Source organism: Parabacteroides hominis (assembly GCF_014287585.1).
In the GTDB taxonomy this organism is placed as follows: Bacteria; Bacteroidota; Bacteroidia; order Bacteroidales; family Tannerellaceae; genus Parabacteroides; species Parabacteroides hominis.
This window is the reverse complement of record NZ_JACOOJ010000010.1, coordinates 1-57,671: the sequence shown is the minus strand read 5'-3', so window position 1 is coordinate 57,671 and position 57,671 is coordinate 1. Positions and strand designations below refer to the sequence as shown.

The window sequence follows — 57,671 nt, the reverse complement described above, 5'->3', positions numbered from 1 at the left end:
AGACGAGAACGGCAACTACCGCATCACCGGACGTATCAAGGATATGATTATCCGTGGCGGAGAGAATATCTACCCCCGCGAGTTGGAGGAATTTTTCTATCACCTGGAAGGGGTGAAAGATGTACAGGTTGCCGCCGTTCCATCCAAGAAATACGGAGAGGAAGTCGGAGCCTTTATCATCCTGCACGAGGGCGTTACCATGACGGAAGACATCGTCAAGGATTTCTGCCGCGGAAAGATCGCCCGGCATAAGATCCCGAAGTATATATTCTTTGTCGACACCTTCCCCATGACCGGCAGCGGAAAGATCCAGAAGTTCAAACTGAAGGATTTAGGTTTGAAGTTATTGGCCGACCAGGGAATCACTCCGGTATGATTTTTTTTATTACCTTTGCGGCATTAACATTTTAGTATCAATTTATGTCACAATTATTTCCAACTAATCTGCCTTATAAAGTAGCAGATATGAGTTTGGCTGAATTCGGTCGTAAAGAAATCGAAATCGCCGAACACGAAATGCCGGGACTTATGGCGCTTCGCAAGAAGTACGCCGATCAGAAACCTCTGAAAGGAGCTCGCATCACCGGCTCACTGCACATGACGATTCAGACCGCAGTGTTAATCGAAACATTAGTTGCGTTGGGAGCAGATGTTCGCTGGGCAAGCTGTAACATCTTCTCTACACAGGACCACGCTGCCGCAGCCATCGCTGCCGATGGTGTTCCCGTTTTCGCCTGGAAAGGTGAAACACTGGAAGAATACTGGTGGTGTACCGACATGGCGCTCCGTTTCCCCGACGGCAAAGGTCCGCACATGATTGTGGATGACGGCGGCGACGCTTCCCTGCTGGTTCACATGGGTTACCGTGCAGAGAACGATGCCGAAACGATCAACCGCAAAGGTGGCAATCACGAAGAACAGGTCATCCTGGATACCTTGAACCGCATCCTGGCTGAAGACAATACCCGTTGGCACCGTACGATCGCCGAAATGAAAGGCGTTTCCGAAGAAACGACTACCGGCGTGCACCGTCTGTACCAGATGATGGAAAAAGGCGAACTGCTGGTTCCGGCCATCAATGTCAACGACTCCGTCACAAAATCGAAATTCGACAACCTGTACGGTTGCCGCGAATCACTGGCCGACGGTATCAAGCGCGCAACCGACGTGATGATCGCCGGTAAAGTCGTGGTAGTTGCCGGATACGGCGACGTAGGTAAAGGCTGTGCCCACTCCATGCGCTCTTACGGTGCGCGCGTATTGGTGACGGAAATCGATCCGATCTGCGCTTTGCAGGCTGCAATGGAAGGTTTCGAAGTGACCCCGATGGAAGAAGCTGTCAAGGAAGGTAACATTTTCGTTACGACTACCGGCAACTGCGATATCATCACCATCGAACACATGACGCAGATGAAAGACCAGGCCATCGTTTGCAACATCGGCCATTTCGACAACGAAATCCAGGTCGACAATCTGGTGAACTACCCGAACATCAAGCACACCAACATCAAACCGCAGGTCGACAAATATACATTCCCGACAGGCAACTCCATCTTCCTGCTGGCGGAAGGCCGCCTGGTGAATTTGGGTTGCGCGACCGGCCATCCCTCTTTCGTCATGAGCAACTCCTTCACAAACCAGGTCTTAGCCCAGATGGATTTGTGGACAATGCCTTACGAAGTCGGTGTCTACCGCCTGCCGAAACGCCTGGACGAAGAAGTTGCCCGCCTCCACCTGGAACGCATCGGCGTCAAACTGTCCACTTTGACACAAAAGCAAGCCGATTACATCGGTGTACCGGTTGAAGGGCCTTATAAGGCTGAACATTACAGATATTAATATATCTGAGGGTGTGCCCAAAAGTATAATGGCTTTTGACACACCCTCATTTTTATTTCGTAGATATGCAAAAAAGACACGCTAACAGACAACTATATTTCAACGAACAAAGTATTACGACACAAAAATATGTAATACCTTTCATTGAAAAACATAAACCGGTAACAGCTGATTCCCATATTCTTGAAATTGGTTGTGGAGAAGGAGGAAACATAAAACCCTTTCTGGATCTCGGTTGCCAGGTAACGGGTATCGATATCAACGGAGGCCAGATTGCGATTGCAAAAGAAATCTACAGCACACATCCCAACAACAAAAACCTGACACTGATCTGCGAAGATATCTACAAAGTAACAGAACTGAACAACAAATTCGATATTATCATTATTCGGGATGTGATAGAACACATCCCAAACCAAGAATTATTCTTGCCTTTTATAAAGAGGTTCTTAAGTCCCCACGGCGTTATTTTCGTAGCTTTCCCTCCCTGGCAGAATCCGTTCGGAGGTCACCAACAGATTTGCAACAACAAGTTCCTAAGCCATTTGCCCTGGTTCCACCTGTTGCCCCGCCCCGCATATAAAAAAGTGCTGGAATGGGGGAATGTCAATCCCGGAGGACTTTTGGAAATCAAAGATACCGGCATTTCACTGGAACGTTTTCTCTCGATCGTGCACAAAGAGAAATACCGGATAGCCGAAGAAATCCTCTATTTCATCAACCCGAATTACGAAACGAAATTCAATCTCCATCCTCGAAGACTATGGAGATTCCTGAATATCCCATATATCCGTAATTTCTATACAACCTGCGGATATTACATTTTAACAGACTGACTAAAATCGCAAGTTCTACACATTAGCCACCATAAAGCTATGTTTGAGGATTTGAACCCATAAGGTTCCACTAAAGACAGAGATAGTGGCTTTTGGGAAAACTGTCGGCAGCTTTTCCCAAAAGAATGCTTGTCGTTTTCCCAAAAAGGGTATAGGCTTTGCCCAGACAGGCTATACCCTTTTTACTTGTACCCTATACCTTTTTACCGGATAGCCTATAGGCTGTTTTTTATAGGACGGGAACCAAAAAAATACGGCTCGTGAAGTATTTTTTCAAATAGCCTTCACCTTCACAAGGCCTGAAACCTTTTAATGTACAAACCTTTGCTGTGAACCCTGACGTGAAAGCGGCTTTTTTGCAAAAAGGTAAAGAAGCCTGCCCGAATAGACAAGAGGCAGTCGCTAAACTCCTTGTTCAAGCCAGGTGAAAGGCCGTCTTTTCTACCGAATATTCAGCCTTCACAGCAAGTCGTTACAGGACAAAGGTTTACAAGCGATGTGAATGTGAACCCTAATGCAATTTTTCCTTGATCTTTGGTATAATTATCCAAACAAAATGTTACTTGAACAACACAAAAGAACTATCTTTGTGTACGTAATATATACATCTTATGGTATACCTATTCAAAATCAAACTCAAAGGGATTACCAAACCTCCGGTTTGGCGAAAGGTTTCCGTTCCGGAAAATTTCACATTCCTGCAATTTCACCAAGTGATACAAACAATTTTCGGTTGGTGCGGCTATCATCTTTTCGAGTTCAAAGACAAAGAATACCCTAGTAGCTTCCGTATTGCAATTCCTCGCGAAGACGATTTCGATCTCTTCACTAAAGCATACGATGCCTCAGAGACCAAGCTGTCAAAAATCTTTTCAGAAAATGTAAAGAAGCTTTTGTATGTCTATGACTTCGGCGACGATTGGGTACATGAAATAACATTGGAATCCATTTCCGAGGAAAAACACAAAAACGCTTATTGCATTTCCGGTAAAGGGGCCTGCCCACCGGAAGATTGTGGGGGCATATATGGTTACAAGCATCTGAAACAGGTGTTTCAAACAACGCCTGACAGCGAAGAGACCCAAGAATTAAGAGAGTGGCTGGGACTGGATGATGACGAGGATTGGGACGCGGACTTTTTCTGCGCAGAAGAGAAAGAAGATATAAATTGCGACTTGAAAGACATTTAAATATGACAAACAAAAACTGCAATATCCCGGATCTGTTGATAACCGAAATTGCCCAAGAGATCGACATGGGCATGGTTTGTTTTATCAATCCGGAGACATTAGAATTGGAATCCATATTAGAAAACTCGTACATCTATGAAGATACGGAAGAATTCAACCAGGAGATTTTCGCAAAAGTAAACAAATGGAAGAAATACATACATATTGAGCCATTAGAGTCTCGTGAATCATTCCTAATCATGGAAAAATTCATTAAATGCTGCATACCAGACAAAGACCGTTTCAAAGAGGAGCTATGGAATGCCATATCCCGTCCGAAACCTCTCACGCCTCCGGTAGACCCTGATTTTTAATTTTTCAACTATATCAAATTAATGGAGTATGATATTCCCCCTTTTATCCCTTATCATCCCTGTCTACAACCGTCCCAACGAGGTAGAAGAGTTGTTGGACAGTCTTACGCGGCAGAGTGAAACAAACTTCGAAGTCGTCATCGTCGAAGACGGTTCGAAAGAGACTTGCCAGCATGTGGTCGAGGCTTTCAAGGATAAGTTGACTGTTTCCTATTTCTATATTCCGAACGGTGGTCCGGGCAATGCCCGCAACTACGGGGCGAAGCAGAGCACAGGCGATTACCTGATCGTTCTCGATTCGGATTGCATCCTGCCACCCGATTATATCCGATCGGTAAACAATGAACTAAAGGAGAGCGGAGCGGACGCTTTCGGAGGACCGGACAAAGCCTCTGACAGCTTTACGGATGTGCAGAAGGCCATCAACTACTCCATGACCTCCTTCTTTACGACAGGCGGTATTCGTGGCGGAAAAAAGAAGATGGATAAGTTCTATCCCCGCAGTTTCAACATGGGAATCCGGAAAAGCACATACGAAGCGTTAGGCGGCTTCTCCCCCATGCGTTTCGGGGAAGACATCGATTTCAGCATCCGTCTGTTCAAGAACGGCTACAAAGTATGCCTGTTTTCCTCAGCTTGGGTATATCACAAGAGACGTACGGACTGGCGCAAGTTTTTCCGTCAGGTCTATAACTCCGGCATCGCCCGTATCAACCTGTATAAAAAATATCCCGACTCGCTTAAACCGGTGCATTTATTACCGGCAGCCTTCACTTTAGGAGTAGCTCTTTTCCTGATCGGAAGCCTCTTCTGTGCTTGGAGTTTATTGCCGCTCGGCCTTTTCTGTTTGCTGATCTTTGTGGATTCTTCGATTCAGAATAAAAGTATTAAAATCGGCTTCCTGTCGATTATCGCCTCCTTTATCCAACTGTTAGGATACGGTTGTGGATTTTTAGATGCTGCCTGGAACAGATTGGTTCTGAAGAAAGAAGAGTTTTCAGCATTCCAGAAAACGTTCTATAAATAAAACTAACATAATTCAGGCACGGATTACACGGAAAACACGGAAAGAAAATAAATTTATCCGTGTAAATCCGTGAAATCCGTGCCTGAAAAATTGTGATAAAGGAGTTTTGACACACTCCCCTACGATATTATTCTTTACTCTTTTCCCAATATTTCCATCCTGACCAACCGATCGCAGCAATCAATAATAACAGGATCAGGAACGAGCTGTAGGTAGAGACATAAGCAGCCGTCACATAACCGGACGGACGGAACTCGAACACAATCGTATGTTCGCCAGCCGGCACACGCATACCGCGCAAGATCCAGTCCGCACGGAAGTGGGGCACTTCCGTGCCGTCGATCGTTGCTTTCCAACCCGGTTGGTAATAGACTTCGGAGAAGACAGCCAATTGTTCTTTATCCGCTTTACTCTTATAGGTCAGACGGTTCGGACGGTATTCTTCCAACACAATCGTTGCGGTAGAATCTTTCTGCGGGACAAATCCTTCCAAATCTTTCTGGAAACGTTTGTCCACAACCGCCGTTTCCAACGGGTCGATCGTATTCAAGGCCTCTATCTCGGCATCCGCATTATCCACCATGTCCAGCTTGTCCACAAACCAGGCATTCCCGAATGCATACGGATTCTTCAACGGCTGCTGTTCCGGGTTATAAATGATATAGCGAGTATTCAGCATGTTCAAAGAAGGACAAGCAGCCAGCGCGGACATCACATCCTCGACCGTCTGTGCTTTCTGCAAAGCACCGATAATCCCACGCAACTCACCGTCCAGCCGATGGTCGATCAACTCCTGATAACGGCGCAGCTTGACGGCATGATACCCCCCGATAGAATGATGATAGTAGGAAGTATTCGTTTCCTGCCACGGGTTATTGATGTTCAACACGCGGAAAGTCGAACCCGTATCCTGTAAAATCACTTTATCGGCTACCGTTTCCTTATACATCTCCGCCGGTTGTTGTTTAATAAAATTACTGTCATTCAGATAACGGCGGTCCACCGTCCAAAGATCTGTCAAAATAAGAACTGCCACACCTGCACTCACGAAAGTCGCCACAGTCTTCTTGTCTTTCGCTTTCCAGAACCAGACAAGCAACCCGGCTCCTAACAGGATGAAGACCAAAGAACGCAACGCGTCAGCCGAGGCCAGTGAAGCACGGTCCATCAACAAAGCCGTATAATACCACTCCGGAACCTGGTTTTGGAACTGCGCATCGTATGCAGACCGGAAATCCAACAACAAGGAAGGCATCAGCCAAAGGATAACACAAAGGCCTCCGGTCAGCCCCAAAGCCCAAAGGAATCCTTTTTTCAAACGAGCCTCCTCTACTTTTTCAGCCAAAATTTCCCGTAATCCCCAAATAGCAACGATCGGAAATACCAATCCCGGTATCACCAACGCCATCTCGACCGTACGGAACTTATTGTACAAAGGCAGATAATGGAACATCAGGTCGTTGAAAGAATCGAAATTACGTCCCAACGCAAGGAATGTCAGGAACACCGATCCTGCCAACAGCCACCATTTCATCGGATTCCGGATCACGAACATTCCTAAGACGAACAGGAAGCAGACCAAAGCCCCGAAATAGACCGGCCCGGAAGTGAATATCTTATCTCCCCAATAGGTATAGGTTTGTACTTCTTTCCCCACCTGAGCCCCGTTTTTCTTCAACTCCTTGTATAACTCGGAAGAACTGTCCAACGTTCCCCCCGAACTACCGCCATAGGTATTCGGAACCAAGACGGTCATCAACTCTTTCCAACCGTAACTCCATTGAAAAGCATAATCCTTATCCAAACCGGTAGAAGCCTTTTCCACTTTCCCCGATGCATCCGGTTTCGGCGTCAATTCCGAAGCTCCACGGATGGAATGCTGCCCCAAATCCCAATTGGAATACATTCCTTGTGCGTTAGGCAATACAGCCAATACGACACAAGCCAGCATAATCAGGGAAGTTTTCAGCCATTCACGATACGCTTTCTCCCTGATCTTTTTAATCGCATACCCTAAATAGATCAGTACACAAAGCAGTACCAGGTAATAGGTGATCTGGATATGCCCGTTCGCCAGAGACAAGGCTACCCCTAACAAGAACAAGACGGCTCCCCACAGATAGGAGCGCCTGAAAAGCAAAGCCATACCGGCCAACGTCAACGGCATATAACCAATCACATAGGCTTTCACGATATGCCCCGCCTCAATAATAATGATATTATAAGATGCGAATGCAAAAGCGAATGCCCCGGCAATCGCGAGCCACCAGTTTACTCCCATGACGCACATCAGCAGGTAGAAGCAGACCAATCCGACGAATACCATAGCCGCATCGCCATACCCCACCTTTTTCAACCAACCATCCACAATCGAATAAGAAGGCATACTCGGTGCTGCCTGGCCATATCCTGTCACATACGGCATCCCTCCGAACATCGCATCCGACCAGGCACTGAACTCACCCGGCTGTGCCGTCTTGGCATATTGCTCCATCTGGCTATGCCCCATTCCGGTCGCCTTGATATTATCACCTTGCATGATTACTTTCCCATCAAACACCGCCGGTGAAAAATAGACCATCACCAGTCCCAAAAACAAGATCAGGGCAACAACGTGTTTCCCCCACTGCTTTAGCAAATCCTTCATATATGTCTCATTAAAATTCATACTATCAAACCCGCCCCTTCAAGCATTTGGCCGCATAAAAACGGACGGCGAACCACCCATGGAGCAAAACCGTAACAAAAGTACCATAATATTTGCACATAATCGCATATCTCTCTCGCAATGATACCTTTCTTTGCGTCGTACTCGTTCCGCCGTCCAGGAAGTCGGACAGGGTGAGATGCGTATTGCAAAACGAACGTGCCTGCTTCATGCAACGGATACACCAGTCGAAATCGGCAGAATAGCGATACTGCAAATCATATAACGGGGCAACCGTACGCTTTGGTATAAACGACTGGTGGCAAACCAACATCCCCATCCGGAAACTCTTCCACGAGAGCTTCCGCGGAGCCCTGAGACGTCGCAATCCCAACGACCGCCTTTCCTCGTCCACGATATTCGTCTCCCCATAGATGATATCCGGCAAAGCCTTCCTCTTCTGCAGCCTGGAAACGACCGACTGGACCGTATCGGAAGAACAGAGAGAATCGCCGGCATTGATAAACCAGACATAATCTCCCGTCGCCTTTTGAAGCCCCTTGTTCATGGCGTCGTATATCCCTTTGTCCGGTTCGCTCACCCAATAAGCCAGCCCCGATTCATACTGCTTGATTATATCCACCGTCCCGTCCGTCGAACCGCCGTCTATCACGATATATTCGATATTCGGATAGGACTGGCTCAACACGTTCAACAACGTCTGCTCCACCAGACGCACGGCGTTATAGGTAATCGTTATGATTGAAAATGTAGGTTGTAGCATCAAATATTCTTTATTTCTTGTAATTTATCATATCACAAAGATTCAGAAATTCTCTGAAAGAAGAGATATGGTTCGTTTCCTCATTTCTTTTGATTAATTCCGTCAAAAAATGAGCTTCACATATCTCCCCCGGATTCCTTTTTGAATAAGAAATATTTCGTTCTTCAAACATTTCTCGCAAATAAGCGACATGAAACTGTGCCCTTGTCATGCGCTCCTCCAAAGCCGGCATTTCTTCCGGATCCCCTTCCGATACATTATAAAACCGAATATACCGACATAGCTCCGGACTTTGCGGCTGCCTTTTAAATAACTTACGATTTCCTAAAAACCAGGTTTCAAAACAAGGATTCTGGACAACAATCACTAATTCGGCATTTTGCAATATACACTGTTCCCGTTTCAGATATGTATTTATTTCATCGATCCTGGATTGTACTGTTTCTTCTTCCGCATCCAAACACAAGACAAGATACCGGAATTTCGAAATCTCGTTCACCTCATCTATTGCATTCTTTAAATGGGACAATAAAGAAGGATAACCCTCTCCACTAATCAGATAATAGTTGTCATCAGAGACATCTCCTGCTATATTTACTTTTTTCAAATGAGGAGTCAGAATAGACAGCCATGCCGGATAAACTTTCTTTTCCGTACGCTTTCCTTCAACCAGAATATAAACATTCATATCGCCTATTCCACTCCTTCCGTAAACTCGTCCAACTGCAACAATTGTATAAAGGCATCATGCTTGGACTGTCCGATCTTATAATCGCTCGCATTCTTAACAACGACAGTTCCAGCTTTTCGTGTAACGATCTTCCAATTCCGATACGGGATATTATTGATTATATAAGGGTGATGGCTGGTAATAATGAATTGTACATCCCGTTCGGAAGCTACCAGATCTTCCGTCAACTCATCCATACAATTCACGCCCAAACTATTTTCGAACTCATCAATCAAAATAACGGCGCCATCCTCGCAAAGATACAACTCCGCTACCTGCAACAGACTTTTCAACATGCCCGAAGAAATCATCGGCTGTAAAATCCAATCTTTTACTCCTTTTTCTTTCAATTGGATCACCGGATAATCTCCTATGGCATCTGAAGAAATACCGGGCACCACTTCTACTTTTATTTGTTCGACTTGAGGGAATATATTGATAAAACGACTTTGTATTTTTTTGAATTCATTTTTATCTGTGTAATACAACAAACATAATTTTATTTCCGTTCCCAAACCTGAATGGCGGATTTCATCAACAGATTTAAAATGTAATAATAAAGGCTCCAATAAAGACTTTCCCAAAATAGTCAAAGAAACGCTTTTTGTATTAAAAACCAATTCTCCGATTTTAGCAAAGCCATCAAAGACTGGAGACACAACAGGCTCTTCCTTCAACAGCGCAACCACACTCTGCTCCGAAGGCAACTTTACAATCTGATTCCCATTAAAAAAAATCGTCTCAGGAGAGCGATCTATCAACAAATTATCTTCTTTCCACAATTTTTCTTGCAAGAACGCATATTTATCCTTTTTCTCCGATGCTATATCATCCAACTGAATTTCATTCCGACTCCCGAACTCTCCACTCCAAACGTACTCTTCCTCATCTATCGTCTCAAACACGACACTCCATTTAAGACCATTAAAAGACTCTCCTTTTGCAATCCTCTTCAATTTCTTGATCGCATTCAGTATCTGCGTTTTTCCCACACCAGAAGCACCGACTAACAATGTCAGTTTGTCATTAAAACTCAATGAGTCAAAATGCCAGTTCCGGGATTTATCTTCAAAACTTAAAGTCTTTATCCGCATATCCGCTATCGTTTTATTGTACTATACCACCACATCCCTCTCCAACCGCATTGTCACACGTGAGAGGTGGGATTTTTGTTTTGCGAGCAAAGATAACAAAGATATTCGTTCTTCGTATGAAAGACAGAGAGATAAATCGCTCTAAGCATTACGGCGCCTATACCCTTTTGACCGGCCTTTTGGTTGAAGACGAAAAACGGCTTCACATTCACCTATACTCCGGAATATATCTCCAAGATCACCCGCAGCTGGTCAGCCGGACACTTCCCATTACTCCCGAACCCTATACCGACAAGGGAGCAAAAGACAAAAAAATTACAATGGAAAACATGTGCCAATTAACGGGAAGTTTGTGCTATCTTGGAGTCTCTTTATATAAAAGCGGCAAGGGAGTGCCGCCTGTAACAAGCGACACTCCCATTTCCCACCTTTTTTTCATAATTAAAGCTTTGTCATGTTCGTGTTTATCGTAAAAAGAAAACCAAAAAATTTGAATTTGTATCGACAAACCGACATCAGTCTTCCCTTATGATGATTTTCATTGGAAAACATGACAAAGTAACGCACTTATAACCATATATCCTATTTTTGATACCGTTATTATTTAGAAAATGATATGTTTGAGAACATATTTAGACATGCAACATACGTTACGTCTTGTTCCAGTTAAAAGGCAAAAGTATCGAGTTGGGCGTCCTTATCCTTCTCTCCTGCCTGAAAAACAACCGGATACCTCCCCGCATCCCCAAGAAAACCATCCCCCCACCCCTTCCCACGCCAACAAGCCGCTCTCAGCGGACTGGCTGAGACAGATCGCTACTATCAAGAATGAATATAAGAAAGCAAATTATCAAAAACAAGTAACTTTTGTTTTTAAGGATACATTGTTTCCTGAATTATTTCAACCTATTCATGTTATTACAATAGCATGTTTAATTGAATTTTTAGTTAATGTAGAGGGATATACTAACGGATATCGATGCTTTGAAAAAGTCTATCGAGGTTGATTTTACAGTTGGATCTAAGGTTCGTAATAGAGGAAAAGGCCTGGATAATATATTATCGTGTGCTGATGTTGTAAGAATAATTTGTAATAAAGCTCGTTTATTAAAGAAGCATGAAGTAAAATTGATAATATTGATTTTGATTTTAACGGGACGTTGATATATTTCGAATTATATTTAGGAGATTTGAAGGAAGAAGAAATTTTAGACGAGTTTGATTTTTAACTAAATAAAAAGAGGATACTATATGTACAATTAAACTTTATGATGTGATGGAAGGTGTGTCTTCTTTGCCTTCCATGTTTTTGAATGTTTCAATTGGTAAGTTTATCGATGAGTTTGGCTTTGAAACACTTAAAAAGAAGATTTCATTTGCAAAGATAACAAAATTGCAAGCTGAACGACTAACTGATTATATCAGTAGGTATAAAAGATAATTAGCTGTTTTCACCAGTCTTTTTAAAGCTCCCTTCGGGGGGCTTTTTTGTATCCATAAACAGGATGTTATGTAAGCCCCGATAATGCCCCGTAACGTGTACACTCACAATACTTAATTCAAGAACTTCTCAATATTATACCTGGGCCTTTCTTTTACTTCCAAATATATCTTACCGATATATTCACCGACTATCCCGATCGCAATCAAAATTAGACTACCTAAAAACCATACGGATAACATCAGCGAAGCCCATCCTGCCACTGTCTCCCCATTAAAATAGACATATAATGTATAAACAACCGCCACTAAGCTACACAATAAAAACAAAAAACCAAGAGATGCTATTAACCGTAATGGCTTAACCGAAAAAGAAGTAATTCCATCTATTGCAAAATTGAACATTTTACTCAACGGATATTTGGATTCACCGGCAAAGCGTTCACTCCGCCTATAATAAACAGATGTCGTTTCATATCCAATCAATGGGACGATTCCTCTCAGAAACAAATTCCGTTCTTTATAATTTCCCAATTGCTCCACAGCACGCCGACTCATCAAACGATAGTCAGCATGGTTATAAACAGACTTTACTCCCAACCACGACATCAACTTATAAAAAGCCAATGCTGTATTCTTTTTAAAGAAAGTATCCGAATCTCTTGAACTACGTACACCATAAACAATATCGTATCCTTCCTTATATCGATCCACCATCTCTTCAATGACACTGACATCATCTTGCAAATCGGCATCAATTGAAATCAGAACATCCGCATATCCTTTTGCCGTCATCAGACCAGCCATTAACGCATTTTGATGTCCTACATTCCCGGCTAAATTCAATCCTTTCACATAAGAATTCCTATCATGTAAAGACTCTATAATCGTCCAAGTCATATCTCGACTACCATCATTGATGTACAAAATAAAACTGTCAGACGATATTTTCCGCTTTTCGACCAAAGAGTCCAAAACAGCACTCAAACGAACTGTTGTCTCTTGAAGAACAGGTTCTTCGTTATAGCAAGGGACGACGATTGATAATCTCATAATCATTTATTTGGAATAAATTCTATCTCAACAACTTTCACACCCAAATCCGTTGCATAAGGCTTATCGATCAGAAGATAATAATTTCCTAAACGATCTTTGAGTTTAGTTATGGCTGAACCATAGGGTAAATTACTATTAGGATTTAACCTTTTAATATAAGATCGTATCGGTTTTATATACCACGGTATATTTATTGAGTCCATATTAAATTTATAAGAAACGTTCATGGACTCATAATCTTTCGAATCGTTTCTGTTCAATGGCATAACATAAAAATCAGTGCCAGGAATTGTATAAAAATCACCTTCAATAGAAGAAGTCCTATTTTCAGGTCGGCAAAAAGATCCATTCAAATACAACTGTTCATAAGCGATCTGTGGTAAAACAATCAAGCGGTCTTTCCGAATATAATATGGCAAATAGCAGTTTAAATAATAATGCGCATTATGAGTGAAAAAATAAGGATGAACAAAACGATTCATTTCATGAGTAGAAAACCATGTGGAATTACGTTTATAGTCCGTCGGTATCACTCCATCTCCACTATTCCGATATTCCTTAAAAACAGACTGATATAATTCATAATTTTTCATACAAGCGTTTAATGAACATGCATAATCCGGAATGAACAGACACAAAACAGTCAGTAAAAAGTATATTTTATATTTATAGAACAATTCCCCATAATCTACAAAATACTTAACAATCAAAATAATCGAAAATAATTCCACAAAAAAAGTTTGCCTTATAGACTGTAATCCAATAAGGCAACCGAATAGAAACTCAAAGAATGCGATACCTAAAAGTATCGCATTCTTTTTAAGGATTTCCTTAAAAAGATCTCGTTTTCGGATATACAAATATAAAAGGATAAATATTAATATCCAAAACATCTTAATATACAACGCAAAACGAACACGAAGCATTATAAAAGACATCAAATCAAAACTACTCATTCCTCTCATCCAAATACCAGGAGAACTAAATACCAATAAAGTTCCACACCAAAACCCCAAAGTCAAAGGCACTACATTTCCTTGGAATTTCCTCCGATGAAAACAAAAATAAAGAAATAGACATCCGGAAACCCCGACAGTCAATCCTTCATGTACCCATCCGGCAAACACTCCGGCAAAAAACAGGACAGGATATCCCCATGCCGGAATATCCATTGTATCTATCTTGAAAAAGAAATACAAGAATAACAGCACAAAGCAGGAAGCCCATAAATAACAAACACTTCCAGACATCCATAACAATGTTTCCCCCGGTACAGGTAATAAAAACCAAAATAATAAAAACAAAGTCGATACAATATAATGTCGATTTTTCTTTTGACCAATAAACGATGCACTAACCCACAAAAAAAGTAAAAAGATCAACGCATTAAACAGATTAAACGAATCACGTCCAAGCAACCCTGCAAACAACTGTTCTATAAATTGTACAGGAGTCCGTCCATTAGAGACAAAATAATGGTTATATTGCGAAATAACAATATCATACAAATTCATAATTGGAGATGAAATGTTCGCCCCATTTCTATCATACATATAAGCAAATGAAAAATCATCTGCCATTAAAGGAGTATAAACAGATAACAGATAAAAAAGAATACCTATTACTCCATAAGAAAAAGCTAAATAATATTTTCCTGTCTTATAATTTCCCATCATTTTTACACAATATATTTTGATACAATGCCAAATATTTTCCAGCAATCACTTCATCCGTATAATTCTCCTGTACTTTCTTCACACAAGCATCCGAAAGAGCCTGCCGATCTCCATGCTCCAAAACCCATTGGATACCATTAGCAAGGTCGTTGGCATCCTTATAGTTGGTGACATAGCCATTTATCTTGTGGTCGATCATCTCCGGGATACCACCGATTTCAAATCCGACACAAGGAGTTCCACATGCCATCGATTCCATGATTGTGTTCGGGAGATTTTCCTCTAAGGAAGAAGTGATAAATATATCGACAGCATTATACAAAGCTACGATTTTAGATTCATCCGACAAATAGCCCATCGAATGGATCGGCACGGGAAAAAGACCTCGGATATCATCTTTCACTTGGCCGAAAACGACAAGTTCCACATCCTGCTTCTCTATTTTCCTTAAAGCCGCAATCAAATAATCAATCCCCTTACGCTTGTCTGTAACGTTCAGTGCCCCAAATAACAGAAGTTTCTTTCCAGAAGGCAGCCCCAATAACTCACGAGCCGTACCCTGATCCATCGGATGATAAACCTCCGTATCGATAGGATTAGGAATAGACAGAACCGTCTTATCCTGTAGCAGATAACTTTTTTTTGCCCTGCCTGACAGCCATCGACTACAACCGACAAAGGTTATATTGGCATCCTTATATAAAGATAATTTTTTATCAAAGACAGAAGTCGAGAGATCCTTACCTTTCGACTTTAAGAAGAAACAAGACTCACATCCAGTCTGGAACTTTTCACAATCTCTCGCATGATGACAAATGCTTGTACAAGGCCACATATCATGCATAGTCCATACGATAGGCTTGTTCAGTTTCACCAATGCTTCTATATCCTTTAACGAAAGAAAACCCTGATTAATCCAATGAAAATGGATAATATCAGCTTCTTTTACCGAAAGATTCCCGGACAGATCCGTTCCGGTATTGGCGATGGAAACCGCAAATAGATTCTTACGGTTTAAATGGTTACATAAAAAAATAATCAACCGCTCCCAATAGAATCGGAAACGGTTCAACCAGGTATCATCACGTACAAGCTTATTGACCTGTATTCCGGCTTGTTTTAAAGCCTTACCTAAACGTCCGGCGGCTACAGCCGCACCTCCGGTACGTTCGGATGTGTTTAAGATTACAATTTTCATTCTCCAGACTTTACAATCCAATATCCATTCTTACGCGCTCCCAATCTTTCAATAAGACCTTTATCTTTCAATCGTTTTATTATTTTATGGACATATTGTTCCGTCAAATTTAAACGGACGAGCAAATCCGATTGACGAACTTAAAGTTCCAAGCGAATCAAGTCATATATTTTCTGCTCCATTTCTGTAAGCTCATTTATCCGCTCATTTGAGAAGTTCAAATATAAAAAACCATTTTAAATTCATACAACAGGAGCCGGTAAACCCTCTGCCACACACTTATCTATAATTCGTTGCGTTCCCCGTACCCTACTTTCATAATATCAGCAATCATATTATTATATAACCTTGAAATATGATAGCTCTTTCATCATATCATTTACTCGGTATGCCCAAGAAGAAAATTTTAATGCTACAGAATAATTCCTATCTACCATATCCTGATAAATTTCTATATTATTCAATATTCTCAAAAGTTGTTCACCCTCATTACCCCACTCTACTTCTATAACAGGATTATATCCTATCAAATTTATCAATTCAAAAGGTGCTCTGCCAACAATTAGACAACGACTCAACATACACTCCCAATAGCGTTGAGTCAAAGTTTCTATTTTACCTGTCATATTTTGATGTGTATCACATCGTGGAAAACAAATAACAATCTTAGAATTACTTAAACCTGACACCAACGCTGAAAAAGATGGAAAAACATATTGATTATTCCTATTATAAAGAAATTTTATTCCATCCATTTTTATTATTTGATCATGATATAACGAGTTTTTACGACCTAACTCTAACACATCAATTTCTCTATTCATTAAAATATCACCTTTCTGATAAACCCAGGGATTTATTCCTTCAGGTACAAATACAAACTGTGTATTTAACATCTCACGAGATAACTCATTACAAACCAAAGAAGAAGATATAAAACATTTCTCTATATGCAATATTCTCACCATCTGCAAAACATTTTTCCAAGTATTTGGCCAACAATCCCATATATAAGGAATAATATTATACTTATAACAAAATGGGAACACATCATCTAAGCAAGTTCCCCCACCCATTGGAATTATTAAATATTTACTTTTTCTTCTACTCACCTGTAGAAGAAAAAGTAAAATATATTTTACTTTTTCTTCTACTCACCTGTAGAAGAAAAAGTAAAATATATTTTACTTTTCGAGGCAATATAGAAAATACATAATTGATAACATTTCCATTTTTCAATAATAATCTTACCCCTTTATCACCCCATGCATCACTAAACCAATTCATATAATATAAGGCTTCACACTTCATATACTTAAGTACAAATAACTTATCCATCAGTATTTACCTATCATCATTTTTATTTTCTCTTGATATCTGCGAGAAAAAATATTCAAAAACAATCTATAATAGCAATCCAAATTTAAAAAACCCATAGGTAAAGTTCTCGTCCATTCTTGTACTGCTTCAATCTTTCTTCCCGAAGAAACAAGCATTACAAATCGCATTTTGTGCCACAGGAAACAATAACTTTTCAGTCCTTTTACATGTGGATATGACAAACATAATTTTCTCAGTAATTCACATCCTATATCATCATTAGGTGAAGGTAAAGCGTTTTCTTGATACGACCCCGTCTCATAACTTTCCGGCAATCGATTGTAAACAGATAAGGCTTTTCGATAATAAGCAATTTTATATCGACAAGCCAATTGAGCCCAAGTTAAAATATCTTCTCCCATTTTCATTGCCGGAAACCCTCCAATAGAAGAAATTGCCCTCTTACTTACCACAATTGAAGATGTCCACAAAGGAGGTCTTCCTAACATTGACATTACAAAATAATTATCTACAATACCATCTATCGAATCAAAAGTAAATCCTTTTATATCTGCTTCATAAAACTTATCAGGTTCCCTATAAGCATATAACGTTGCGAAAACATCACACATGGGATATTTCACAATCAACTCATTAATACGATATAAAAAATCAGGCATCCACTCATCATCTGCATCCAAAAAGGCAACATATTCACCTTTGGCCTCTTGTATTCCCCTATTTCGAGCCGAAGAAACACCTCCATTAGGCTTATTGATCAACCGAATATTCGGTTGATCAGATAGAGATTCTCTATCTGATATGAATTGAGAAACTATCCCTACACTTCGATCTGTGGATCCATCATTAATCACTACAACCTCAAAATCAGTAAAAGTCTGTTTTGTCACAGATTCTAATGTTTTCAAAACAACTTTTTCTTTATTAAAAAGAGGAATAACCACACTAATCAAAGGTACCTTTTTATTTTCTTCCATAATCTATGCACCCATGTATATTTCAACCATTTCGCCAACAGCCCACCATTAATCTTATCTTGAAACTTTCGATGATTGTGAAGTAGTTCTTCATTATATCCATTAAATGGAATAAACTTTGTCGGTTGATTTCTTGTATCCAACTCAGGTTTTGCCCACCAAACTTCCTTATTACCACAATGTTCACCTGTCCCATCGAATCCCCAATTTTGTGTTTTGGAAACAACAGGAAACACTGAACACATATCGTGTTGGAACATATGATAATAAACACGTAAATCCCCCGCTACAATTTCTTTCCGAGAATCAGCTTGCAAAATACCTTTGATATAAAAACCAATAGAAATGAAAGCTTTATACTTCTTCGAATCTTTTTTCAATTCAGAAAATCGATCAAAATAGTCATGATTTACCGATTCCCAACGGTCTTTCCAAGTAGCAATTCCCCATGGAGAATTACATGGATAAAAATATACATCTCCTTCATAATCTTTTGGCAAAAGAAAAGGAGCTTTAAAACCACAGATTGAGAAAATTCGTTCATCATCTTTATAAAACTCTAACGCACTATTCATATATTGGAGAAAATCAGATGATACAACAATATCATCTTCAAGTGAAATAAAAGAGTCATAAATTTGAAGTATATTTTGATATGCTAAACGGATTGATTTATTTCCCCCCAGATTTTTTTCACGAAATACAGGATAAACCTTTTTAAATCCTGTAATACCATTAATATAGGATCGAACTTCATCAATCAGAGGAATATGTTCCTTCTTATATGCAGCATCCGAAATCACATACAATTCGCTGTAACGAGCCAATTCATTTCTTTGTAAAGACTCAATACATCTTTTTAAATGATCCAGACGATCATAAACACTTATTATAATTGGTGCATATTCCATTATGCTACATTTTATAATTAAAACTTATCCATAATACATTTGATCTCAAATCTCTTTTACCATAAAAAAACGTTCACTCGAATCATTATCTATTATTTTGAATCCACAATTACAATAACTATTAATAGCAGAAATATTACTTTTCAATACTTCAAGTTTCATCAATGTGTATCCGTTTAAAGATACTTTTCGCTCTAAGAAATCATACATCTCCTTAAATAGACCTTGACCTTTATAACCACCAAGCAAACTTACATGAGTAATATAACAAAGAGGAGGTCTATTCATATAAAAAGCTATCATACCAATTAAATTTCCAGATAGAGTTCTACAAGTTATAAAATCTGCCAAATTTGATATTTTTTTCGCTCGACTTTCTAAAAAATGATCATCATTGAAATCAGGAAAATCATTAGTTGTTAAAATGAAGAAATCTAAAACATCTTTCAAATCCAATCGTTCCATTTTGATAATAATTCTATTCATGCTACCCACTCTTTATTTCAAATCTCATAAGTTTTAATATCATTATAAGAGTAATTGGAAGTCAAATATGGCTAATGCATTCAATGGTTTCCTCTGTAAATTTTAAACCTCTTTTACTAATTCACAATACACTACCATTCTTTTTCTCAGCACACACCAAATATCAACCAATCCTGCATTTATGAATTATTCCCCTACAATTACCCGAACAAAATTATCCATATAACGAATCATGTCAAGCATCTGTTCTGTATCATTATATTTGACAATCAAAGTCCCCAATGCATCTTGTGCGTCCCGAAACTTATGAACTTGATCTCCCTTTTTTATATCTGTAACAAATTCTACCAAATTATTCTTCTTAAAACTGTCTTCAAAAACAGTATCTACATATTTACCTGTCTCATTTGCATGAACCATATAATTGGACCAACATCCTTTAGGCAATCTCATATGAAGATCACTACAGTCTTCCCCCATAGCAGCCTTTATAACATAAGTCACTAAATTTACTCCTGTTGTGTATTCTGTAATTTGAGGAATTAGACTTCCTCCACTTCGAGCACCTAATTCCAATATATATATATTATCATTCTTATCAACAATAGCTTCTACATTATATGCCGTAGATTCCATTCCTAAAAGAGATATCAATCTTTGCAAATCAGAATGTAAACGAGAAACTATTGAATCATCCATCAAAAACGGCCAACATTCTCCCAAAGGAGCAAAATCCTTACTTACTTTATTACTATAATATTCATTTCCAAAACAATGAAAAACCAATTTTCCATCAACACTAAAAGCATCCCCAGATATTTGATACCCTTTCTTTTCTATGAACTCCTCAATTAAAAAACGCTTATCGCGAGAATAACTTAATGCATCATCCACAAAGGTTTTCAGCTGGGCTACATCTGCCATTTTATTAATGCCCTTGCTCCCTGAAGAATCAACAGGTTTGACCATAACCGGCAACTTAAATTTATCTACTGCAGACAAAGCCTCTTCATAGGAACAAAAACCTTGTGCTTTAGGAACATTAAAACCATTATCGGCTAAAAACTGTCTAAACAGATCCTTTTTGGATAAGATTTCTACAGATTTATATGGACTTGTCGGTAATCCTAATTTTTCACAAACATAAGCAGCCGTTGGTGCAGCCGGATCAGAGGCATACGCAACAACACCATCCACTTGCAATCTTTTAGCTAATTCTAAAACTGCATTCTTATCAGTCGTACTAACATTATAATATTCATGTGCATATTTATGTCCTGGATTATTCGGCAGATAATCACAAGATATGACATAATATCCTAAACGAACTGCCTCTTTTATTGCATATACTTGATAAAGAGAACCACCAAGCATTAATACTTTTTTCATAAAGACAATTGGTTTATAAAAGTTTGTATTCTTTTTATACCTTCTTGAATTTTATCTTCTCCCAAAGTAAAAGCCATCCGGACATAATTATCACAGCTCCTACCATATGTTATTCCAGGGACAACAGCTACATGAACTGCTTTTAATAAAGCAATCGCAAACTCTTCCGATTTCATTCCTGTCTCAGATATGTCAACCATTAAATAGAAAGTAGCCTCAGGAGCCTCACAAGAAAGTTTTGAAATTTTATTTATACCATCAACAAAAATATTTCTACGTTTGGTAAAAATATTTACCATATCTGCAGAATAATCACTCTCTCCACTTAATGCTTCAATAGCCGCATATTGGGAAGGTAAAGGTGCACAGGCCGCAACATTCTCTTGCAATTTTGTCATGGCGGCAATTACTTCTGCAGGAGCTAAAACGTAACCAATACGCCATCCTGTCATGCAGAATTCTTTTGAAAGACTATTTACTAATATAGTTCTTTCACGCATCCCTTCTATTTCTACAATACTTTTAAATTTAGAATCACCATAAATCAAACATTTGTAAACCTCATCTGAAATGATGACTAAATCATATTGTTTAGCTAAAGCGGCCAATGCTTCAATTTTCCCAACAGGAATTATCTTTCCTGATGGATTAGATGGAGTATTGATAATAATAACTTTAGTTTTATCAGTTATTGCTTCTTCGACATCTTCAACCTTAAACCCTAATTTTTCTCCATCAAGATTATCCACTATAATCGGTTTTGCATGGCACATCTGCACCATTTGCTCATAATTCACATAATAAGGAGCTGGTATTATTACTTCATCTCCTGGGTTTAAAAGAGAAAGCAAAGAAAGATAAAGACCTTCCATCGCTCCCACTGTTACTATTATTTCGCTTAAAGGAAGATAATCAAGACCTTCTTTTCTTTTATAATATTGGCTAATAACCTCACGAAGTTCCAATAATCCCGCATTCTGAGAATAGCGAGTTTTCCCTTCTTGAATAGCTCTACATCCTGCATTTTTTATAGCTTGATGAGGAGGAATATCCGGATCACCTAAAGTAAAATCAATAACATCATCATAGGCTTTTGCCAAATTAAACAGATGTCTTGTCAGAGAAGGTTTTATAGATTGTGCGATATCAGATAGATACATATTTTTCGATTTATTATATTACTCAAATTTCAATCAATAACTGAAGCGAACAATTTATGTCGCATTTGGACGATTGTATAATTAGGGTTAGCGTCCTTTATTATTTGACTTAGGACTTCCGGATCATCCGGTAGATGATATGTACAAACAGCAAGCTTAGGAGCTAAATTCCTTAATGTATTTACAGCACCTTTCAACATTTCTCGTTCTGCCCCTTCTATATCCGCTTTAATAAAATCCAATTTTGCTATGCTATTTTCCTGCACGAAAGAATCAATTGTCTTAACACATATTGTTTCTGACCGGTCAGAAACAACTCTTTTAAAAGAGTTGCCCAATCCACCTGGTTCTACAGAAATAGACATTTGTTCATTTTTTTCACCTAAAGCATAAGGAACAGGCACTATATTAGTATTCAATTTAGCCGTTTCCTTTAAAATATCCAACATATCACAACAAGGTTCAAATGCGTATATCTTTGAAGCATTCTTTCGCGAACAATAAGCACTAAAATCGCCTCCCCATGCTCCAACATCAAAAACAACATCCCCTTCATTGATTCTTACATCAAATGCTCCATCCACATAACCATAGCAACCTTCTACCAAACAAGCATCCAGCTTTTTCATCAAATGAGAATCATATCTGTCATTATAGTAAACATAAGGTACTAATACATCATCAAAACAGTAACGTAAAATACTAACTAAATTTTGATCATACGATACATCAGGAAAAAAAATACCTTTAAAATCAAAATATCTACCTTTTAGCAACCATTTATTTTGAAATCTCTGATTCAATATTTTCGAATAATCTCTAACTTTATAAGTAATACCTATTTTGCTTAATGCTGAAGCCAAGATATACTCTAAACAATAGTAGATAGGCCACCCACAACATTTCCATCTAATATAAGAATTAGACAGCAACAATTCAATATCTTTAAATATATTCCCCATAATTTCACTTTAATATACTAATTAAAACTCTTTCTATATCTGTTTCACCCAAATCATGGTGTATAGGTAGGCAAATCACCTCATCAGCCATTTTATGTGCAATAAGCAAATTCTCTTCTCGAGAAGACTCCAAGCCTTTGTATGTTGAAAATGTACTAATCAATGGATAAAAATATCGTCTACCATATACTCCTACAGATTTCATTTTCTCATATAAAGCATTTCTACTCATTCCATATTCACGTTCAGAAACGAAAATCGGAAAATATGAATAATTATGTTTCACTCCAGAACTATCATCCAAATAACGTATTCCACGAACATCTTTCAATGCTTCCCGATAACGTATAGCGACTTGATGACGCTTCTCTATAGCCTCATCCACATATTTCAAACTCAACAACCCATACGCAGAACGAAGTTCATCCATCTTACCATTAATGCCGGGGGCAACAACCGTTGTTTCATTGGCAAAGCCAAAGTTCTTAATGTAGTCAATACGTTGCTTTGTTTGTGCATCATGGCAAACCAAAGCACCACCTTCTATTGTGTTATAAACTTTAGTCGCATGAAAACTCAATGTAGCCATATCTCCGGCATTAATAATAGAGACACCATCTTTTTCTACACCAAAGGCATGAGCCGCATCATAAATTACCTTTAGCCCATAGGTATCTGCAATTTCTTGAATACGTTTTGTATCACAAGGCCGTCCATAAACATGAACAGGCATAATAGCAGTAGTCTTAGGAGTTATGGCAGCTTCTATTTTCTCTGGATCCATATTGCCTGTTAATGGGTCGACATCCACAAATACCGGCTTAATGCCATTCCACCAAAGGGCATGCGTTGTCGCGACAAAACTATATGGAGTTGTTATCACTTCTCCTGTAATACGCATTGCCTGTAAAGCACATATCAATGGCAAAGTCCCATTTGTAAACAGGCTGATATAAGGAACTTTCAAATACTCACAAAGAGCTTTTTCGAGTTCTTGATGGTAATACCCATTATTGGTAAGCCACTTACGCTTCCAAATATCTTCCAAGCAAGGAGTAAACTCTTCCAACGGAGGAAGAAGAGGAGATGTTACTGTTATTACTTTATTCATAATCGTATTCTTTTTATCCGATCAAGTAGACCATATCCTTTTTCTATTAAAAATGTTGTAGCCCAAGGTGTAGTTCGACTTAATTCCTTACGATAACGACGTGCAAATCCATAATCAACAAGACGAATAGCGTCACTTTTTTCTTGATCAAAAATATTTTCAAAGAAATCCCTTAATTTTCTATCATACACAGTCTTAATATTCTCATAAGCAAACCATTTTTGTCGCAATTTAGAGATGTAGAGAGAATCATCTTTATCCAATTGTATAATATAGTCTATAGAACTTTGAATAGATTCAAAGTTTCGAATATGTATGCACGAATGCATATTAAAATCTTTATCCACATAAGGATCTCCATAGTATATCGGCATAGAATTCACAATCATTGGTTCTATTATCTTTTCAGTAGTATATCCTGGAACCACAGAATTTTCTATTGCAATAGTAAACTTATAATCTTTTATAAAGCCTAATTTATCAGGAACTCTATAGCCTATATTATTCAAAAAAGCACCACCTGAATCAACTCTCTTATATTTAGAAATTCCCTTATAGAATTTTTCTCTAATAGGATCAGCCCATCCAGAATTAGAATAAACAAAATTACAAAATTTTCTTTTACACAATTCTTTATCTATATTTTTATCCTCCATATTGTTCAATTGATCCCAAGAATAAATTAACCATAATGGAAATCTCAAATATCGATCTCCCAACGAAAGATAATAAAAGCCTATACCATAATCGTATATATTAAAATCCGGAATTAAATTTTCTGCTGTATAATATATTTTTATGCAATTTGAATATTTCCAATGTTTATAACCAAAACTTGAACAGAACAAATAATCAGGTTCATCACTTATAATCAGATGATAATATTTAGACAAATATTTATACATGAAAAAATCTTTATAATCAAAGCTCGGCCAAAAATCCACAAAACCAATTTTAATCGTTCTCATGTCCATTTCTTTATCTTTCTACAAAATCTTTCAAATGAATATCTATATTTCAATTTTACTTTTATATCCAGTAAGTTAATCTCTTTCTAATTAAACAAAGCTACTGTAAACCTATTTTCCTGAATCGTTGAAGCTATAAGCATCAAACAATTTCACAGTCGGAAGCATCCAAAGCATGTGCTAAAACAAGTCCGAACAGAGCATTCAGTACTTGTTGTACCTCATTGCTCATCCCTCCTCAAAAAAGTTCTTTCGTTTTTTCTTTCAAAGTCTGCTCTGCCATCAACTTTTAAACTTTATCACCCCCGGACGCATCTCCCAACACATGTATAAATAACCCGTTTGAATAATTGTTTGCAGACCATACTCATGTAATAGATTTTCAATTACTTCTGGATCATCAGGTAAATGATAGATACAAACAGAACCGCTAACAGGCTTACCATGACTCAAAATATGGGCAGCACCTTTCAAAGCTTTTCTTTCATATCCCTCTATGTCCATTTTCAAAAATAAATTATCGATCGATTTTCTTTCACCTTGAAAGAATGTATCCAACGTTATATTATTATCATCATCCACATCACTTACATATTTGCGGACAATCGTTATTTTATTCCTCCAAGGAGCAAACGTTGCTTCCAATGCCTCAATCCAAGCCTCTTCGCATTCAAAAAGATAAGCATGATTAACATATTCAATGGCATCAAGAGTGAAAATAGCTTCTGCTGCACCTATATCTAACAAAGTTTTACCTTTTAATTCATCATAAAAATCAACATATCGGTGTGCAGAGCGTTTATCTTGCTCAATCATAAGTCCTCGATAGCCAGATTCGACAGAAGCCACCATATCTCGTTTAAAATACAACTTCTTTCCATTATGAACTACATAAGGCAAGTTACTCGCATGATCTACGTTTACCTCATAATGTTGCAGATCGTACTCTTTCTTCCATATATATGGATATGGGGAATTGCCGGCAATTCCCCAAGCTTTATAAGCTTGTTCTCTCTCATTTTTAGGAGAGACGATTGCATAAAACAATTTACACCAATACCATCTCATTGTTCCTTCAAAATTACGAATAAGTATCAATAAACGATCTAAAAAGGTATTATAAATAATCTTTCGTATTTTCCCTGGAACTATTTTCCTATACAATTTTGCTAACATCAATTTACCACTTATACGTTTTTATTCTTTCATTTTGTTTTTAACAGCCAACCTCAGCCCGTTTTTCACATTAAGTAAAGAAATCACCGAATCTTTCCCCTCCAACTGTTCACGGGCAGCTTCGACTACTTTTCCGCCTTGTTGGGCAGTTTGTGTATGCTCTTCATATTGTGGTAAACTTCACGCCTTCCTGTAATCCATAGCACTTACATACTCTACAAAAAAATTAACAAGTACAGGTTGTAGATAATAATAAGTTATGTAATAAACATCATATTGTTTTATCATATCAATATTTTAATTTATTTTTAATCAATAATATAGATTCTCTTATAATCTTAGCTCCTAATAAATAAACCAGACAGAGATAAATAAACACAGACAAAAAAACTTTCACACATAACAGCCAATAAATATTTGAGATTCCTAATGAGAGAAAATACACAAAAGAAAAAGATATTAATGTTACAAACAAATATGAACCAATATCCTGAATTACCATTTCAACTTTTAAACCGATATCCTTATGTACATAAAAATGCCAAAAGAATAACGAAATCAGGAATGCTAAAACATAAACCCCTACCATAACTAATATGCCCCAATGAAAAGCTATTACTACGGACAGCAACTGCAATACACCTTGAAATATATTCCCTTTTAAATAAATATCAGAATGACCATGTACAATTAATACTTGGGTATAAAGTATTTGCAAAAATAAAAAGCTTCCCCAAACGCATAATATCTGTAATATCACCACTGATGGTAACCATTTTTCGCCAAGAGTAATACAAATAAATTCTTTTGCGACAAAAGCAAGTCCAAACATTACAGGGATAGAAACAAATGCTCCAAACCGACTCATCTTTCTGAAAACATTCAACTCACGCTGCCTATTTCCTTGCGCTTCGACAAAAACAGGTTGAGTAACAGAACTAAACATACCCCAGATGGACTGGCTTCCCATCACAGCCCATTTTTGCCCTTGCGTAAAATAACCTACCTGAGTTGCATTAAAAAAGCGTCCTAATAATACCGAGAATATATTATTATTTATTTGCTGAAATATATTTGTGAAAAACATTTTGACACTAAAAGAAAACATCTCCTTCAGTGGGACAAAGTTTATATTAAAAGAAGGTTTCCAAGGAGCAACCCAAAAACGAAGTAAAGCACCACTACAAATAAAAATAACATTCTGCCAAGCCAACGCCCAATAGGCATATCCCTTTATAGCAAGTGTTATGCCTACTATTCCAGATAATAACATGGATGTGATATCTATTTGTGCCTGCTGCTTTACCATGAGTTTTTTAAATAGGACCGTATATGAAACAGCAGCACATCCGTTTACAAAAAAACTCACAAACATAACTCTTGATAAAATTGTCAATTCAGGACAATCATAAAACATAGCAATCAAGGGAGCTACAAAATAAAGAACAACATAGCAACTCAAGCCTACAAAAAAAGTAAACCAGAATACCGCATTATAATCCTTATGAGTAGCATCAATCTTATTGGTTAATGCAACGGTAAATCCACTATTTATTATAGTTCCCGCAACTCCAGAAAAAATCGCCAACATACCAATTAAGCCATAATCTTCAACACTTAAAGTTCGAGCTAAATAAATGCCAAATAGAGCACTGAGCACTTGTTGGACACCATTACTTATCCCTCCCCAAAAAAGACCTTTAGCTGTTTTTTGCTTTAATGTTTCACCTTCCACCTAAAGATTTCACTTTATAAAAACATTCACCACTTTTTTCATCACTCGCCAATAATGTTAAATGGGAAAGAAACCATTTCGAAGGATTTGCCCCCTTATATATACGGACATATTCTATCCCCGAATCTTTGATGAAATTAATTCTAATTTCATCATCTGACATGTCAGATGATTGGAACTTTGATTTTGCATAATAATCACGGAATGGTGTCTTGTCCCAATCAGAGCGGACATCCCAACTTCCTTTATTAATAGCATAATGCCATACTCCATTCAAATATGTATCTAAAAAATCAGGACAGGCGACTGCATCAACCACTCCGCAAACCATATTATCCGCTTGTTGTAATTCTCCAATATATCCCCCTATCTTATATTCTTCTTGCATCGGTAATGCATTCAACACTTCTGTTATATAAGTAGAACGAGCAGAATTATTCACTGGATATGGTTTTGAATAAACAAAAATTCCTAATCCTACATTCAAGAAAAGAAAACAGAAAACAAAAAAATAATGTAACTTTGAAAAAGCCATTGAAGAAATCACATATAAGAAAAATGTCGTATACAAAGCAAAAAGAAAGTAAGGAATAGAGCCGGAAGTAAACTGGGAAGCATCATAATTATAGCCTCTCAAAAAAATACTAAATGTTTCAGTAGATAGAAATAAAAAGAAAATACTCCAACTTAACTTACTAAAAATCTGCTTTAATCTATTTCTATCGATTAGCCATAAGACCAAAAGACAATGCAGATAGGCTAAAAAATAGATCACAGGTTGTGTAATATATAAGCGTAACAATCCTACATGGAAAGGCTCTCCTCCCATATGGTCACCTTGGGATGTCGCAATATACAAAGTAAATAATAAAGAAAAAATGCCATAAGGCAAACATAGATTCCAATCAATCCGCTTTTCACGTATAATCTTGAAAAGCAACAATAATCCTAATGTTCCTAACACTGCTACAGCAGGAACTAACGTTAATATCGGTATTGCCAAAAGCACATAGTAAGCTTCACCTTTCCTATTATAGAAATATAACACAAAACAGAATAAAATAGCTAATATAGAAGGCATAGCACGAGGCTGCCCCAACAAGTAAGTACCTTGCACAGTCAATCGAGGATGAATTTTCGACAAAATAGGTATTAAATCCATCATTAAAATACATCCGACAATACATAACATTCCAAACCAACTCAATTTCTTATTCCGTTCCCACACTGCAACAAAACATAAAGACATCAATGTTACACAAATTACAGGAGTAGTTACCATGTGACAAACTCCTGCGACCAGTCCTAATGGTTTATACGTCATAGCTGTTGTCCACATTTCAAAATAATGATATGGCATAGGGGCTATTTCTTTAAAGAAATTATATCCCAAAAAACGATTCTCAAAACCTAAATTCAAAAATTGTGTCAACTTAATATTATAACAAAAATCACCATATAACTCCTGAAACATTCCAGTTTCCCAATCCATGATTTTATCTACTTGAAACAGAAACAAAGCGAAAGCAATTATACAAGTAAATAAAATATATTTCCACCATTCCGAACGATGAGGACTAATCTTCGTCACAGATGTTTCTTCTTTAAAACCCCTCTTTCTAAAAATCAAATATAATCCAAACAAAACAAGGAATAAGACATTAACAGTCTTCCCATGTGTCATCACAATTGAATAACCGGTCACCAATATCGCCCACCCTAAGAGAATGTTACACAATATAGAATATGCAGAAATAGATTCCTTTACTTTAAAAGTGAGGCTTCTAATAATTCTCCCCACACAATAAGTTGCTAACAAATACAATAAAGCCACTCCATAATAAGGGAATAAAGTATAAAATGTTACGGGAATATTCATTTTAATATCTATTAATTGACAGACAAAACAAATACAAATTTAGATATGTAAAGATTAAATATTTTCATCACTATCAACTCAAAAATTCTTTAATATTATACCTCGGTCTCTCTTTCACCTCTAAATAAATCTTACCAATATATTCTCCCACTATACCAATCGCTATCAAGACTAAACTTCCTAAAAACCAAACTGAAAGCATTAAGGAAGCCCATCCAGCAACAGTTTTGTCACATATTAGAGCATGCAATGTATAGCAAACTGCAATCAGACTACAGAATAAGAATAAAAAGCCCAATGAAGCAATCAACCTTAATGGACGTACAGAAAAAGAAGTTATCCCGTCTACTGCAAAATTAAACATCTTACTTAACGGATACTTCGATTCTCCTGCAAAACGTTCCTGCTGGCGATAATAAACAGACGTAGTATCATAACCAATTAACGGAACAATACCGCGAAGGAATAAATTTCGTTCTTTATAATTACTTAGCTGCAATACAGCCCGGCGACTCATTAATCTATAATCAGCATGGTTATAAATTGTTTTTACACCCAACCAAGACATTAACTTATAAAAAGCAAGGGCAGTATTTTTTTTAAGAAACTATCAGTCTTTCGATCGTTACGAACGCCATAAACAATATCAAAACCTTCATGATAGCGATCCACCATTTCTTCTATAACTGAAACTTCATCTTGCAAATCTGCATCTATGGACACTACCATATCTGCACGATCTTTTACCTCCATTAATCCGGCCATCAGAGCATTTTGATGACCGACATTACCAGCCAGATTTAAACCCTTCACAAAACTATTTGATAAATGATGTTCTTTAATAATTTGCCATGTTTTATCTCGGCTTCCATCATTTACAAACAAAAGGGAACTGTCTTTTGAAATCTTTCCTTTTACAATTAGCGATTCCAGAACCTGTCCTAAACGAACAATTGTTTCCGGCAACACAGCTTCCTCATTATAACAAGGAACTACTATAGACAATCTATCATTTAAAACCTATTCCATTAAAGATTTATCTTCCTACTGATAGTTTGTGGCAGTAATAAACCACACGATTATTGTAACTGAGTTATTACTTTTTTACCACCCAACGCCCCGTCCGCCTATTTCCTCCGATGCGTTCAATATAACCTTTCTCGCGTAGTTTACGTAAGTATTCTTTGACTGTATCGAGCCCCATTTCCAAACGTTCAGCCATTTGAGTGCGGGACAAAGTGGCTTCGGCTGACAAGAGAGCCAAGAATCGTTCTTCCAGTTCCGTCAAAACACTCTCAACCGGGGGGGTGACTGGGGGGGTGACCGGGGGGGTGACTGGGGGGGTGACTGGGGGGGTAGCCTCCAAGATGTTCACTCCTTCTCTACCTGCATTATCTCCATTCCATAAAACAACATCCAACCGCATCCGATCGGGGGAAAAAGATTCTCGCAAAACAGGAACTTCCAATCCCATTTGCTCCCAGACATAACGCAAGTTTTGCAAACCACTGCCAATACGTTCACCCACATTTACCAAAACAAACATCTTGAAAATACTTGCATTACGAGGATCACTGATACCGCCTTCAAGAGCTTCGTCCATCGTGATACGCAAAACTCCCGGATTGGAAATGGTCAGCCGGTCTTTATATTTTTCGATGACAACACCCCGCCTACCATGATAATCAGCATGGATCAACGCATTTGCCAAGGCTTCGCGCACAGCACCGTGAGCTGGCGTATCATCAATCCTGTCTAACCCATTACGCAATTGAAAGGGAACTTTCAAACCGGATGTCAGACGATCGATAATCCTGAAATAAAAATCAAAAAGGTTACCTGACCAATCTCCGGAAGCAGAAAAGACACGGTCCGTATAGCGGTTCCCGTCTTCGATCTCCCGATAGTCCAGGAAATAATTCGGATATTCGTTGGTGATCAACATTTCCGTTCCAAACATCAGAATACCGGCCAAAGTCGGATGAACCTCAGGAGCGTCACTACTACGTTTGAGTGCACCGACTTTCAATAAAAACTCGACATCATCCAAAGTATTCCAAATATGATCGGGCTTCAGATTACGGAAACGCATCCTGAAACGATAAATCGTATCTTTATCCAGTTCCTGCCAATCGACATTTTCTACTATTGTGCTATCTAAAGTAATATCCGCCTGGTCGCGAAGCATCGCCTTCACCTCTTCACGCGGGCAATGATAATCGCCATCGGCATTCCTCCGGTATGTACCGGCAAACAGGTTGTCATTAATAAAAACAGGTTTATAATGACGGTCTGCACGAGGCACTTCAATAACTACAACTTCTTTATCTTCAATGGAAAGGGCATAAACCTGACGATTAAAAAGCAGGTTGTCGCTCACTTTCTGTTTATTATTAATCTGGTTCCAGAAAGATTGGATAATCTTGCCACTCTCTTCAACGCCGGAAACATAAAGCTCTTTCGTTTTCTTATCTTCCGATACGCCAAGCAGAATGACCCCTCCATTCGTATTACAAAAAGCGGAATAACTTTCCCATACGGATGCAGGAACCTCTGTTTCGGCTCTCTTCGCTTCCAGCCGAAAACTTTCTCCCTGACGAATCAGTTGTAAGATATCATCTGAACTCACGGCCTGTTTATTCTGATCTATCTTCCTACACAATGATAAACAAACCCATTCTCCTCCAACTCCTTCACATCGTAGATGTTACGGCCATCCAATATCAACGGCGTAGCCATCAGCTTTTTGACAGCAGACCAGGAGGGCATGCGAAATTCTTTCCATTCCGTGACAAGCAGGAGGGCGTCGGCATCCACTACCGCATCATAGATATCTTTGGCATAATGGACGGTATTTCCTAAACGGCGGCGGGTTTCTTCCATCGAGACAGGGTCGTAGACATACACTTCGCAACCGGAAGCCAATAATTTATCTATCAGAACCAGAGAAGGGGCTTCGCGCATATCGTCCGTTTCCGGCTTGAAGGCCAGGCCCCACATAGCAATACGTTTGCCTTTCAGATCACCCTTGAAATAATCGTCCAGCTTGCGGAACAAGATGGATTTCTGCTCTTCGTTGACCTCTTCGACAGCTTCTAAGATACGCATGCGGTAGCCGTTAGATCTGGCTGTTTTGATCAACGCTTTTATATCTTTTGGGAAACAGGAACCTCCATAACCGATACCGGCATACAGGAAACGGTTGCCGATGCGGCCATCCGAACCGATCCCTTTACGCACCATATTCACATCGGCTCCGACGATCTCGCACAGGTTTGCAACATCGTTCATAAAGCTGATACGGGTAGCTAACATGGCATTGGCTGCATATTTCGTCATCTCGGCGGATGGGACATCCATGAAAATTACACGGAAATTATTTAATAGGAACGGACGGTACAAACGGGTCATCAGCTCTTTTGCACGCTCGGATTCGACACCTACGACCACACGGTCCGGACTCATAAAATCCTTGATGGCCGCACCTTCCTTCAGGAATTCGGGGTTCGAAGCGACATCGAACTCGATCGACAAGTTCCGTTTATCCAATTCTTCCTGGATCGCCTCACGGATCTTACGGGCCGTACCTACCGGAACGGTGCTCTTCGTCACGACAAGGAGATGTTTGGTCATGTTGCGACCGACGGTACGGGCTACTTCGAGCACATACTTCAGGTCGGCACTGCCATCTTCGTCGGGAGGAGTACCTACGGCGCTGAAGAGGACTTCGACCTCGTTCAGGCATTCTCTCAAATCGGTTGTGAAATGGAGGCGACCGGCTTGCTGGTTACGGTGAACCATCTCTTCAAGGCCGGGTTCGTAGATAGGAATGATACCCTGTTTCAGGTTTGTGATCTTTTCGGCATTTACGTCAACGCAGAAAACTTCGGTTCCCATTTCTGCAAAACAAGTACCGGTGACAAGTCCCACATAACCTGTCCCGACTATAGCTATCTTCATGATTTTATAATCAAATAAATGTTATATATCAGTGCCGCCAAACAGGGTTTCGGGCACACAAAGGTTCGTCACTCCCACACAGGGAATCACGAAAACGCCACAAAGATAAGAAATTGGAATCATTACACACATTAAAATTGAGATATTTGTACAAACCTTAATGTTCTAAGGATAATCCGTGACTCAAATCAGTACACAACTGTCAAATATCAAATTAATCTACTGGATGGTTTCAAAAAGGTTTGGAAGAGAACAAATATTACAATAACCCCCATTTTAGACAATTTCTATTTCAGACAAAATCCCGGTTCAATCAAGTCCGTCATTTTGATTCTCCAATCCACTATAAACTGACAATAAAAAAACGAGACAGGCAGAAAATAGAAAATTGAGGTTTCTTTGTTACAAAAAGACATAAAAAACAGGCATTTTGGAAAGCCTCAACTCCCGGAGAATCGCCTATAGCAAAGGAAAGACGGTGGCGAACCCGAATATCGCAAAACTAATCCGGGGCTTTGCCGGCATGAAGACGGTCTTCATTGCCCCGACGACCGTCTTCGTTGCCATGACGACCGTCTTCATGGTGGATACCCTCGGCACCTCACGGCAATGACGACCGCGTTCATGGCAAAAAACTGCGCACCTCATGGCTGAACGGCCGTTTTCAATGCTAAAAAGTCGGATTTTACCGTTATTTATAAAAGATATGTTTAATCGCAAAGGAAACTTAATTACACAATAAGGGGGAGGGTAGAAACCCGAATTACACACCTAATACAATATTAGCATCAATATTCAATTTTCGACTCATTTCTCTGGCAACCTTCAAGGTAGGCTCACATTTCCCTGAAACATAATCGCTAAGCCTGGATGGGCTAACACCAATCAAGGCAGACAATGCTTTTTGTGTCAGTCCCATTTCATACATACGCAGTTTTAATACATCAACCAACGTTGGTTCTCCTATCGCAAAATGCTCATCCGAATAATCAGCTACAAGGTTAGACAAAAGCTCCAACTCTATACTATTCGGATCATCGAGCGGAGTGTTGTCATCTACCAATGGAAGAAGTTCCTCTACTCTTTTTATTGCCCATTCATATTGAACTTTATTCTCTATCTTCGTCATAAATTTCATTTTAAACTTTTGAACAATCTATTTTATCATATTCTTTATGAGTTCCAATAAAACGTATATACACAAACTTAATAGTGAATTTTATAACAACAACTAAACGATAGTTGTTACCTCTGATATTAAATACATAATGCTGATTGCCTACGCTATCCACACTATTGAATGCTCTCTTTACATCAGTAAAACATGTCCAGTCACTTTTTTTGACTATAGCAACCCATTCTTGTAAAGCGCCCCTTGAATCAGGATGCTTTTCTGAATATTCTTTTAGTGCCTGTTCTGTAAATATTCTCATTACCTACTCGTTTCTCGCTTACAAAGATAAAAACGTAATTCTGTTTTTCAAAATAATATTTCGTTATTTACAATCACAATATAAAAAACGTCCGATAGAAAGCCCACCTTTCAGATTTACAGCTCGTGCGAAAAGTCCCTCCAAACAATTTCTTCCCGACAACCAGCACTAAAAATGAATTAATTGTGTAAATTTGCCGTTCAAACTAAATGACCGATGAGCGTAGTAATTAAAGAAGTTACCAGTAAGAAGGAACTCAAAAAGTTCGTAAAGTTCAATATCGAATTATATAAAGGCAACCCGTATCACGTGCCCGGCCTGATCGAAGAAGAGATGGTGACGTTGGATAAGAAGAAGAATCCGGCGTTCGAAGTGTGTGACGCGATCTATTTTCTGGCGTACAAAGACGGGAAGGTTGTGGGACGCATTGCGGGGATGATCAATCGCCGGAGCAATGAGACCTGGAACCAGAAGCATGCACGTTTCGGATTCGTAGACTTTATTGACGATGTCGAAGTAGTGGACGCTTTGTTCGGGGCCGTAGAAAAATGGGCGAAAGAACAGGGGATGGAGGCTATACACGGACCGATGGGATTTACCGATATGAACCATGAAGGGATGTTGATCGAGGGATTCGACCAGATCGGGACGATGGCGACTATCTATAATTATCCTTACTATCCGAAGCAAATGGAACGTATGGGATACGATAAAGACCAGGATTGGCATGAGTTCAAAATCTATATCCCGGACGGAGTTCCGGAAAAGCATTTGCGTATCGGTGAGATCGTGAAGAAGAAATACGGGCTGAAGGTTATGAAGTTCAAGAATGCCAAGTCGATTATGCCGTACGCGCAGAAGGTGTTCCAGACACTGAACGAGTCGTACGCGCCGTTATACGGATTCGCACGTTTGACCCAAAAGCAGATCGACTACTATATTAATATGTATATACCGATGCTTCGCTACGACCTGGTGACGCTTATCGTTCGCGAGGAAGACGACGAAGTGGTCGGCTTCGGCATTTCGCTGCCGAACCTGTCCAAGGCGATGCAGAAAGCGAAAGGGCATCTTTTCCCGTTCGGCTGGATTTATCTGCTGAAGGCTTTGAAGAGCAAGCCGAAAGTAATCGACCTATACCTGACGGGGGTCTTGCCGGAATATCAGAGCAAAGGCGTAAACGCGCTGCTGTTCAACGACCTGATCCCGGTTTACAAAAGTGTCGGGGCCGTTTATGCGGAAAGCAATCCGGAACTGGAAACAAACAATGCCGTACAGGCACAGTGGGATTATTTCAAACGCGAACATCACAAAACAAGAAGAGCATATATTAAAAAATGGACGAACTGAATTCAACAATGCAACAGCCGACAGCGTACAACGATGACGATATCAAGACGCTTGACTGGATGGAACATATCCGTCGCCGCCCCGGTATGTATATCGGGAAGTTAGGAGACGGTAGTTATGCCGACGACGGTATTTATGTATTGCTGAAAGAGGTGCTGGATAACTCCATCGACGAATATATGATGGGGTACGGTAAAAGCATAGAAGTGACCGTCGAGGAAGGCACCGTTTCCGTACGCGACTATGGCCGTGGCATTCCGCTGGGCAAGGTTGTCGATGTTTCGAGCAAAATGAATACCGGGGCGAAGTACGACAGCAAGGCTTTCAAAAAGTCGGTCGGATTGAACGGTGTAGGTATCAAGGCAGTGAATGCTTTGAGCAGCTATTTCCTGATCACCAGTTTCCGGGACGGCGAATGCAAGCGGGTGGAATACAGCAAGGCGATCATTACCGAAGAAGCTTCGGTCTGTCCGACGGAGGAGGCGAACGGGACGCTTATCTATTTCATTCCGGACAAAGAGATATTCAAAGATTACCTGTATAAAGACGAATATATCGAGAGCCTGCTGAAGAATTACGTCTTCCTCAACTCAGGGTTGACGATTGTCTTCAACGGCAAGAAGTTCCATTCACGCAACGGCCTTGTAGACCTGTTGAACGAGAACATGACGACAGAGCCTCTATATCCCATCATCCATCTGAGAGGAGAAGATATAGAGGTGGTTATCACCCATAGCAACCAGTACGGGGAGGAATACTACTCGTTCGTCAACGGACAGCATACGACACAGGGGGGTACGCATCTTTCCGCCTTCCGTGAAGCGTTGGGACGTGTCATAAAAGAATATTACAACAAAAACTTCGAATATTCGGACATCCGCGCCGGAGTGGTGGCGGCTATCAGCATCAAGGTGGAAGAGCCGGTGTTCGAAAGCCAGACAAAGACCAAGTTAGGTTCGAAAGACATGGGACCGGAAGGTCCTTCGGTAGGCAAGTTTATCGGGGACTTCATCAAGAAGGAACTGGACAACTACCTGCACAAGAACGCCGAGACATCGGATGCCCTGCTGCGTAAGATACAGGAATCGGAAAAAGAGCGCAAGGCGATTGCCGGCGTGACGAAGTTAGCACGCGAACGTGCGAAGAAGGCGAACCTGCACAACAAGAAGCTGCGCGACTGCCGTATCCACCTGAACGACACGAAGGGAGACAATCTGGAAGACAGTTGCATCTTTATCACCGAGGGAGACTCGGCAAGCGGTTCCATCACCAAAAGCCGCGATCCAAACCTGCAAGCAGTGTTCAGTCTTCGTGGTAAGCCGTTGAACAGTTTCGGGCTGACCAAAAAGATCGTGTACGAGAATGAAGAGTTCAACCTGCTTCAGGCCGCATTGAACATAGAGGACGGGTTGGAAGGTTTGCGTTACAACAAAGTGATCATCGCGACCGATGCCGATGTGGACGGCATGCACATCCGCCTGTTGCTGATCACCTTCTTCCTCCAGTTCTTCCCGGACCTGATCAAGCGGAACCATGTCTATATCCTGCAAACGCCGCTGTTCCGCGTGCGTAACAAACAGAAGACCTGGTATTGCTACAGCGAGGAAGAACGCGTGAACGCAATCGCCGCCGCCGGAAAAAACGCCGAGATCACCCGATTCAAAGGTTTGGGAGAGATCTCGCCGGACGAATTCAAGCATTTTATCGGAAAGGATATCCGCCTGGACCCGGTAACCATGAAGAAAGAAGACCTTGTGAAAGATATGCTGGAATTCTATATGGGTAAAAACACCATGGAACGACAGAACTTTATTATAGATAACTTAGTTGTAGAAGAAGATGTCGTCAATTAAAAATAAACGTATCGCGCTTTTCCCCGGAACGTTCGACCCATTCACGATCGGACACGAATCGCTGGTAAGCCGCGGGCTCGAGTTGGTGGATGAGATTATTATCTCCATCGGTATCAACGACACGAAACGGACTCATTTCTCGCTGGAGAAACGGTTGGAGGCAATCCGGGAGCTCTACAAGGATGAACCGCGCGTACAGGTCATGTCGTACGACTCGCTGACGGTCGATTTCGCCCAGCAGATGAATGCAGGCTTCATCCTGCGCGGCATCCGTACGGTGAACGATTTCGAATATGAAAAGAGCATAGCCGACGTGAACCGGAAGCTAAGCGGTATAGAGACATTTATTCTTTTTACGGAACCGGAACATACGCATATCAGTTCCAGCATTGTGCGGGAGTTGCTGCGTTATGGCAAAGATATTTCCCAGTTTGTGCCGAAAGGGACAAACCTTTATTAAAAAATAGAACAATGAAACGAATTTTCCTGCCACTCCTTATATTGAGTGTGTTTGCCGCTTCGATGTCGGCACAGCGCGGTAACAATACGGATGCCCGCAAGCTCCAGTTGGCCTTGTATGCCATCTCTAATTTATATGTAGACTCTACAAGCGAAACGAAGCTGGTGGAAGATGCGATTGTCGGCATGCTGGAAAAGCTGGACCCGCATTCTACTTATACGGACCCGGAAGAAACAAAGGAGATGACAGAACCGTTGCAGGGCAACTTCGACGGGATCGGTATCCAGTTCAATATGCTGACAGATACGTTGTATGTCATCCAGGTAATCCCCGGCGGCCCCTCGGAAAAGGTGGGGCTGATGGCTGGCGACCGCATTATCATGGTGGATGATACGCTGATTGCCGGTGTCAAGATGAAGAACACGGATGTGATGAAACGCTTGCGCGGCCCGAAGAATACGGAAGTACGGGTGAAGGTTTTGCGCAATAAGGTCCCGGACTTGATCGAGTTCAAGATCACACGCGGGAAAATTCCGGTGTACAGCCTCGATGCCGCTTATATGGCGGACAAGGCGACCGGATATATCAAACTGAACCGCTTCGCCGCTTCATCGGCTGACGAATTCCGGGAAGCATTGGAGAAACTGAAGAAGCAAGGAATGAAGAACCTGATCCTCGACTTGCAGGGAAACGGCGGGGGATATCTGAACATAGCGATCGACCTGGCCGACGAATTCTTAGGCAAGGACAAGCTGATCGTTTACACCGAAGGGAACAAGCAACCGCGAGAAGAAGCCAAATCCTCAGCCCGCGGAGGGTTTGAGGAAGGCCGTTTGGTCGTACTGGTAGACGAAACATCCGCTTCCGCCAGTGAAATCCTTTCCGGTGCGATACAGGACTGGGACCGTGGCGTAGTGGTAGGCCGCCGCACATTCGGAAAAGGGTTGGTGCAGAAACCGATCCCGATGCCTGACGGCTCGATGATCCGCCTGACGGTTGCCCGTTATTACACCCCGACAGGCCGTTCCATCCAGAAACCGTATGTAAACGGCAACCAGGAGCAATACAACCATGACCTGATCGACCGTTATAACCGGGGCGAGCTGATGAGCGCGGACAGCATCCATTTCCCCGACTCGATGAAATATAATACGTTGGAGACAAAACGCATCGTCTACGGCGGCGGCGGTATCATGCCGGATGTCTTTATCCCGGTCGACACGTCCCGCTATACGGATTATCACCGTAGCGTCGTGGCTGCCGGCCTCGTGAACCGTATCGCCATGAATTACCTGGACCGCCACCGTGCCGAACTGAATAAGAAATATCCGAAGTTCGCCCAATATAAGCAGAACTTCAACGTGACGGACGATATGATGCAGGAACTGGTCACATTAGCGAAAGACGACAAGATCGAATTCAACGAAGAACAATACAATCGTTCCAAACCGCTTATCATGCTCCAGATCAAGGCGCTTATCGCCCGCGACCTGTACGACATGGCCGAATACTTCCAAGTTATCAACGACGACAACGAAAGCTTCCAGGAAGCCTTGCGCCTCATCAACGACGACCAGCGGTACGAAAAAGAATTGGGACGGTAAACGAAGGTAAGTAAATTTATGTACTGGACACTTTTTCTGACATTCGTCAAAATAGGGACTTTCACGATCGGGGGAGGGTATGCGATGCTGCCCCTGATACAGCGGGAGGTGGTAGATAAAGGATGGCTTTCGAAGGAAGATTTTATCGACCTCTTCTCCGTAGCCCAGTCCTTGCCCGGCATCTTCGCTGTGAACATCTCTATCTTTGTAGGATATAAGCTGAAAAAAGTGCCGGGCGGCGTTGTTTGTGCTTTGGGAAGCATTCTTCCCTCCTTCTTTATCATTTTGGCTATCGCGCTGTTCTTCACACAGGTGCAGGACAACATATGGGTGGAGAAAGCGTTCAAAGGATTGCGTCCGGCGGTTGTCGCCCTGATTGCCGTGCCCTGCCTGACAACGGCACGTTCGATCAAGATGAGTTATAAAGAGCTGATCATCCCTATCGCTGCCGCACTGCTGATCTGGAAGGGAGGATTGTCGCCCGTATGGATTATTGTAGCCGCCATTATAGGAGGGCTTATTTACGGACTGAAAATAAAGAAAAGCTGATATGATCTGGTTGCAATTACTTTATGTATATCTGAAAATCGGGATATTCGGTTTCGGTGGAGGCTACGCTATGCTTTCCTTGATACAGGCGGACGTGGTGGACCGCTACGGTTGGATCTCGTCGCAGGAATTTACGGATATCGTCGCCATCTCGCAGATGACACCCGGCCCGATCGGGATCAACAGTGCCACCTATATCGGATATACAGCCATCCACAACGCCGGCTATTCCCCCGCGATGGCCATATTAGGTTCCTGCCTGACAACATTTGCCGTCTGCCTTCCTTCTTTCCTGTTAGTGCTGGCTATCTCATACGCTTTTGCCAAATTCAGGAACAATAAATATGTAGCAGCCGCTTTCTACGGTCTTCGTCCGGCTACGGTCGGCCTGATTGCCGCCGCCGCCCTGCTGTTGATGAACAGCGAGAACTTTATCGATTACAAGAGCTTCCTGATCTTCGGAGCGGCGTTCATCCTCACCTGGAAGTTCAAGATCAATCCGATCCTGATGATTATCTTGGCAGGCATCGCCGGGATTGCCCTTTATTAATCATTCCTCCGTAGAGACGCACGGCCGTGCGTCTCCACAATGAACCATTCATCGATAGAAATCCTCCCTTTGTCGAGGAAACAATCCTCTTTTTCTAATCTGATTGTGCAGGTTTTCATCTCGTTGTAGTTTTGCTTTCGTAAAAAGGTAAAAAGATTGTCAGGTTGCAAAAACGAAAGCATTATGAAACAGATTTCTTCCATACTCCTCTCCTGCCTGCTCCTCCTGCCCGCCGGGATGAAAGCAGAGGACGGTGTACCCAAGCAGTGGACGCTTCGCGACTGTATCGATTATGCACTGGAGCATAACATCACTATCCAGCGAAACCGTATCAATGTGGAAAGTGCACAAGAAGACGTAAAGACAGCCAAGGCGGATTTCCTGCCCTCCCTGAGCGGAAACATCAGCCAGCGCGTCGTCAACCGCCCGAACAGCGCAAGCGGCACGATCATCAGCGGCGATAATATCACGACAAGCGAAAGCAAAACATCCTATAACGGCAGCTACGGCATCGACGCTAACTGGACCGTCTATAACGGCAGCAAGCGGGTGAACACCGTCAAACAGCAGAAGCTGAACAACCGCATTGCCGAACTGAACGTTGACGAAAGCGAAAACTCCATCGAGGAAAGTATCACCCAACTGTATGTGCAGATACTCTACTCGGCCGAAGCCGTCAAAGTGAACGAATCGACGCTGGAAGTAAGCCGCAAAGAGTTTGAACGGGGACAGGAACTGTTCAACGTCGGCAGCATCGCCTCGAGCGACCTCGCCCAACTGGAAGCGCAGGTCAGCAGCGACAACTACCAGTTAGTGACCTCCCAGGCTACCCTGCAGGATTATAAGTTGCAGTTGAAACAGCTTCTCGAACTGGACGGAGACATCGAAATGGACCTCTACCTCCCGCAACTGAACGACAGCAACGTACTGATCCCGCTCCCTACAAAAGACGATGTCTACAACACCGCCCTCGGCCTCCGCCCCGAAATAGAGGCCGGCAAGCTGAACGTGGAGACCTCGGACCTGAGCATCAAGATGGCACGCGCAGGCTATCTCCCGACCTTAAGCCTCAGCGCAGGCATCGGAAGCACGAACGCCAACGGCAGCGACTTCAGCTTCAGCGAACAGGTCAAGCAGAACTGGAACAACTCGCTGGGACTGACCCTCAGCATCCCCATCTTCGACAAGCGGCAGACGAAAAGCTCCATCAACAAGGCGAAGCTGCAAAAGCAGACCAGCCAACTGGACCTGCTGGACAACCAAAAGACACTCTATAAGACGATCGAAAGCCTCTGGCTGACCGCCAACAGCGCACAGCAGCAATACGTGGCAGCCGCCCAGAAGCTGAAAAGCACAGAGACCAGTTATTCACTCGTCAGCGAACAGTTCAACGTAGGCATGAAAAACACGGTCGAACTGCTCACAGAGAAAAACAACCTCCTCAGCGCACAACAGGAAACGCTTCAGGCCAAATACACGGCCATACTGAACGCAGGCTTATTGCGCTTCTACCAGGGAGAAGAGATCAATTTATTCTGAAACATGGCATTAGGGGTGAACCGCTAATGAATATATTCACTCTCTTTTTGTTTCGGTCCCTGCTTCGATTCACTCCGGCAGGGACCTCACAAAAGGAACCGCTATCAAAGAAGAAATAAAAACAGATAAGATATGAATAAGAAGAAACTAATCATCGGTATAGTAGGCGTACTGGCCGTAGCCGGCGGCATCTGGCTCTTCACAGGCAAAACGTCGAAAGGCGGCATCCGGCTCGAAACCGCCAAAGTGGGTCGTAGTTCCATCTCGAACACGGTAACGGCAACCGGGACAGTCGAACCGGTAACGGAAGTCGAAGTCGGCACGCAGGTGTCCGGCATCATCGACAAATTGTATGCAGACTACAACGATGTGGTCAAAGCAGGACAGCTGATCGCCGAGATGGACAAGGTCAACCTGAAAGCCGAACTCGCGTCCGCCCAGGCACAGTTAGCAAGCAGCAAAAGCGAATACGAGTACCAGCAGAAGAATTACGCCCGCAACAAAATCCTCTTCGAAAAGAAGCTGATCAGCGACTCGGACTACGAGACTTCCACCTACAACTACGAGAAGGCAAAAGCCGCCTACGAACAGAACCAGGCGGCCATGGTCAAAGTCAACCGTAACCTCGAATATGCGACGATCACCAGCCCGATCGACGGTGTCGTGATCAACCGCGCCGTCGAAGAAGGGCAGACAGTGGCCGCCGGCTTCGAGACCCCGACCCTGTTCACCATCGCAGCCGACCTGACCAAGATGCAGGTGATCGCCGACGTGGACGAAGCCGATATAGGCAACGTAGAGAACGGACAACGCGTCTCCTTCACCGTCGACGCCTACCCGAACGATGTTTTCAAAGGCACAGTCATGCAGATCCGCCTCGGCGACAGCGAAAGCAGCAGTTCCACTTCCTCCTCGACCTCGACGGTCGTTACCTACGAAGTGGTTATCTCGGCCGACAACCCCGACCTGAAGCTGAAACCGCGCCTGACAGCCAACGTGACGATCTTCACCCTGGAACGCGATAACGTGCTGACGGTCCCGACCAAGTCGCTCCGCTTCGTGCCGGATGCCGGGATGTTGGCCCAAATAGGCTACACCGTCTCCAATGCCGATACGGAAGCCCCTGCCGGGAAACGTCTCGTATGGATCAGGAACGGACAAGAGCTGAAGCCGAAAGCAGTAACCGTCGGCTCCACCAGCGGAAACATGATCGAGATTACCGACGGCCTGGACGAAGGTGAAGAGTTGGCAGTCGATTTCGAAGCCGCCTCAGTTGCCCCGGCAGCCGGAACCGAAACGGAAAGAAGCCCGTTCATGCCAGGCCCTCCGGGAAGTAATAAGAACAAGAAGAGTGCCAAGTAGGGGCAGGCTTTATATATCTGCCCTCCCCAAACAAGGAGTACAACAATATGAAAGAGATAATCAAATTAGAAAACATCAAGCGTGACTTCAAGGTCGGAGACGAAACGGTCCATGCCCTGCGTGGCGTCTCCTTCACGATCTACGAAGGCGAGTTTGTCACCATCATGGGGACATCCGGCTCAGGAAAGAGCACCTTGCTGAACACGTTGGGCTGCTTAGACACGCCGACCAGCGGGGAATATTACCTCGACGGGACATCGGTCCGCACGATGGGAAAGAACTCCCGTGCCACCCTGCGCAACCGCAAGATCGGATTCGTCTTTCAGAGTTACAACCTGCTTCCCAAGACCACTGCGGTGGAGAACGTGGAGCTGCCCCTGATGTACAATCCGAACTATAGCGCCTCCGCCCGCCACCGGAAAGCAGTCGAATCGCTGGTTGCCGTAGGACTGGGCGACCGCTTGATGCATAAAAGCAACCAGATGTCCGGCGGACAGATGCAACGCGTCGCCATCGCCCGGGCACTGGTGAACGATCCCGCCGTTATCCTCGCCGACGAAGCGACCGGAAACCTCGACACCCGTACCTCCTTCGAGATACTGGTGCTCTTCCAGAAGCTACATGCCGAGGGACGCACCATCATATTCGTGACCCACAACCCGGAGATCGCCCAATACAGCAGCCGCAACATCACGCTGCGCGACGGGCATGTCACCTCCGACACGGTCAACACGGATATCCTGAACGCGGCGGAAGCTTTGGCACGGCTGCCAAAGAACGATGATTGATCATTTAATCGATATTAAATGAATATAAGGTTATGCACCTTGCCACCCTTCCGTGGGTGTACCTTTATGCGAATACCGGGATCACCCGATGAAGCGGAAGGAGGCAAAGGTGTTTAGAGAGTAACTGTTCCCCTCTCGAAAGGGAGCAGGAGGCGTGTTACAATAACATATAAACAACAATAACAATGAACGGAACAAACCTAATAAAAATAGCCGTCCGGGCCCTCGCCAACAACAAGCTGCGCGGCTTCCTCACGATGCTGGGCATCATCATCGGCGTAGCCTCCGTGATCACGATGCTTGCCATCGGACAAGGCTCGAAGCGAAGCATACAGGCGCAGATCAGCGAGATGGGTTCCAACATGATCATGATACAGCCCGGAGCCGACATGCGCGGCGGTGTCCGCCAGGATGCCTCGGCAATGGAGACCCTGAAACTACAGGACTATGAGAATATAGTCGACGAAACGCGCTTCGTCTCCGCCGTCTCCCCCTCGGTCAACAGCAGCGGGCAGGCGATCTACGGAGCCAACAACGCTCCTACCACGGTCTACGGCATCAGTCCCGACTATCTGGAAATTCGCCGTTACAAAGTCGGAGACGGCGACATGTTCACCGAACAGGACATCCAGACAGCCGCCAAAGTATGCGTAGTCGGCAAGACCGTCGTCGACAACCTCTTCCCCGACGGCAGCAACCCGGTAGGCAAGGTCATACGATTTCAGAAACTGCCTTTCCGCATCGTAGGCGTGCTGGAAAGCAAAGGATACAACAGCATGGGAATGGACCAGGACGACCTAATCTTAGCTCCATACACAACTATTCAGAAAAAGGTCCTGGCCATCACCCATCTGCAAGGCATTACCTGTTCGGCCCTCAAAGAGGAATACACCGACCAGGCCATCGACGAGATTACCGAAATACTCCGCCGCAACCATAAGTTGAGGGATACCGATGATGATGATTTTACCATCCGTAGCCAGCAGGAGTTGAGCACGATGTTGACAAGCACTACGGATATGATGACCGTGCTGTTGGCGGCTGTGGCGGGTATTTCGCTACTCGTAGGCGGTATAGGAATTATGAATATCATGTACGTCAGCGTAACGGAGCGTACACGTGAGATCGGCCTCCGCATGAGTATCGGGGCTAAAGGCATCGACATCCTGGCACAATTCCTGATCGAGTCCATCCTGATCAGCGTGACAGGCGGTTTGATAGGTGTAGTCTTTGGAGTGGGCTCGGCCCTTGTCGTGAACGGGGTCGCCCACTTTCCGATCTACATCCAGCCCTGGAGCGTCATCCTCTCGTTCGCCGTATGTACCATCACGGGCGTGTTCTTCGGATGGTATCCGGCCAAGAAAGCGGCACAGCTCGACCCGATAGAGGCGATACGGTATGAATAAGCCGGAACAACAGGAACCGTTACGCTTTTCATCTCATCCCATTAGGCGGGCGGATACAGCCTGTTAGTTGTCCGCTTGACGGCGAACGATCGTTCGGCAGCCAGCGAACGATCGTCCTCCAGCCAGCGAACGATCGTTCGCCGTCAAGCGGACAACTAATGGATTGCAAGGAAAAAGACAATGGGATAAGGAAAGAAAGATAAATATAATAGATAAAAACAGTAAAGAATCATTATCTTCGCCTGTATGGAAAACGAATCTAACACAACCGGCTTGGGCACGCCTTCACATCCCCCGTTGAAAGGGATGGGCGGTGTCATACATATCGCAGCCTGGGCCATCCTATTCGGGCTGCCGTTCTTCTTTACCGGACGCGAGTCGCAGACGGTGACAGTCCTGAGCTACGTCCGCTCCATGATCGTCCCGCTGTCGTTCATGCTGGTGTTCTATGCCAACTATTTCGTGCTGATCGACCATTTCCTGTTCTCCAAGCATCCTTGGAAGTTCTTGCTATGCAATGTCGTACTGATCGCTGCCTCGATGGGGGCCGTCCATCTGATGTTCGAACTGCTCCCGCATCCCGAATGGGAGCATCCGAGGCCGGAAAGGGAATGCCAGGAGGTAGTCGGCTTCTTTATGGTGAACGCAATGTTATACATGTTGGTGGCAGGGCTAAGCGTCGCCATCAAGATGACCGGGAGCTGGTATCAGATGGAATCGTCGCGCCGGGAGTTGGAGAAAAGCCGTGCCGAAGCGGAATTGCAAAACCTGAAAAGCCAGTTGAACCCGCATTTCCTTTTCAACACGCTGAACAATATCTACAGCCTGATCGCGTTCAGTCCCGAACGGGCACAGGAGGCGGTGCACGACCTGAGCCGCCTGCTCCGTTATGTGCTTTACGACAGTAGCCAGCCGATGGTTCCGTTGGAGAAGGAACTCGACTTCATCCGCAATTATGTGGAACTGATGCGGATTCGCCTGCCGGAACACGTGAAGCTGACTACCGAGATATCCGCCGCCACACCCGAAACCCAAGTGGCTCCTCTCCTTTTCATCTCCCTGATCGAGAATGCTTTCAAGCACGGGGTGAGCCATAACAAACCTTCTTTTATCGACCTGAAGATCCACCAGGAAGGGACACGGATCGTCTGCTCCATCCGCAACAGCCATTTCCCGAAAGATAACGGGCAGGATAAGAGCGGTTCCGGCATCGGGCTGCAAAACCTTAGCCGCCGGCTGGAATTGCTGTACCCGGCGCATCATATTTTCACGTACGGGCAGAAAGGGGATGAATATGTTTGCCTGTTAGAGTTGCAGGCATAAGGATTTGTTGTATTTTTGTCCGGTACATCAATACAACAAATTATGACGTTAACGTGTGCAATCATTGATGATGAACCACTGGCCATCAGCCTGCTGGAAAGTTATGTGAATAAGACTCCGTTCCTTCGCCTCACGGCCAAGTTCAGCAGCGCCCTCGAAGCGTTGCCGGCATTAAGCGCCCGGCCGGTAGACCTGCTCTTTCTCGATATCCAGATGCCGGAGCTGAGCGGTATGGAATTTTCACGCATATTGGAGACGGACACCCGCATTATCTTCACGACCGCATTCGAACAGTACGCCCTCGACAGCTATAAGGTGAACGCCCTCGACTATCTGCTGAAACCTATCGCTTACCCGGATTTCCTCAAGGCTGCCAATAAGGCTTTGCAATGGTACGAGCATATGCAGGCGTCCCCGGCGGAAGTCGAATCGATCTTCATCAAGACCGAATATAAGTTAGTACAGGTCGAACTGCGCAAGATCCTTTATATCGAAGGTTTGAAAGACTATGTCAAGATATTTGTCGAAGATGAACCTCATCCTATCCTTTCACTGATGAGCATGAAGTCATTGGAGGAGATGTTGCCGTCAAACCGCTTTATCCGCGTGCACCGTTCCTTTATCGTGCAGCCTGAAAAGATCAAGGTGATCGAACGGAACCGGATCGTATTCGGCAAAGAATACATCCCGATCTCCGACAACTACAAACAAAAGTTCATCGAATTTCTGACACAGCGTTCGCTGCTGACGTGAAAGATGGAAGGTGGAAGTTTAGAACAGTTGCAATAGCAACTGTTCCAAGCGGCTTGTCATTCGACTCATAGAGCAAGAATAGTTATTCGAAAAAACAGCTACCGCATACGTCTTTCCGTCTTTCGTAATATAGCCGGCATAACTCCTGACGCCCGTAATGCCTCCGCTTTTCAGGCGGGCTTTTCCCTGCAACTTCGATCCTTTCAAGAAATTGCGCACCGATCCTTCTATCCCGGCTTGCGGCAAAGAGGCGATAAAGGCATCCGAAACGGCAGACTCGGCCGCCATATAGACCAGCAGTTCTCCCATAAACCCAGCCGACACCTTATCTGCCGGAGCCAAGCCGCTGCCGTCGTTCATGCGGAGCGGAAAGACATTCAACCCCTTCTTTTCCCAATGCTCTTTCACCACCTGCACGCCGCGACCGAACGAAGAGATCACCTCATACTTGCGCGGCCGGTATTGCAATCCGACCGTCTTAACCAACGCGTCTGCATAGAGGTTATGGCTGACATGGTTGCATACGCTTGCGATCTCCCGCAGGGTAGGCGAATAGGTCGTAACAATCTCTTTCCGTTCTCCCCTCTTCCACCGGTTCTCTTCCGTCTCGATACGGTAGCAGGAAGGGGCTCCATCCACCCGGATTCCTTTCTGCTGAAGCCGGTCCGTCAGATAGCGCGCCAGGAACAAGGCAGGATCGGGAATGTCTCCTTTCAATACATATCGCTCGCGGTTGGCAGGCAGGACGCCATACAGATATCGCACGTCATCGAGCGGAGCACCGATAATATAAGCACTGTCTGAAGAAACCGGCGCCGCTTTCAGGTAATTCTTAAACCGGATAGAGGAAATGTCCGGCTCCGTCCCTTTTATGGAAGGACGCGTGCCGGCAGCACCCGTTTGCAACGACAACTTATACATATTATCGAAAACGGAAAGCCCGTAACTTCCGGGAGCGTAATAATTCCCCATATCTTCCCGGAGCCATTTGATGGACGCGCCTTCCGTATCGAAAATACTCTCGTCGGATATGACAGAGCCGGTTATATGCCGGATGCCTGCTTTCTGCAAAGCGGCTATCCAGGTAGCCAGAAACTCATTCTGCCCCGGAGCAAAGTGCGAAGAGCCCAAAGAGGGATCGCCGCTGCCCTTTATATAGAGGTTGCCCTGCAATGTCCCGTCTTCCAATATGCCATCATATTCCAGCGTCGTCGGATAGCGGTAATCTTCTCCCAATATCTCAAGTGCCGTCGCCGTGGCAACCGTCTTCAAAACCGAAGCGGGAGACTGTAACCGGTCCGTATCATAGCTGTAAACCGTTTTCCCATCCTGTACGTCTTTCACAATCAAGGAAAAAGAGGCTCCACGCATATAAGGAGCCTGCAATAATTGTTTAATGGGAGCGGGAGTTTGGGCGTCGGCCAGCAGTTGAAAGCAAATCAACAGCCAAAGCGGTACTATTTTGTTTCGTATCATCTTTTCTATTCAACTTTATTTTATCTTTGTCATAAAGGCGAAGATAAGTCGGTTTGCATTATCTTTGTCCACAAAGATAAGAATTTAATATGAACCCATTGTTTGATAAACCGTTCACATTCGACAGGGTGGCACGTATTCTGTTCGGCCTGGCTGTTATCAGCGGCATCATCTATCTGATTGCCGTCCTGCGGAATGCTTTGTTACCCTTCCTCATTGCCTGGCTGCTGGCTTATATGATGCAACCGTTCGTCAAGTTCTTCCAGTATAAAGTAAAACTGAAAAGCCGGCTGCTATCCATCTTGGCCGTCCTTGTTTCCACTTTACTGGTGTTATCGTTGGCCGGTGTCGTAATCGTCCCGTCCGTTACCCAGGAAGTCAACCGGACTTTGGAGCTGATGCAGGAACATAACAGCGGCTACGGGCATATCCCGATGATTCCCCAGTCATGGGCGGAATACCTGGAAAAGAATATTGACCCGGACCAGCTGGCGCAACTCCTGAGCAAAGAAAATATAGAAAAGGCAGTCAAACAGATCGCTCCCAAAATGTGGGTAGTCCTGACCAACACCTTCTCTATCCTTTTCAGCATCACGATCGTTTTTGTGATCTTCCTGTATTTCATCTTTATCCTGCTGGATTACGAACGGATCGCCAACGGTTGGATCCGTCTGATCCCCGAACGTTACCGCCCCTTTGTCCAAGGGCTGGCCGACGATGTCGAATACAGCATGAACCGCTATTTCCGCGGACAGTCGTTGATTGCTCTTTGCGTGGGTGTCCTGCTCGCTATCGGATTTAAGATTGTCGGCTTTCCGCTGGCCGTTATCCTGGGGCTTTTCATCGGGGTTCTGAACCTTATTCCTTATATGCAAGCGATCGGCATTATCCCGATGATTTTGCTGAGCCTCCTCAAATCCGCCGAGACTGGAGAAAACTTTTGGCTGATCTTCGGATCGGGAATTCTCGTCCTTTGCATCGTACAATGCATACAGGATTTATATCTCACCCCCCGTATTATGGGAAAAGCAATGGGCCTGAATCCGGCCATCATCCTTCTTTCTTTATCAATTTGGGGCACTTTGTTAGGCTTTATCGGCTTAATCATCGCTCTCCCTCTAACAACCCTCTTTCTTTCTTATTACAAGCGTTTTATACTCATGGAAGAAGACCAATCTCTCGTAGAGAAGCACGAGTTATCAAAGGTTCAAAAGAAAAAAACACCTCCAAAAGAGTAAAAAATCCACATCAACTATTGCATATATAAAAAAAAGCCCTACCTTTGCACCCGCATTACAGAAGTAACGCACAGGATGATTCGCTAGCTCAGCTGGTAGAGCACATCCCTTTTAAGGATGGGGTCCTGGGTTCGAACCCCAGGCGGATCACTGAAAACAAAAGAAAAATCAAGCAAATCCCTGATAATCAGACATTATCAGGGATTTCTTTTTTCTAGCAGGTAGCAGAAAATAGCCGTTTCAAGCATATTATCGGTGGATAAATCGTGGGACTAAAATTCAATTCAAAAAAGTCCCACGAATTTGCATCTTTCTCGCTGATTCATAGCATTTTGCATAGACTTACTTTGGAAGAGAATACATAGTTTTGTAACTTTAAAAACGATGTAAAAATGGCTCGAAAATCATTTTCTGTATTGTTCTTCATCAAGAAAGGCAAATTATTAAAGAACGGAGAAGCACCCGTGTGCATGAGAATCACTGTAAACGGCTGTATGGTAGATATTTCTATCAAAAGAAGCTGTCCTGTAAACCTATGGAATCAGGCAAAAGAAAATTCAAAAGGCAAAGACCGTATGTCGGTGGAACTGAACCACTACTTAGAAATCACACGTTCACACATACATCAAATTTATAGAGAACTGGAAACTTCCGGCAAAGTTATCACCGTTGATCTTGTGAGAAAGTTGTTTTATGGTGTGGACGAAGATAACAAAACGCTATTGCAGGTATTCAGGGAGCATAACGAACAAAGCCGTAAACTGATAGGCAAAGACTTCGTTAGTAAGACCGTTCAACGGTATGAAACCACTACCCGATATTTGGAAGAATTCATTAAGAAAGAATACCAACTATCGGATATTGCTCTGAATAACTTGGAAGCCAACTTCATTTCTAAGTTCGATGCTTTCTTGAAGATTGAAAAAGGTTGTGCGCAGAACTCTGCTATCACCCGACTAAAGAACTTGAAGAAGATTATCCGCATTGCTTTGGAAAACGACTGGATAAAGAAAGATCCATTTGCTTACTACCGTTTCAAACTGGAAGAAACCGATCCTGAATTTCTGACAATGGACGAGATTAAGATCATTCTTGCCAAAGAGTTCACTATTAAGCGAGTAGAACAGGTACGGGATGTTTTTGTATTTTGCATTTTTACAGGTTTGGCGTTCAGCGATGTGAAAGATTTATCACCTGAACACTTGGTAAAAGACAATAAAGGGGAACTTTGGATAAGGAAGAACCGCCAAAAGACAAAAATCATGTGTAACATTCCTGTGCTACCTGTGGCAGCTTCAATACTTGAAAAGTATAAAAATGTGGCAGAATGTACCGGAAAACTTTTGCCTGTATTGAGCAATCAGCGCATGAACAGCTACCTGAAAGAGATTGCCGATGTATGCGGCTTACAGAAAAATCTGTGCACACATTCAGCCAGACATTCCTATGCCACAAGCATTTGCCTTGCGAATGGCGTGAGCATGGAGAATGTTGCAAAGATGTTAGGTCATGCAGATACAAGCGTAACCAAACACTATGCACGGGTATTGGATCAGAATATTTTCAAGGATATGCAAAAAGTAAATAGCTGTCTGTCGGAATTGGCTATATAATTAAGGCAGTAGCTAATATTGAAAAAGGATTGGGAAGAATGAATTTCATTTTCTCAATCCTTTTTTTTATTGTAAGTTTTCCAGAACTTAATATGAAGCATTGACAAAGGTAAGTTCCGTATTTAGCCTGTCCAAGTCCAAGCCTTCGGTTTAGATGAAAATCTTCCTCTCATTACATTTCGAGCGTATTTTCATCTAAAGACTTGCACAGACTAAATACTTCACTGGAAAAGTCAATGATTCAAATTAAATTCCGAAAAACAATGTTTTCGGGGCTGGTGGACTATTCTTTCCAGCTTTCAAAGTAGTGCTTTTGGAGCAGTTTATCAATATCACTTTGGCGGTAGATGATTTTTCCTTTTATCTGAATAAAGGGGATTAGCCCTGTATCTCGCCACTCTTGTAAGGTTCGCAAACTGACATTCAGTTTCTTGGATACTTCATTATTAGAAAGAAAACGTTCCCCGTTCAGGTGGGGTTTGTAATGTTTGACAATAGATTCAATGCCATTCAGCATCGAATCAAGCGAAGAAATAAATTCTTTGACTTGTGGGGTATCTTTATTTATTAGTTCCATGATTGAAAGATTGTTTTATTGAAATATTGATTTCAAGATGGCTAGATAGCTGGTTAGTTACGCAGATAGTCACCCAAAGATGAAATGCTAAGTACATCTTTTGTCGAATCATAATCTATATAGAGCCGTTTAGATGCAATGGAAATAAAATACTGGCTACCATCTTGCTGTATCTCATAAGTAGCGGGTGAAGCCTGTTTGGTGGTTTCCGATACATATATAATAGAAAGAAGATACTTTTTATCGTCCTGGTAGATGATAACCGTAGGATTCAGATTAACGCTTTCCCATGTGCCGACAATGGGAAACAGGTTGAAGGACGGGTAATCTTCTTTAGTTCTTTTCATAAGACGTGGTTTGTTTGGGTGATTGATTTTGTGTTTCACTGTCTGCAATAATTCTTTCAATATCGGAAGACTTATAATAAATCTTGCTGCCGATTTGAGAATAAGCCAGCCGTCCACTACTTCGGTAATATTGCAGTGTTCGCTTGCTAAAGCCTAACAATAGGCATACTTCCTGACTATCCAGCCAGTTTTCGATTTTTTGTGTATGAGTGCTGCACAAACTTTCTATCCGTTTGGTAAACTCGGTAAACCGTTCGCAGACATACGAAAAGGTTCTTTTTTCAATGGTTACTACTTCCATAATTTCATTTTTAATAGTTTATAAAACGTGTTGATTTAACTTTCACCAGCAAATGAAAGAAGAATCAAGAGACGTTTTTCAAACTGTCTGGAAGTGGTATATACCGTCTACTTTTGGCTATAACTCTATTAAGTCATTTTATTGGAAGACACATAAAGACTTTATATGATTGAGAAAATAAATCGTTATACCTTGCTTCATACACTTCATAAATAGAAGCATCCCGTAATTTATAGCATTTTTGTATAGCAGTAGAATATTTTAATTTTATCTATTGATTAATAGATATTTAGAAGAAAGGAAAATAACAATGGGTAACGATATAGAAATGAGCGAACTACTTTAGTCTACTATGCTTTTCCATTGTTTCAAATAACTCGGCGATAAATATAACACTTTTACTAGAAATACTCTCTTTTATAGATATTTACTTAATATTTCCACTCCTTTTTTTAAATTTTCTTTTGACAAAGAAGCGTACCCTATACGGATTCCAAATATAGGCTCTCCAAAACTAAATCTATCAGGTGTATAGAAACTGACGAGTTTTTTGTTTGCTAATTCTTTGATTTTGTACAAATCAACTTTACCTGTAGGAATGAGCCAAAATGCTAATCCACCCTCTGGCTTCTTGTATGTTACTTTTCCTTTTAAATACTCGTTCAAAAGAGATTCAAAGTAATCTCTCTTTTCTAAATAGTAACTAGCCATTCTTTTATGATGCCTACGAATATCTCCAGAATTAATTAATTCTAATATAGATTGCTCCATAATATTATCACCTTGCATATCTATAATTTTACGAAGTTTTCCTACTTTATCAATAAAGTTAGTAGAACTATAAATATAGCCAACTCGTATTGCCGGAGCAATCAGCTTACTAAGAGTTCCAATGTATACATAGTTAATAACCTCTTCATGAGCAGAAATAGGCATTATGGGACGTTGCCCAAAATGAAATTCATTATCATAATCATCCTCTATGATTGTAAAACCATACTCATTTGACAACTCTATTAATTTTAATCTTCTACTTAAACTAAGAGTAACTGTTGTTGGGTATTGATGATGTGGAGTTATATAAATCGCTTTTATTCTATGTTGTTTTAGAGCAAACTCCACCTCTTCCACATTAATACCTTCTTCGTCTACACCAATTGGTTCAATCTTTGCCCCTGCGTGTTCAAATGCTTGCCATGCAGGTTTAAATCCTGGATTTTCAACTAAAACGGTATCTCCCTTTTCAAACAAACAGTGAGCTGTCAGATATAGAGCCATTTGGCTACCTCTTGTTATACATATTTGATTTGGAGATGTATTCATACTCCTATTGTAATTTAGCATTCTTGATATAGAATCTCGAAAATTGAAATCTCCAAATTCACTCGACAAGTTCATAATTTGCCATTTGGCTTTTTTACTGAATATTCTACGATGTGACCTTGCTAATTCGTTCACAGGTGCACAAGAGGTATCAGGCAGACCATCATCAAAGAATATTAAATCACCTCTATAAATCTCTTCCTTTCTAATTAATGATTCTGTCTGTTTCTTATTTGTTTTAGAAGTAGGAAGTTCTAACGATACGGAAGTTCCTTGTCTTTCTGACGCACAAAGCCAACCTTCCGATAGTAGAATTTCAAAAGCCTGTACAACCGTATTCCTATTAACGTTTAATGATATGGCTAGCTGACGAGTTCCGGGTAGTGTTTCTCCTGATTTAAGAACGCCACTCTTTATATAGGAAATTATCTCATCTGCGATTTGAATATAAACAGCTTTAGAGCTGTTCTTATCCACTTTTAATTGTATTAACCAAGGTCTTAGCATCTGGACTATCTGTTTATTGTAAAACTGAACCACAAATATAGTCCAATAAAATCATATTTTTGCACTATAATTTTTAAAAATACAATGTTATGCAAGCAAGAATGAAAATGAATCAACTTACACCGTTACAAATCAGAGAACAGCTTATTTCTGAAAAAGTAGGAAGAATCGGTACTTTGAACCTTGATGGAACACCTTATATTGTGCCTGTGCACTTTGTTCTCCATAAAGACAAAATTTACATTCATGGATTATCAAAAGGGCAAAAAAATGAAAATATTAGGTCTAATAATAATGTATGTTTTGAGGTAGATTGTATGCGTGGTCTAATAATGCACGAAGAACCATGTCACGTTAATACCTCATATCAAAGTGTAATAATTAACGGCATTGCACGGCTTGTTGCTTGTGATGACACTAAAAAAATGATATTAAATCTGATTGTAGACAAATATACACCTTCTTTGTCTGGAAAAGAACTGCCATTACAAACAGTTATAAAAACTTCAATTATTGAAATTGAAATACTGAACTGCACAGGTAAGTATTTTGGGTGAATTGAGTATAATCATTTGGCATACAAACAATATAAGCCAGTAAACATAGATTACTTTTCACTTTTAATATATATGCCTATGAATGATTTATTGCAAACGAGAATGTTCAAACTATTGTTTGAACCTACACAGGAAGTAACTAACGAAGAAATGCAAAATGCCTATGGTGAGTTTATTGAACAGATTAGTTCCGTGAGTAATGGAAATGATTATTCTGCTACTTATCGTATTCTTACAGCTACCCGTATTGAGATAGCTTCACTTGAAACGACACTTCTTTACGGGCAGGGGGAAAAATGCGCTTAAAAAGCTGTTCTTACAAAAGACACTGGCTATTGTCAATTCAGAACTAGAACTGTTCAAATTGAAAATCCAGTATCCAAGTCCGTTTCAGAACCGAAATAACAACTTGCCATCTTCACCGCTTTATCTTACCGATGAAACTTTCCTTGTGGAAATCATGGAACTAGTTAGTGGATTATTTCTTATAAAAAGAGTAGTTACTCATACCGGGAAAGAATCACCACTGGCGGAAATCGGGAGAACCTTTGAGTGGCTTTTCAATATCAAGTTGGGGGACATCCACAAAAAGCACGAAAATGTAATTTGCCGGAAAGCCAATAAACGCACGGAGTTTTTGGACTTACTTCGTAAAGTCATTATTGAAGAAAGCGAAAAGAAAGGCTATCTATAAATCAGATACTTATCAATAATTGTTGAGGGTGTGTCAAAACCGTCGCATCCTCTTTTTTTATGCGCAAAGTCCGAACTTTCCCAAGCTCGGACTTTGTTATTACCCAAAGTTTATGTAACTTTCGGCATAAGATTTTTTGTTAT

General features: G+C 41.8%; 57 protein-coding genes, 1 tRNA gene and 1 pseudogene (1 of these 59 running past the window's edge). 28 read left to right on the top strand and 31 right to left on the bottom strand.

The features are described 5' to 3' along the window. The 6 genes from H8S65_RS07975 to H8S65_RS07950 all read left to right on the top strand — a co-directional run. Positions 1 to 376, top strand: the 3' portion of a protein-coding gene (locus H8S65_RS07975; RefSeq protein WP_186929461.1) for an AMP-binding protein. 1,280 nt of this gene lie to the left of the window's left edge; the window shows 376 of its 1,656 coding nt (coding positions 1,281-1,656); the start codon falls outside the window, past its left edge; it ends in the stop codon at positions 374 to 376. Between the two features lie 44 nt (positions 377 to 420). Continuing rightward, the gene (ahcY, locus tag H8S65_RS07970) at positions 421 to 1,839 is read left to right on the top strand and encodes an adenosylhomocysteinase (protein ID WP_186929460.1); all 1,419 of its coding nucleotides are present in this window, start codon (positions 421 to 423) and stop codon (positions 1,837 to 1,839) included. Positions 1,840 to 1,904: 65 nt separating this feature from the next. Further along, a complete protein-coding gene (locus H8S65_RS07965) occupies positions 1,905 to 2,675 on the top strand; it encodes a class I SAM-dependent methyltransferase (RefSeq protein ID WP_186929459.1) in 771 nt (256 codons plus the stop codon). A 611-nt stretch (positions 2,676 to 3,286) separates the two neighbouring features. Beyond that, positions 3,287 to 3,865, top strand: coding sequence for a plasmid pRiA4b ORF-3 family protein (locus H8S65_RS07960; RefSeq protein ID WP_186929458.1), 579 nt, complete (start codon positions 3,287 to 3,289; stop codon positions 3,863 to 3,865). A gap of 2 nt (positions 3,866 to 3,867) precedes the next feature. Then, positions 3,868 to 4,218, top strand: coding sequence for a hypothetical protein (locus tag H8S65_RS07955; RefSeq protein ID WP_186929457.1), 351 nt, complete (start codon positions 3,868 to 3,870; stop codon positions 4,216 to 4,218). 28 nt (positions 4,219 to 4,246) lie between these two features. Continuing rightward, the gene (locus tag H8S65_RS07950; protein ID WP_186929456.1) at positions 4,247 to 5,245 is read left to right on the top strand and encodes a glycosyltransferase family 2 protein; all 999 of its coding nucleotides are present in this window, start codon (positions 4,247 to 4,249) and stop codon (positions 5,243 to 5,245) included. Between the two features lie 127 nt (positions 5,246 to 5,372). Here H8S65_RS07950 and H8S65_RS07945 read toward each other — a convergent pair whose 3' ends face one another. Genes H8S65_RS07945 through H8S65_RS07930 form a run of 4 tightly spaced genes read right to left on the bottom strand, consistent with a single transcriptional unit; the run spans position 5,373 to position 10,500 of the window. After that, on the bottom strand, positions 5,373 to 7,892 hold the full coding sequence (locus tag H8S65_RS07945; protein WP_186929455.1) for a YfhO family protein: 2,520 nt from the start codon (positions 7,890 to 7,892) through the stop codon (positions 5,373 to 5,375). Between the two features lie 25 nt (positions 7,893 to 7,917). Further along, positions 7,918 to 8,679 carry a glycosyltransferase family 2 protein gene (locus tag H8S65_RS07940; protein WP_186929454.1) on the bottom strand — a complete coding sequence of 254 codons (762 nt, stop codon included), beginning with the start codon at positions 8,677 to 8,679 and terminating at the stop codon, positions 7,918 to 7,920. A gap of 7 nt (positions 8,680 to 8,686) precedes the next feature. Continuing rightward, the gene (locus tag H8S65_RS07935; RefSeq protein ID WP_186929453.1) at positions 8,687 to 9,364 is read right to left on the bottom strand and encodes a DUF4276 family protein; all 678 of its coding nucleotides are present in this window, start codon (positions 9,362 to 9,364) and stop codon (positions 8,687 to 8,689) included. A gap of 5 nt (positions 9,365 to 9,369) precedes the next feature. Continuing rightward, positions 9,370 to 10,500: an AAA family ATPase gene (locus tag H8S65_RS07930; protein WP_186929452.1), complete on the bottom strand. Its 1,131-nt coding sequence runs from the start codon at positions 10,498 to 10,500 to the stop codon at positions 9,370 to 9,372. A 116-nt stretch (positions 10,501 to 10,616) separates the two neighbouring features. Between H8S65_RS07930 and H8S65_RS07925 the strand changes: the two genes are divergently transcribed. From H8S65_RS07925 to H8S65_RS07915, 3 genes are all read left to right on the top strand, one after another. After that, positions 10,617 to 10,973 carry a hypothetical protein gene (locus H8S65_RS07925; protein ID WP_186929451.1) on the top strand — a complete coding sequence of 119 codons (357 nt, stop codon included), beginning with the start codon at positions 10,617 to 10,619 and terminating at the stop codon, positions 10,971 to 10,973. A 165-nt stretch (positions 10,974 to 11,138) separates the two neighbouring features. Beyond that, positions 11,139 to 11,507, top strand: a complete 369-nt coding sequence (locus H8S65_RS07920; protein WP_186929450.1) for a hypothetical protein — start codon at positions 11,139 to 11,141, stop codon at positions 11,505 to 11,507. A gap of 269 nt (positions 11,508 to 11,776) precedes the next feature. Then, entirely contained in the window at positions 11,777 to 11,941 is a 165-nt protein-coding gene (locus tag H8S65_RS07915; protein WP_255489073.1) for an STAS-like domain-containing protein, read from the top strand. 113 nt (positions 11,942 to 12,054) lie between these two features. On the opposite strand, the gene H8S65_RS07910 is transcribed toward H8S65_RS07915, so the two are convergent. The 19 genes and pseudogenes from H8S65_RS07910 to H8S65_RS07820 form a co-directional block, all read right to left on the bottom strand. After that, a complete protein-coding gene (locus H8S65_RS07910) occupies positions 12,055 to 12,993 on the bottom strand; it encodes a glycosyltransferase family 2 protein (RefSeq protein WP_186929449.1) in 939 nt (312 codons plus the stop codon). Between the two features lie 2 nt (positions 12,994 to 12,995). Beyond that, positions 12,996 to 14,672: a DUF6056 family protein gene (locus tag H8S65_RS07905; RefSeq protein WP_186929448.1), complete on the bottom strand. Its 1,677-nt coding sequence runs from the start codon at positions 14,670 to 14,672 to the stop codon at positions 12,996 to 12,998. Continuing rightward, positions 14,656 to 15,870: a glycosyltransferase family 4 protein gene (locus H8S65_RS07900; protein ID WP_186929447.1), complete on the bottom strand. Its 1,215-nt coding sequence runs from the start codon at positions 15,868 to 15,870 to the stop codon at positions 14,656 to 14,658. Before H8S65_RS07900 ends, H8S65_RS07905 begins: the two co-directional genes overlap by 17 nt. Further along, positions 15,867 to 15,995: a hypothetical protein gene (locus H8S65_RS20920; protein ID WP_255489072.1), complete on the bottom strand. Its 129-nt coding sequence runs from the start codon at positions 15,993 to 15,995 to the stop codon at positions 15,867 to 15,869. Before H8S65_RS20920 ends, H8S65_RS07900 begins: the two co-directional genes overlap by 4 nt. A gap of 213 nt (positions 15,996 to 16,208) precedes the next feature. Then, entirely contained in the window at positions 16,209 to 16,946 is a 738-nt protein-coding gene (locus tag H8S65_RS07890) for a hypothetical protein (RefSeq protein WP_186929446.1), read from the bottom strand. A gap of 261 nt (positions 16,947 to 17,207) precedes the next feature. Then, positions 17,208 to 18,188, bottom strand: coding sequence for a glycosyltransferase family 2 protein (locus H8S65_RS07885; RefSeq protein WP_186929445.1), 981 nt, complete (start codon positions 18,186 to 18,188; stop codon positions 17,208 to 17,210). Then, positions 18,161 to 19,099 (bottom strand): glycosyltransferase family 2 protein, encoded by a 939-nt coding sequence (locus tag H8S65_RS07880; protein ID WP_186929444.1) that lies wholly within the window; start codon positions 19,097 to 19,099, stop codon positions 18,161 to 18,163. Before H8S65_RS07880 ends, H8S65_RS07885 begins: the two co-directional genes overlap by 28 nt. Before the next feature lie 45 nt (positions 19,100 to 19,144). Continuing rightward, positions 19,145 to 19,585: a GNAT family N-acetyltransferase gene (locus H8S65_RS07875; RefSeq protein ID WP_186929443.1), complete on the bottom strand. Its 441-nt coding sequence runs from the start codon at positions 19,583 to 19,585 to the stop codon at positions 19,145 to 19,147. Positions 19,586 to 19,771: 186 nt separating this feature from the next. Beyond that, positions 19,772 to 20,974 (bottom strand): ATP-grasp domain-containing protein, encoded by a 1,203-nt coding sequence (locus H8S65_RS07870; protein WP_186929442.1) that lies wholly within the window; start codon positions 20,972 to 20,974, stop codon positions 19,772 to 19,774. Beyond that, entirely contained in the window at positions 20,971 to 22,134 is a 1,164-nt protein-coding gene (locus H8S65_RS07865; protein WP_186929441.1) for a pyridoxal phosphate-dependent aminotransferase, read from the bottom strand. Before H8S65_RS07865 ends, H8S65_RS07870 begins: the two co-directional genes overlap by 4 nt. A 29-nt stretch (positions 22,135 to 22,163) precedes the next feature. Further along, the gene (locus H8S65_RS07860; RefSeq protein WP_186929440.1) at positions 22,164 to 23,096 is read right to left on the bottom strand and encodes an FkbM family methyltransferase; all 933 of its coding nucleotides are present in this window, start codon (positions 23,094 to 23,096) and stop codon (positions 22,164 to 22,166) included. Positions 23,097 to 23,100: 4 nt separating this feature from the next. After that, the gene (locus tag H8S65_RS07855) at positions 23,101 to 24,210 is read right to left on the bottom strand and encodes a DegT/DnrJ/EryC1/StrS family aminotransferase (protein WP_186929509.1); all 1,110 of its coding nucleotides are present in this window, start codon (positions 24,208 to 24,210) and stop codon (positions 23,101 to 23,103) included. Continuing rightward, positions 24,204 to 25,175, bottom strand: coding sequence for a glycosyltransferase family 10 domain-containing protein (locus tag H8S65_RS07850; RefSeq protein ID WP_186929439.1), 972 nt, complete (start codon positions 25,173 to 25,175; stop codon positions 24,204 to 24,206). Before H8S65_RS07850 ends, H8S65_RS07855 begins: the two co-directional genes overlap by 7 nt. A 282-nt stretch (positions 25,176 to 25,457) precedes the next feature. Continuing rightward, entirely contained in the window at positions 25,458 to 26,351 is an 894-nt protein-coding gene (locus tag H8S65_RS07845; protein ID WP_186929438.1) for an FkbM family methyltransferase, read from the bottom strand. Positions 26,352 to 26,640: 289 nt separating this feature from the next. Beyond that, positions 26,641 to 28,086: a lipopolysaccharide biosynthesis protein gene (locus tag H8S65_RS07840; RefSeq protein WP_186929437.1), complete on the bottom strand. Its 1,446-nt coding sequence runs from the start codon at positions 28,084 to 28,086 to the stop codon at positions 26,641 to 26,643. After that, positions 28,076 to 29,965: a hypothetical protein gene (locus tag H8S65_RS07835; RefSeq protein WP_186929436.1), complete on the bottom strand. Its 1,890-nt coding sequence runs from the start codon at positions 29,963 to 29,965 to the stop codon at positions 28,076 to 28,078. The genes H8S65_RS07840 and H8S65_RS07835 overlap by 11 nt, the downstream gene beginning before the upstream one ends. Positions 29,966 to 30,038: 73 nt before the next feature. Then, positions 30,039 to 30,970 (bottom strand): annotated as a pseudogene (locus H8S65_RS07830) (glycosyltransferase family 2 protein). Positions 30,971 to 31,061: 91 nt separating this feature from the next. Beyond that, positions 31,062 to 32,594: a DUF8451 domain-containing protein gene (locus tag H8S65_RS07825; protein WP_186929435.1), complete on the bottom strand. Its 1,533-nt coding sequence runs from the start codon at positions 32,592 to 32,594 to the stop codon at positions 31,062 to 31,064. A gap of 17 nt (positions 32,595 to 32,611) precedes the next feature. Then, positions 32,612 to 33,925 (bottom strand): UDP-glucose dehydrogenase family protein, encoded by a 1,314-nt coding sequence (locus tag H8S65_RS07820; RefSeq protein ID WP_186929434.1) that lies wholly within the window; start codon positions 33,923 to 33,925, stop codon positions 32,612 to 32,614. A 430-nt stretch (positions 33,926 to 34,355) separates the two neighbouring features. Here H8S65_RS07820 and H8S65_RS07815 point away from each other — a divergent pair, with 430 nt between their 5' ends. After that, positions 34,356 to 34,538, top strand: coding sequence for a hypothetical protein (locus tag H8S65_RS07815; RefSeq protein WP_186929433.1), 183 nt, complete (start codon positions 34,356 to 34,358; stop codon positions 34,536 to 34,538). A gap of 150 nt (positions 34,539 to 34,688) precedes the next feature. Here H8S65_RS07815 and H8S65_RS07810 read toward each other — a convergent pair whose 3' ends face one another. Continuing rightward, on the bottom strand, positions 34,689 to 35,054 hold the full coding sequence (locus tag H8S65_RS07810) for a helix-turn-helix domain-containing protein (RefSeq protein WP_186929432.1): 366 nt from the start codon (positions 35,052 to 35,054) through the stop codon (positions 34,689 to 34,691). 10 nt (positions 35,055 to 35,064) lie between these two features. Beyond that, complete coding sequence (locus H8S65_RS07805) at positions 35,065 to 35,358, bottom strand: type II toxin-antitoxin system HigB family toxin (protein ID WP_186929431.1); 294 nt, start codon at positions 35,356 to 35,358, stop codon at positions 35,065 to 35,067. A gap of 216 nt (positions 35,359 to 35,574) precedes the next feature. Here H8S65_RS07805 and H8S65_RS07800 point away from each other — a divergent pair, with 216 nt between their 5' ends. Genes H8S65_RS07800 through H8S65_RS07775 form a run of 6 tightly spaced genes read left to right on the top strand, consistent with a single transcriptional unit; the run spans position 35,575 to position 41,724 of the window. Then, complete coding sequence (locus H8S65_RS07800; RefSeq protein WP_186929430.1) at positions 35,575 to 36,708, top strand: hypothetical protein; 1,134 nt, start codon at positions 35,575 to 35,577, stop codon at positions 36,706 to 36,708. Further along, complete coding sequence (locus H8S65_RS07795; RefSeq protein WP_186929429.1) at positions 36,696 to 38,561, top strand: DNA topoisomerase IV subunit B; 1,866 nt, start codon at positions 36,696 to 36,698, stop codon at positions 38,559 to 38,561. The genes H8S65_RS07800 and H8S65_RS07795 overlap by 13 nt, the downstream gene beginning before the upstream one ends. Continuing rightward, on the top strand, positions 38,548 to 39,021 hold the full coding sequence (gene coaD, locus H8S65_RS07790; RefSeq protein WP_186929428.1) for a pantetheine-phosphate adenylyltransferase: 474 nt from the start codon (positions 38,548 to 38,550) through the stop codon (positions 39,019 to 39,021). Before H8S65_RS07795 ends, coaD begins: the two co-directional genes overlap by 14 nt. A gap of 11 nt (positions 39,022 to 39,032) precedes the next feature. Continuing rightward, complete coding sequence (locus H8S65_RS07785) at positions 39,033 to 40,625, top strand: S41 family peptidase (RefSeq protein WP_186929427.1); 1,593 nt, start codon at positions 39,033 to 39,035, stop codon at positions 40,623 to 40,625. 18 nt (positions 40,626 to 40,643) lie between these two features. Then, complete coding sequence (locus H8S65_RS07780) at positions 40,644 to 41,174, top strand: chromate transporter (protein WP_186929426.1); 531 nt, start codon at positions 40,644 to 40,646, stop codon at positions 41,172 to 41,174. Between the two features lies 1 nt (position 41,175). Next, the gene (locus H8S65_RS07775; RefSeq protein ID WP_186929425.1) at positions 41,176 to 41,724 is read left to right on the top strand and encodes a chromate transporter; all 549 of its coding nucleotides are present in this window, start codon (positions 41,176 to 41,178) and stop codon (positions 41,722 to 41,724) included. On the opposite strand, the gene H8S65_RS21025 is transcribed toward H8S65_RS07775, so the two are convergent. Next, positions 41,721 to 41,843: a hypothetical protein gene (locus tag H8S65_RS21025; RefSeq protein ID WP_255489070.1), complete on the bottom strand. Its 123-nt coding sequence runs from the start codon at positions 41,841 to 41,843 to the stop codon at positions 41,721 to 41,723. The two genes, H8S65_RS07775 and H8S65_RS21025, sit on opposite strands and share 4 nt — an antisense overlap. A gap of 64 nt (positions 41,844 to 41,907) precedes the next feature. Between H8S65_RS21025 and H8S65_RS07770 the strand changes: the two genes are divergently transcribed. The 6 genes from H8S65_RS07770 (at position 41,908) to H8S65_RS07745 (ending at position 48,895) form a co-directional block, all read left to right on the top strand. Beyond that, positions 41,908 to 43,263, top strand: a complete 1,356-nt coding sequence (locus H8S65_RS07770) for a TolC family protein (protein ID WP_186929424.1) — start codon at positions 41,908 to 41,910, stop codon at positions 43,261 to 43,263. Between the two features lie 132 nt (positions 43,264 to 43,395). Next, positions 43,396 to 44,625 carry an efflux RND transporter periplasmic adaptor subunit gene (locus tag H8S65_RS07765; protein WP_186929423.1) on the top strand — a complete coding sequence of 410 codons (1,230 nt, stop codon included), beginning with the start codon at positions 43,396 to 43,398 and terminating at the stop codon, positions 44,623 to 44,625. Positions 44,626 to 44,672: 47 nt separating this feature from the next. Then, entirely contained in the window at positions 44,673 to 45,413 is a 741-nt protein-coding gene (locus tag H8S65_RS07760) for an ABC transporter ATP-binding protein (protein WP_186929422.1), read from the top strand. Between the two features lie 185 nt (positions 45,414 to 45,598). Continuing rightward, positions 45,599 to 46,819: an ABC transporter permease gene (locus H8S65_RS07755; RefSeq protein WP_186929421.1), complete on the top strand. Its 1,221-nt coding sequence runs from the start codon at positions 45,599 to 45,601 to the stop codon at positions 46,817 to 46,819. Between the two features lie 246 nt (positions 46,820 to 47,065). Next, a complete protein-coding gene (locus H8S65_RS07750) occupies positions 47,066 to 48,142 on the top strand; it encodes a sensor histidine kinase (RefSeq protein WP_186929420.1) in 1,077 nt (358 codons plus the stop codon). A 42-nt stretch (positions 48,143 to 48,184) separates the two neighbouring features. Beyond that, the gene (locus H8S65_RS07745) at positions 48,185 to 48,895 is read left to right on the top strand and encodes a LytR/AlgR family response regulator transcription factor (protein ID WP_186929419.1); all 711 of its coding nucleotides are present in this window, start codon (positions 48,185 to 48,187) and stop codon (positions 48,893 to 48,895) included. Positions 48,896 to 48,913: 18 nt separating this feature from the next. On the opposite strand, the gene dacB is transcribed toward H8S65_RS07745, so the two are convergent. Continuing rightward, on the bottom strand, positions 48,914 to 50,371 hold the full coding sequence (dacB, locus tag H8S65_RS07740; RefSeq protein ID WP_186929418.1) for a D-alanyl-D-alanine carboxypeptidase/D-alanyl-D-alanine endopeptidase: 1,458 nt from the start codon (positions 50,369 to 50,371) through the stop codon (positions 48,914 to 48,916). An 89-nt stretch (positions 50,372 to 50,460) separates the two neighbouring features. Here dacB and H8S65_RS07735 point away from each other — a divergent pair, with 89 nt between their 5' ends. The 3 genes from H8S65_RS07735 (at position 50,461) to H8S65_RS07725 (ending at position 53,222) form a co-directional block, all read left to right on the top strand. Continuing rightward, positions 50,461 to 51,609, top strand: coding sequence for an AI-2E family transporter (locus tag H8S65_RS07735; RefSeq protein ID WP_186929417.1), 1,149 nt, complete (start codon positions 50,461 to 50,463; stop codon positions 51,607 to 51,609). Between the two features lie 77 nt (positions 51,610 to 51,686). Then, positions 51,687 to 51,759 (top strand) — tRNA-Lys (locus tag H8S65_RS07730). 242 nt (positions 51,760 to 52,001) lie between these two features. Beyond that, a complete protein-coding gene (locus H8S65_RS07725; protein WP_186929416.1) occupies positions 52,002 to 53,222 on the top strand; it encodes a site-specific integrase in 1,221 nt (406 codons plus the stop codon). 283 nt (positions 53,223 to 53,505) lie between these two features. Here H8S65_RS07725 and H8S65_RS07720 read toward each other — a convergent pair whose 3' ends face one another. The 4 genes from H8S65_RS07720 to pdxR form a co-directional block, all read right to left on the bottom strand. Next, positions 53,506 to 53,799, bottom strand: coding sequence for a helix-turn-helix domain-containing protein (locus tag H8S65_RS07720; RefSeq protein WP_004293696.1), 294 nt, complete (start codon positions 53,797 to 53,799; stop codon positions 53,506 to 53,508). 53 nt (positions 53,800 to 53,852) lie between these two features. After that, complete coding sequence (locus H8S65_RS07715; RefSeq protein WP_186929415.1) at positions 53,853 to 54,146, bottom strand: DUF3876 domain-containing protein; 294 nt, start codon at positions 54,144 to 54,146, stop codon at positions 53,853 to 53,855. Then, positions 54,133 to 54,447, bottom strand: coding sequence for a helix-turn-helix domain-containing protein (locus H8S65_RS07710; RefSeq protein ID WP_186929414.1), 315 nt, complete (start codon positions 54,445 to 54,447; stop codon positions 54,133 to 54,135). The genes H8S65_RS07715 and H8S65_RS07710 overlap by 14 nt, the downstream gene beginning before the upstream one ends. Before the next feature lie 417 nt (positions 54,448 to 54,864). Continuing rightward, entirely contained in the window at positions 54,865 to 56,277 is a 1,413-nt protein-coding gene (gene pdxR, locus H8S65_RS07705) for a MocR-like pyridoxine biosynthesis transcription factor PdxR (protein ID WP_186929413.1), read from the bottom strand. A gap of 89 nt (positions 56,278 to 56,366) precedes the next feature. On the opposite strand from pdxR, the gene H8S65_RS07700 reads away from it, so the two are divergent. The 3 genes from H8S65_RS07700 to H8S65_RS07690 all read left to right on the top strand — a co-directional run bounded on the left by H8S65_RS07700 (position 56,367) and on the right by H8S65_RS07690 (position 57,528). Beyond that, a complete protein-coding gene (locus tag H8S65_RS07700) occupies positions 56,367 to 56,834 on the top strand; it encodes a pyridoxamine 5'-phosphate oxidase family protein (RefSeq protein WP_186929412.1) in 468 nt (155 codons plus the stop codon). 78 nt (positions 56,835 to 56,912) lie between these two features. Then, a complete protein-coding gene (locus H8S65_RS07695; RefSeq protein ID WP_186929411.1) occupies positions 56,913 to 57,140 on the top strand; it encodes a hypothetical protein in 228 nt (75 codons plus the stop codon). Then, a complete protein-coding gene (locus H8S65_RS07690; RefSeq protein ID WP_255489069.1) occupies positions 57,097 to 57,528 on the top strand; it encodes an RteC domain-containing protein in 432 nt (143 codons plus the stop codon). The genes H8S65_RS07695 and H8S65_RS07690 overlap by 44 nt, the downstream gene beginning before the upstream one ends. Positions 57,529 to 57,671: the final 143 nt, after the last annotated feature.

What these genes read in the sequence shown, in the direction of transcription:
- ahcY (WP_186929460.1), top strand. Translation starts at nt 421, where the DNA reads ATGTCACAATTATTTCCAACTAATCTGCCTTATAAAGTAGCAGATATG.
- H8S65_RS07965 (WP_186929459.1), top strand. Translation starts at nt 1,905, where the DNA reads ATGCAAAAAAGACACGCTAACAGACAACTATATTTCAACGAACAAAGT.
- H8S65_RS07960 (WP_186929458.1), top strand. Translation starts at nt 3,287, where the DNA reads ATGGTATACCTATTCAAAATCAAACTCAAAGGGATTACCAAACCTCCG.
- H8S65_RS07955 (WP_186929457.1), top strand. Translation starts at nt 3,868, where the DNA reads ATGACAAACAAAAACTGCAATATCCCGGATCTGTTGATAACCGAAATT.
- H8S65_RS07950 (WP_186929456.1), top strand. Translation starts at nt 4,247, where the DNA reads ATGATATTCCCCCTTTTATCCCTTATCATCCCTGTCTACAACCGTCCC.
- H8S65_RS07945 (WP_186929455.1), bottom strand. Translation starts at nt 7,892, where the DNA reads ATGAAGGATTTGCTAAAGCAGTGGGGGAAACACGTTGTTGCCCTGATC.
- H8S65_RS07935 (WP_186929453.1), bottom strand. Translation starts at nt 9,364, where the DNA reads ATGAATGTTTATATTCTGGTTGAAGGAAAGCGTACGGAAAAGAAAGTT.
- H8S65_RS07930 (WP_186929452.1), bottom strand. Translation starts at nt 10,500, where the DNA reads ATGCGGATAAAGACTTTAAGTTTTGAAGATAAATCCCGGAACTGGCAT.
- H8S65_RS07925 (WP_186929451.1), top strand. Translation starts at nt 10,617, where the DNA reads ATGAAAGACAGAGAGATAAATCGCTCTAAGCATTACGGCGCCTATACC.
- H8S65_RS07920 (WP_186929450.1), top strand. Translation starts at nt 11,139, where the DNA reads ATGCAACATACGTTACGTCTTGTTCCAGTTAAAAGGCAAAAGTATCGA.
- H8S65_RS07915 (WP_255489073.1), top strand. Translation starts at nt 11,777, where the DNA reads ATGGAAGGTGTGTCTTCTTTGCCTTCCATGTTTTTGAATGTTTCAATT.
- H8S65_RS07910 (WP_186929449.1), bottom strand. Translation starts at nt 12,993, where the DNA reads ATGAGATTATCAATCGTCGTCCCTTGCTATAACGAAGAACCTGTTCTT.
- H8S65_RS07905 (WP_186929448.1), bottom strand. Translation starts at nt 14,672, where the DNA reads ATGATGGGAAATTATAAGACAGGAAAATATTATTTAGCTTTTTCTTAT.
- H8S65_RS07900 (WP_186929447.1), bottom strand. Translation starts at nt 15,870, where the DNA reads ATGAAAATTGTAATCTTAAACACATCCGAACGTACCGGAGGTGCGGCT.
- H8S65_RS07890 (WP_186929446.1), bottom strand. Translation starts at nt 16,946, where the DNA reads ATGGGTGGGGGAACTTGCTTAGATGATGTGTTCCCATTTTGTTATAAG.
- H8S65_RS07885 (WP_186929445.1), bottom strand. Translation starts at nt 18,188, where the DNA reads ATGGAAGAAAATAAAAAGGTACCTTTGATTAGTGTGGTTATTCCTCTT.
- H8S65_RS07880 (WP_186929444.1), bottom strand. Translation starts at nt 19,099, where the DNA reads ATGGAATATGCACCAATTATAATAAGTGTTTATGATCGTCTGGATCAT.
- H8S65_RS07875 (WP_186929443.1), bottom strand. Translation starts at nt 19,585, where the DNA reads ATGAATAGAATTATTATCAAAATGGAACGATTGGATTTGAAAGATGTT.
- H8S65_RS07870 (WP_186929442.1), bottom strand. Translation starts at nt 20,974, where the DNA reads ATGAAAAAAGTATTAATGCTTGGTGGTTCTCTTTATCAAGTATATGCA.
- H8S65_RS07865 (WP_186929441.1), bottom strand. Translation starts at nt 22,134, where the DNA reads ATGTATCTATCTGATATCGCACAATCTATAAAACCTTCTCTGACAAGA.
- H8S65_RS07860 (WP_186929440.1), bottom strand. Translation starts at nt 23,096, where the DNA reads ATGGGGAATATATTTAAAGATATTGAATTGTTGCTGTCTAATTCTTAT.
- H8S65_RS07850 (WP_186929439.1), bottom strand. Translation starts at nt 25,175, where the DNA reads ATGAGAACGATTAAAATTGGTTTTGTGGATTTTTGGCCGAGCTTTGAT.
- H8S65_RS07845 (WP_186929438.1), bottom strand. Translation starts at nt 26,351, where the DNA reads ATGTTAGCAAAATTGTATAGGAAAATAGTTCCAGGGAAAATACGAAAG.
- H8S65_RS07835 (WP_186929436.1), bottom strand. Translation starts at nt 29,965, where the DNA reads ATGAATATTCCCGTAACATTTTATACTTTATTCCCTTATTATGGAGTG.
- H8S65_RS07820 (WP_186929434.1), bottom strand. Translation starts at nt 33,925, where the DNA reads ATGAAGATAGCTATAGTCGGGACAGGTTATGTGGGACTTGTCACCGGT.
- H8S65_RS07810 (WP_186929432.1), bottom strand. Translation starts at nt 35,054, where the DNA reads ATGACGAAGATAGAGAATAAAGTTCAATATGAATGGGCAATAAAAAGA.
- H8S65_RS07805 (WP_186929431.1), bottom strand. Translation starts at nt 35,358, where the DNA reads ATGAGAATATTTACAGAACAGGCACTAAAAGAATATTCAGAAAAGCAT.
- H8S65_RS07800 (WP_186929430.1), top strand. Translation starts at nt 35,575, where the DNA reads ATGAGCGTAGTAATTAAAGAAGTTACCAGTAAGAAGGAACTCAAAAAG.
- H8S65_RS07795 (WP_186929429.1), top strand. Translation starts at nt 36,696, where the DNA reads ATGGACGAACTGAATTCAACAATGCAACAGCCGACAGCGTACAACGAT.
- coaD (WP_186929428.1), top strand. Translation starts at nt 38,548, where the DNA reads ATGTCGTCAATTAAAAATAAACGTATCGCGCTTTTCCCCGGAACGTTC.
- H8S65_RS07785 (WP_186929427.1), top strand. Translation starts at nt 39,033, where the DNA reads ATGAAACGAATTTTCCTGCCACTCCTTATATTGAGTGTGTTTGCCGCT.
- H8S65_RS07780 (WP_186929426.1), top strand. Translation starts at nt 40,644, where the DNA reads ATGTACTGGACACTTTTTCTGACATTCGTCAAAATAGGGACTTTCACG.
- H8S65_RS07775 (WP_186929425.1), top strand. Translation starts at nt 41,176, where the DNA reads ATGATCTGGTTGCAATTACTTTATGTATATCTGAAAATCGGGATATTC.
- H8S65_RS21025 (WP_255489070.1), bottom strand. Translation starts at nt 41,843, where the DNA reads ATGAAAACCTGCACAATCAGATTAGAAAAAGAGGATTGTTTCCTCGAC.
- H8S65_RS07770 (WP_186929424.1), top strand. Translation starts at nt 41,908, where the DNA reads ATGAAACAGATTTCTTCCATACTCCTCTCCTGCCTGCTCCTCCTGCCC.
- H8S65_RS07765 (WP_186929423.1), top strand. Translation starts at nt 43,396, where the DNA reads ATGAATAAGAAGAAACTAATCATCGGTATAGTAGGCGTACTGGCCGTA.
- H8S65_RS07760 (WP_186929422.1), top strand. Translation starts at nt 44,673, where the DNA reads ATGAAAGAGATAATCAAATTAGAAAACATCAAGCGTGACTTCAAGGTC.
- H8S65_RS07755 (WP_186929421.1), top strand. Translation starts at nt 45,599, where the DNA reads ATGAACGGAACAAACCTAATAAAAATAGCCGTCCGGGCCCTCGCCAAC.
- H8S65_RS07750 (WP_186929420.1), top strand. Translation starts at nt 47,066, where the DNA reads ATGGAAAACGAATCTAACACAACCGGCTTGGGCACGCCTTCACATCCC.
- H8S65_RS07745 (WP_186929419.1), top strand. Translation starts at nt 48,185, where the DNA reads ATGACGTTAACGTGTGCAATCATTGATGATGAACCACTGGCCATCAGC.
- dacB (WP_186929418.1), bottom strand. Translation starts at nt 50,371, where the DNA reads ATGATACGAAACAAAATAGTACCGCTTTGGCTGTTGATTTGCTTTCAA.
- H8S65_RS07735 (WP_186929417.1), top strand. Translation starts at nt 50,461, where the DNA reads ATGAACCCATTGTTTGATAAACCGTTCACATTCGACAGGGTGGCACGT.
- H8S65_RS07725 (WP_186929416.1), top strand. Translation starts at nt 52,002, where the DNA reads ATGGCTCGAAAATCATTTTCTGTATTGTTCTTCATCAAGAAAGGCAAA.
- H8S65_RS07720 (WP_004293696.1), bottom strand. Translation starts at nt 53,799, where the DNA reads ATGGAACTAATAAATAAAGATACCCCACAAGTCAAAGAATTTATTTCT.
- H8S65_RS07715 (WP_186929415.1), bottom strand. Translation starts at nt 54,146, where the DNA reads ATGAAAAGAACTAAAGAAGATTACCCGTCCTTCAACCTGTTTCCCATT.
- H8S65_RS07710 (WP_186929414.1), bottom strand. Translation starts at nt 54,447, where the DNA reads ATGGAAGTAGTAACCATTGAAAAAAGAACCTTTTCGTATGTCTGCGAA.
- pdxR (WP_186929413.1), bottom strand. Translation starts at nt 56,277, where the DNA reads ATGCTAAGACCTTGGTTAATACAATTAAAAGTGGATAAGAACAGCTCT.
- H8S65_RS07700 (WP_186929412.1), top strand. Translation starts at nt 56,367, where the DNA reads ATGCAAGCAAGAATGAAAATGAATCAACTTACACCGTTACAAATCAGA.
- H8S65_RS07695 (WP_186929411.1), top strand. Translation starts at nt 56,913, where the DNA reads ATGAATGATTTATTGCAAACGAGAATGTTCAAACTATTGTTTGAACCT.